Annotated in this window: 38 protein-coding genes and 2 pseudogenes; 15 read left to right on the top strand and 25 right to left on the bottom strand. The window is 72.4% G+C overall.

All coding sequences use genetic code 11. From position 1 onward, the window contains the following. On the top strand, positions 1-1747 hold a 1747-nt coding region (locus ACWD0Y_RS24715; RefSeq protein ID WP_450262501.1), incomplete at its 5' end, for a DEAD/DEAH box helicase. After that, on the top strand, positions 1744-3126 hold the full coding sequence (locus ACWD0Y_RS24710; RefSeq protein WP_450262500.1) for an SWF or SNF family helicase: 1383 nt from the start codon (positions 1744-1746) through the stop codon (positions 3124-3126). The genes ACWD0Y_RS24715 and ACWD0Y_RS24710, both read left to right, overlap by 4 nt. A gap of 54 nt (positions 3127-3180) precedes the next feature. On the opposite strand, the gene ACWD0Y_RS24705 is transcribed toward ACWD0Y_RS24710, so the two are convergent. Beyond that, a complete protein-coding gene (locus ACWD0Y_RS24705) occupies positions 3181-4710 on the bottom strand; it encodes an SDR family oxidoreductase (RefSeq protein WP_450262499.1) in 1530 nt (509 codons plus the stop codon). 59 nt (positions 4711-4769) lie between these two features. Here ACWD0Y_RS24705 and ACWD0Y_RS24700 point away from each other — a divergent pair, with 59 nt between their 5' ends. Then, positions 4770-5270: a MarR family winged helix-turn-helix transcriptional regulator gene (locus tag ACWD0Y_RS24700; RefSeq protein ID WP_450262498.1), complete on the top strand. Its 501-nt coding sequence runs from the start codon at positions 4770-4772 to the stop codon at positions 5268-5270. A gap of 121 nt (positions 5271-5391) precedes the next feature. After that, complete coding sequence (locus ACWD0Y_RS24695; RefSeq protein WP_450262497.1) at positions 5392-7488, top strand: MMPL family transporter; 2097 nt, start codon at positions 5392-5394, stop codon at positions 7486-7488. Positions 7489-7502: 14 nt separating this feature from the next. Here the strand turns inward: ACWD0Y_RS24695 and ACWD0Y_RS24690 are convergent, their stop codons facing one another. The 13 genes from ACWD0Y_RS24690 to ACWD0Y_RS24630 form a co-directional block, all read right to left on the bottom strand. Next, positions 7503-7697 carry a hypothetical protein gene (locus ACWD0Y_RS24690; RefSeq protein WP_093797429.1) on the bottom strand — a complete coding sequence of 65 codons (195 nt, stop codon included), beginning with the start codon at positions 7695-7697 and terminating at the stop codon, positions 7503-7505. Between the two features lie 120 nt (positions 7698-7817). After that, positions 7818-8696, bottom strand: a complete 879-nt coding sequence (locus ACWD0Y_RS24685; RefSeq protein ID WP_450262496.1) for a phosphatidylinositol-specific phospholipase C/glycerophosphodiester phosphodiesterase family protein — start codon at positions 8694-8696, stop codon at positions 7818-7820. Positions 8697-8804: 108 nt separating this feature from the next. Further along, positions 8805-9467 carry an ABC transporter ATP-binding protein gene (locus ACWD0Y_RS24680; protein WP_450262495.1) on the bottom strand — a complete coding sequence of 221 codons (663 nt, stop codon included), beginning with the start codon at positions 9465-9467 and terminating at the stop codon, positions 8805-8807. Further along, positions 9460-10365: an ABC transporter ATP-binding protein gene (locus ACWD0Y_RS24675; protein ID WP_450262504.1), complete on the bottom strand. Its 906-nt coding sequence runs from the start codon at positions 10363-10365 to the stop codon at positions 9460-9462. Before ACWD0Y_RS24675 ends, ACWD0Y_RS24680 begins: the two co-directional genes overlap by 8 nt. A gap of 266 nt (positions 10366-10631) precedes the next feature. After that, positions 10632-11525, bottom strand: coding sequence for an ABC transporter permease (locus ACWD0Y_RS24670; RefSeq protein WP_450262494.1), 894 nt, complete (start codon positions 11523-11525; stop codon positions 10632-10634). Continuing rightward, on the bottom strand, positions 11518-12483 hold the full coding sequence (locus tag ACWD0Y_RS24665) for an ABC transporter permease (RefSeq protein ID WP_450262493.1): 966 nt from the start codon (positions 12481-12483) through the stop codon (positions 11518-11520). The genes ACWD0Y_RS24670 and ACWD0Y_RS24665 overlap by 8 nt, the downstream gene beginning before the upstream one ends. A gap of 32 nt (positions 12484-12515) precedes the next feature. Further along, positions 12516-14120, bottom strand: coding sequence for an ABC transporter substrate-binding protein (locus tag ACWD0Y_RS24660; protein WP_450262492.1), 1605 nt, complete (start codon positions 14118-14120; stop codon positions 12516-12518). A 110-nt stretch (positions 14121-14230) separates the two neighbouring features. After that, the gene (locus ACWD0Y_RS24655; protein ID WP_450262491.1) at positions 14231-15337 is read right to left on the bottom strand and encodes an acyl-CoA dehydrogenase family protein; all 1107 of its coding nucleotides are present in this window, start codon (positions 15335-15337) and stop codon (positions 14231-14233) included. Further along, on the bottom strand, positions 15334-16515 hold the full coding sequence (locus tag ACWD0Y_RS24650) for an acyl-CoA dehydrogenase family protein (RefSeq protein WP_450262490.1): 1182 nt from the start codon (positions 16513-16515) through the stop codon (positions 15334-15336). The genes ACWD0Y_RS24655 and ACWD0Y_RS24650 overlap by 4 nt, the downstream gene beginning before the upstream one ends. Beyond that, complete coding sequence (locus ACWD0Y_RS24645) at positions 16512-17480, bottom strand: NADPH:quinone oxidoreductase family protein (RefSeq protein ID WP_450262489.1); 969 nt, start codon at positions 17478-17480, stop codon at positions 16512-16514. The genes ACWD0Y_RS24650 and ACWD0Y_RS24645 overlap by 4 nt, the downstream gene beginning before the upstream one ends. Positions 17481-17572: 92 nt before the next feature. Then, positions 17573-18151 (bottom strand): helix-turn-helix domain-containing protein, encoded by a 579-nt coding sequence (locus ACWD0Y_RS24640; protein ID WP_450262503.1) that lies wholly within the window; start codon positions 18149-18151, stop codon positions 17573-17575. Positions 18152-18844: 693 nt separating this feature from the next. Beyond that, on the bottom strand, positions 18845-21532 hold the full coding sequence (locus tag ACWD0Y_RS24635) for a beta-N-acetylglucosaminidase domain-containing protein (protein WP_450262502.1): 2688 nt from the start codon (positions 21530-21532) through the stop codon (positions 18845-18847). Positions 21533-21801: 269 nt separating this feature from the next. Next, positions 21802-22563, bottom strand: coding sequence for a PIG-L deacetylase family protein (locus ACWD0Y_RS24630; protein WP_450262488.1), 762 nt, complete (start codon positions 22561-22563; stop codon positions 21802-21804). 210 nt (positions 22564-22773) lie between these two features. Between ACWD0Y_RS24630 and ACWD0Y_RS24625 the strand changes: the two genes are divergently transcribed. Continuing rightward, positions 22774-23496, top strand: a complete 723-nt coding sequence (locus ACWD0Y_RS24625; RefSeq protein WP_450262487.1) for a cupin domain-containing protein — start codon at positions 22774-22776, stop codon at positions 23494-23496. Between the two features lie 129 nt (positions 23497-23625). Further along, a complete protein-coding gene (locus ACWD0Y_RS24620) occupies positions 23626-24321 on the top strand; it encodes a PepSY domain-containing protein (protein ID WP_450262486.1) in 696 nt (231 codons plus the stop codon). Between the two features lie 80 nt (positions 24322-24401). On the opposite strand, the gene ACWD0Y_RS24615 is transcribed toward ACWD0Y_RS24620, so the two are convergent. After that, a complete protein-coding gene (locus tag ACWD0Y_RS24615; RefSeq protein ID WP_450262485.1) occupies positions 24402-25190 on the bottom strand; it encodes a LysR family substrate-binding domain-containing protein in 789 nt (262 codons plus the stop codon). Positions 25191-25248: 58 nt separating this feature from the next. On the opposite strand from ACWD0Y_RS24615, the gene ACWD0Y_RS24610 reads away from it, so the two are divergent. The 4 genes from ACWD0Y_RS24610 to ACWD0Y_RS24595 all read left to right on the top strand — a co-directional run bounded on the left by ACWD0Y_RS24610 (position 25249) and on the right by ACWD0Y_RS24595 (position 27647). Next, complete coding sequence (locus tag ACWD0Y_RS24610) at positions 25249-25623, top strand: DUF5997 family protein (RefSeq protein WP_450262484.1); 375 nt, start codon at positions 25249-25251, stop codon at positions 25621-25623. Positions 25624-25674: 51 nt separating this feature from the next. Then, a complete protein-coding gene (locus tag ACWD0Y_RS24605) occupies positions 25675-26133 on the top strand; it encodes an SRPBCC family protein (RefSeq protein WP_450262483.1) in 459 nt (152 codons plus the stop codon). Between the two features lie 121 nt (positions 26134-26254). Continuing rightward, positions 26255-26647 (top strand): signal peptidase I, encoded by a 393-nt coding sequence (locus ACWD0Y_RS24600; RefSeq protein WP_450262482.1) that lies wholly within the window; start codon positions 26255-26257, stop codon positions 26645-26647. Between the two features lie 496 nt (positions 26648-27143). Next, on the top strand, positions 27144-27647 hold the full coding sequence (locus ACWD0Y_RS24595; RefSeq protein WP_450262481.1) for an AAA family ATPase: 504 nt from the start codon (positions 27144-27146) through the stop codon (positions 27645-27647). Between the two features lie 495 nt (positions 27648-28142). On the opposite strand, the gene ACWD0Y_RS24590 is transcribed toward ACWD0Y_RS24595, so the two are convergent. Together ACWD0Y_RS24590 and ACWD0Y_RS24585 are read right to left on the bottom strand one after the other, a co-directional pair. Then, entirely contained in the window at positions 28143-28346 is a 204-nt protein-coding gene (locus ACWD0Y_RS24590; protein WP_093797454.1) for a cold-shock protein, read from the bottom strand. A 456-nt stretch (positions 28347-28802) separates the two neighbouring features. Continuing rightward, entirely contained in the window at positions 28803-29054 is a 252-nt protein-coding gene (locus tag ACWD0Y_RS24585) for a hypothetical protein (RefSeq protein WP_450262480.1), read from the bottom strand. An 887-nt stretch (positions 29055-29941) separates the two neighbouring features. Between ACWD0Y_RS24585 and ACWD0Y_RS24580 the strand changes: the two genes are divergently transcribed. The 3 genes from ACWD0Y_RS24580 to ACWD0Y_RS24570 all read left to right on the top strand — a co-directional run bounded on the left by ACWD0Y_RS24580 (position 29942) and on the right by ACWD0Y_RS24570 (position 31807). Further along, entirely contained in the window at positions 29942-30142 is a 201-nt protein-coding gene (locus ACWD0Y_RS24580) for a hypothetical protein (RefSeq protein ID WP_450262479.1), read from the top strand. A 286-nt stretch (positions 30143-30428) separates the two neighbouring features. Next, positions 30429-31004: a hypothetical protein gene (locus ACWD0Y_RS24575; RefSeq protein ID WP_450262478.1), complete on the top strand. Its 576-nt coding sequence runs from the start codon at positions 30429-30431 to the stop codon at positions 31002-31004. 185 nt (positions 31005-31189) lie between these two features. Beyond that, positions 31190-31807, top strand: coding sequence for a phosphodiesterase (locus ACWD0Y_RS24570; protein ID WP_450262477.1), 618 nt, complete (start codon positions 31190-31192; stop codon positions 31805-31807). A gap of 69 nt (positions 31808-31876) precedes the next feature. Here ACWD0Y_RS24570 and ACWD0Y_RS24565 read toward each other — a convergent pair whose 3' ends face one another. After that, a complete protein-coding gene (locus tag ACWD0Y_RS24565; RefSeq protein WP_450262476.1) occupies positions 31877-32077 on the bottom strand; it encodes a DUF5133 domain-containing protein in 201 nt (66 codons plus the stop codon). 270 nt (positions 32078-32347) lie between these two features. Here ACWD0Y_RS24565 and ACWD0Y_RS24560 point away from each other — a divergent pair, with 270 nt between their 5' ends. Then, entirely contained in the window at positions 32348-33439 is a 1092-nt protein-coding gene (locus ACWD0Y_RS24560) for a carboxylate-amine ligase (RefSeq protein ID WP_450262475.1), read from the top strand. A gap of 19 nt (positions 33440-33458) precedes the next feature. Here ACWD0Y_RS24560 and ACWD0Y_RS24555 read toward each other — a convergent pair whose 3' ends face one another. From ACWD0Y_RS24555 to ACWD0Y_RS24535, 5 genes and pseudogenes are all read right to left on the bottom strand, one after another. After that, entirely contained in the window at positions 33459-35714 is a 2256-nt protein-coding gene (locus tag ACWD0Y_RS24555) for a S9 family peptidase (RefSeq protein ID WP_450262474.1), read from the bottom strand. After that, positions 35687-37471: an N-acetylglutaminylglutamine amidotransferase gene (locus ACWD0Y_RS24550; RefSeq protein WP_450262473.1), complete on the bottom strand. Its 1785-nt coding sequence runs from the start codon at positions 37469-37471 to the stop codon at positions 35687-35689. Before ACWD0Y_RS24550 ends, ACWD0Y_RS24555 begins: the two co-directional genes overlap by 28 nt. Beyond that, positions 37459-37614: a hypothetical protein gene (locus tag ACWD0Y_RS24545; protein WP_450262472.1), complete on the bottom strand. Its 156-nt coding sequence runs from the start codon at positions 37612-37614 to the stop codon at positions 37459-37461. Before ACWD0Y_RS24545 ends, ACWD0Y_RS24550 begins: the two co-directional genes overlap by 13 nt. A 172-nt stretch (positions 37615-37786) precedes the next feature. Continuing rightward, a complete protein-coding gene (locus ACWD0Y_RS24540; protein WP_450262471.1) occupies positions 37787-39916 on the bottom strand; it encodes a SpoIIE family protein phosphatase in 2130 nt (709 codons plus the stop codon). A 382-nt stretch (positions 39917-40298) separates the two neighbouring features. After that, a pseudogene (locus ACWD0Y_RS24535) lies at positions 40299-41472 on the bottom strand (cytochrome P450). A gap of 304 nt (positions 41473-41776) precedes the next feature. Between ACWD0Y_RS24535 and ACWD0Y_RS24530 the strand changes: the two are divergent. Then, on the top strand, positions 41777-41938 hold the full coding sequence (locus tag ACWD0Y_RS24530; protein ID WP_450262470.1) for a hypothetical protein: 162 nt from the start codon (positions 41777-41779) through the stop codon (positions 41936-41938). Positions 41939-42070: 132 nt separating this feature from the next. On the opposite strand, the gene ACWD0Y_RS24525 is transcribed toward ACWD0Y_RS24530, so the two are convergent. Both ACWD0Y_RS24525 and ACWD0Y_RS24520 read right to left on the bottom strand, forming a co-directional pair. Further along, entirely contained in the window at positions 42071-42763 is a 693-nt protein-coding gene (locus ACWD0Y_RS24525; protein WP_450262469.1) for a hemerythrin domain-containing protein, read from the bottom strand. Between the two features lie 9 nt (positions 42764-42772). Continuing rightward, positions 42773-42878 (bottom strand): annotated as a pseudogene (locus ACWD0Y_RS24520) (DUF4383 domain-containing protein); the annotation flags it as partial.

Raw genomic sequence — 42878 nt, 5'->3', positions numbered from 1 at the left:
GGGGTACACCGTCTCACGCGTCGCGGACAGTTCGGCGGAGGTCCACCACCTCAGGCCCGCGACGCTCCGCCGCTCCAGTACGGTCAGCCCGTCCGTGCGTCTGCGAGACCAGTGGGTGCTGATCGACCCGGAAGAGGCCCGGCGCGCGCGGGAGAGCCAGGACCGCAAGGTCACCCCGATCGACGCGCTCGGTGCCGCGCTGACGGGCCGCACGGAGCTGAACGGCCGGCAGGTCGACGTACAGGCATCGGGATGGCTGGCACAGCTGAAGGAACGGATCGCCGATCCGGAGGGCGCGGACGACCACGCGATCGCGCAGCCGGCCGCGCTCGCGGCGACCTTGCGCGACTACCAGCTGCGCGGACTGAACTGGCTGCACCGCATGACGTCCCTGGGACTCGGCGGCTGTCTCGCCGACGACATGGGCCTCGGCAAGACCATCACCCTCATCGCCCTCCACCTCCACCGGCAGACGGACGGGCGGACCGCGGGACCCACCCTGGTGGTCTGTCCCACCTCCCTGATGGGCAACTGGCAGCGCGAGATCGAGAAGTTCGCACCCGGGACCCCGGTACGCCGTTTCCACGGCGCGGCGCGCAGCCTGGACGCTCTGGCGGAGGGGGAGTTCGTCCTCACGACGTACGGCACGATGCGGCTCGACGCGGCGCGGCTCGCCGGTCCCGCGCCGTGGGGCATGGTCGTCGTCGACGAGGCGCAGCACGTCAAGAACCCGTACTCGGCGACCGCCGGGCAACTGCGGACCATCGACGCCCACGCGCGCGTGGCGCTCACCGGCACACCGGTGGAGAACAACCTCTCGGAGCTGTGGGCCGTCCTCGACTGGACGACGCCCGGGCTGCTCGGCCGGCTCGGGACGTTCCGCAAGCACTACGCACAGCCGGTCGAGGGCGGGAGCGATCCCGCGGCCGCCGAACGGCTCTCCAGGCTGGTACGTCCGTTCCTGCTGCGGCGCCGGAAGTCCGATCCCGGGATCGCTCCGGAGCTGCCGCCGAAGACCGAGACCGACCACGCCGTGCCGCTCACGGCGGAACAGGCCCGTCTGTACGAAGCCGTGGTCCGCGAGACGCTCGCCGCCATCTCGGAGGCCGAGGGGTTCGCACGGCGCGGACTCGTGGTGAAGCTGCTCACCGCGCTGAAGCAGATCTGCAACCACCCGGCGCAGTACACGAAGGAGGAGCGGCCCGTCGTCGCGGGCCGCTCCGGGAAGCTGGAGCTGCTGGACGAACTGCTCGACACCGTCCTGGCCGAGGGAGCGAGCGTGCTGGTGTTCACGCAGTACGTGCAGATGGCGCGGCTGCTGGAGAAGCACCTCGCGGCGCGCGGCACGCGCACCCAGTTCCTGCACGGCGGTACGCCGGTGCCGGAGCGGGAGGCGATGGTGCGGCGGTTCCAGGACGGCGAGGTCCCGGTCTTCCTGCTGTCCCTGAAGGCGGCGGGCACCGGGCTCAACCTCACCAGGGCCGCCCATGTCGTGCACTACGACCGCTGGTGGAACCCGGCGGTCGAAGCACAGGCCACGGACCGCGCGTACCGCATCGGGCAGACCCAGCCGGTGCAGGTGCACCGGCTGATCGCCGAGGGGACCGTCGAGGACCGGATCGCCGGAATGCTCGCGCGCAAGAAGGAGCTGGCGGACTCCGTTCTCGGGAACGGCGAGTCCGCGCTGACCGAACTGACCGATGCCGAGCTGGCCGATCTGGTGAAGCTGCGAGGGGGTACGCGATGAGCGACCGGGACAGAGCGGGGGAACGGGAAACGGAGCGCACCTTCGACGCGCTGCCTCCCGCGCGGGGACGCGGTTTCGCGGGGACCTGGTGGGGCCGGGCCTGGACGAAGGCGCTGGAGGACACCGCGCTCGACAGTGAACAGCTCAGAAAGGGCCGCCGGTACGCGCGCGAGGGCGCGGTCGGCGCCGTGTCGGTGCGGCCCGGCCGGATCACGGCGGTGGTACGGGAGAAGGACGGTTCGGCGTACCGCAGTGACGTGCTGTTGCAGCGGTTGAGCGGTGAGGAGTGGGACCGCTTCCTCGACCTGGCGGTCGAACGCGCCGGGCACATCGCGGCGCTCCTGGACCGGGAGATGCCGCCCCACCTGGTGGAAGACGCGGCGGAGGCCGGACTCGAACTGCTGCCGGGTATCGGCGACCTCGAACCGGAGTGCTCGTGCGACACCTGGGACCACTGCCCGCACACCGCGGCGCTCTGCTACCAGATGGCGCGGCTGCTGGACCAGGACCCCTTCGTACTGCTGCTGATGCGCGGACGCGGCGAGCGGGAGCTGCTCGACGAGTTGCAGGTGCGCAGTGCCTCCCGGGCCGCGCCCCGGGAGGCGCCGGGAGCCTGCGGGGGCGAGCGCGCGCCGGAGGGTGTGCGGGCCGACGAGGCGTTCGCGGCGCGCGACGCGCTGCCGCCCCTGCCCGCCCCTCCGCCGCTCCCGGACGAACCGGGCCGCCCGCCGGCCCTCGACACGGAAACGGGACCCGCGCCGGGAATCGACGCGGCGGCACTGGAGTTCCTGGCGGCGGACGCGGCCGGGCGTGCGCACCGCCTGCTGGCCGAGGCGCTGTCGGCCGGACACGAACGGCAGCCGGTGGACGGGGAACCGACCGTGGAGCAGGACGCGGTGAGGCTGGCCTCCGGCGATCCCGGACCGTGGATCGCCGCGCGGCTCGCGTCGGGCTCCGGGCGGGACCGGGCCGGCCTCACCCTGGCCGTACGGGCCTGGGAGTACGGGGGGCGTGCCGCGCTCGCCGTACTCGAGGAGGAGTGGTCGCCGGAGCCGGAGGCACTCGCGCGCGCCCGTACGCAGCTGGCCGAGGCGTGGGACGAGGACGAGCGTCCGCAGCTGCGTGCCCGGCACAACCGGTGGACCGTCGTCGGCGCGGACGCACAGCTGAGGTGCGGTCGGGACGGGCGCTGGTGGCCGTATCGCAAGGAGCACGGGCGGTGGACGCCGGCCGGCCCGGCCGGGCCGGATCCGGCCGCGGCACTAGCCGTCGTACTCGACGAGCACCGCTCCCGGGCCGCGGAAGCCGCTCCTTCCCGTCCTCGCCCCGCCCCGGCCCCCGCCCAGCCGCCGGCCGCCCGGCTCCCGCGAGCCCGGTGAGCCGGGCGGCGCTTCCCGGACTCCGGTCCGCGGGACTTCACCGGATGCGTCCGCTCAGGACGCGCGGCTGTGGTCCACCGGCCTCTCCGACGGCTGTCCGGCCGCGGCCAGGGCGATGTTGCGGGCCATGCCGCCGAAGACGACGGCGTGGAAGGGCGAGACGCTCCACCAGTACGCGTGACCGAGCAGACCGCGGGGGTGGAACAGGGCCCGCTGCCGGTAGCGGGTACGGCCGGCGTCGTCCTCGTCGGCGTACATCTCCAGCCAGGCCAGGCCCGGCAGCCGCATCTCCGCCCGCAACCGCAGCAGACGGCCGCGCTCGATCTCCTCGACGCGCCAGAAGTCCAGCGAGTCGCCGACCCGCAGCCGGTGCGCGTCCCGGCGGCCGCGCCGCAGCCCCACCCCGCCGGCCAGGCGGTCCGCCCAGCCGCGCACAGCCCACGCGAGGGGGAAGGAGTACCAGCCGTTCTCGCCCCCGATGCCCTCGATCACCGTCCACAGGGCCTGCGGGGTGGCGTCGACGGTCCGTTCCCGCAGGTCGCTGTAGAGGCTGCCGCCGGCCCAGTCGGGGTCGGTGGGCAGGGGGTCGCTGGGCGCGCCGGGCACCGACGCGGAGGACCAGCGGGTGGTGACCTTGGCGTCCCGGACCCGCTGGAGCGCCAGGGCGAGCGCCTTGTCGACGCCGATCGGGGAACCCGGCGGACCGGGTACGTACGCGGCGATGTCGTGTTCGTGGCAGACGACTTCGTGGCGCAGCGACTCGGCGAGGGGCCGGGCGATCGAGTGCGGTACCGGCGTGACCAGGCCGACCCAGTGGCTCGAGAGGCCGGGAGTCAGGACCGGCACGGGGACGATGAGGCGCCGGGGCAGCCCGGCCACCGCCGCGTACCTGCGCATCATGTCGCGGTACGTGACGACGTCGGCGCCGCCGATGTCGAAGGCGCGGTTCACGTCGGCGGGCATGGAGGCGCTGCCGACGAGGTAGCGCAGGACGTCGCGGACGGCGATGGGCTGGATGCGGGTGCGCACCCAGCTGGGCGTGATCATGACCGGCAGCCGCTCGGTGAGGTAACGGAGCATTTCGAAGGAGACGGAGCCGGAGCCGATGATGACGGCGGCGCGCAGTACGGTCGTCGCCACCCCGGAGTTCAGCAGGATCTCCCCCACCTCGGCGCGCGAGCGCAGGTGGGGCGACAGCTCCCGTTCCGGCACGTTCCGCGGTGTCAGCCCGCCGAGGTAGACGACGCGGCGGACGCCTGCGGCGCGGGCCTGCTCCCCGAAGATCTCGGCGGCCCGGCGGTCGGTGCGCTCGAAGCCGGATCCCGTGCCGAGCGCGTGGACCAGGTAGTACGCGACGTCGATGTCCCGCATCGCCTCGCGCACCGACTCCTCGTCGGTGACGTCACCACGCACCACCTCGGCACGGCCGGCCCAGGGGTGGTCGCGCAGTTTCTCCGGCGTACGGGCCAGACAGCGCACCTGGTGCCCGGCGGCGAGCAGTTCGGGGGCCAGCCGGCCGCCGATGTAGCCGGTGGCCCCGGTGACCAGGCACCGAAGGGCGGGTGCGTCGTTCCCGTGTGTCATTGTCTTCCGCCTGTTCAGTGGTCCGTGGATGTGCCGTCGGGCTTCTATAGGCTGTTCGTGTGGCCAGTACAGATGAGCGGGAGTCCGGTGACGGTGGCATTGCCCCCGGCGGTCCGGCGGCGGATCTTCAGGCGTTCGCGGTTCAGCTGCGCCGCATGAACGGCGAGATCAGCCGTCTTGTCCACGGTTTCGCACTCGGCCAGGGACTGCACGCCACGGACATCCAGGCGCTGGCGGTGATCCTCGACAGCACGGAGCCGGTGACGCCGGGCCTGCTGCGCGAACACCTGGGCCTGACCTCGGGGGCCGTCACCGCCTGCCTGGACCGGCTGGAGCGGGCCGGGCATGTCAGGCGCTCGCGCGAGAGCGCGGACCGCAGGGTGGTTCATGTCCATTATGTGGAGGGAGCGCGGGCGGCGGCGCGTTCGTACTTCATGCCGCTCGCCACGGCTGCCGACCGTGCTCGCCGGCGCTTCAGCGAGGAGGAGCTGTCGGTGGCCCTGAGGTTCCTCACCGCCATGAACGAGGAGCTGGGCGGGTTGCGCGTACCGCGCCGCTGAAAAATCTCCGGACGACGTGGGTCCGAAGGGCCTGTCGACTTGCTTGTGGGCGCCCTTTATCTCAATGATTAAGATTGTTTTTTGTTGAGATACTTTCCGCGTCCCAGTCCCAGGAGTTCCCATGTCCACCACCGCACGGCGGATGCGCTGGCTCGTCCCCGCCGTTCTGCTCGTCGCCTGGCTGGCCGTCGGCGGCATGCTCGGCCCGTACGCCGGGAAGCTCGGCGAAGTCGCCACCAACGACCAGGCCTCCTTCCTTCCCCGCAGCGCGGAATCGACGAAGGTCATCGACGCCCAGAAGGCCTTCCGTCAGGGCGGGACGCTCCCGGCGGTCGTCGTGTGGACCTCGGACGACGCGGGCGGGCGGCTGAGCCAGGAGCAGCAGGGCGCCGCGACCCGGGCCCTGGCCACGCTCGCCGACAGCGCCGGGGTGGCGGGCAAGGTGTCCCCCGCCGTTCCGTCCCGGGACGGCCAGGCCCTGCAAGGGGTCGTACAGCTGGAGCCCGGTCTCGGCGAGGAGCTGCCCGGCGCGCTGGAACGGGTCACCGCGGCGGCCGAGTCCGTACCCGGCACCACCGTGCAGCTCGCCGGCCCCGCGGCGAGCCAGGCGGACCTCTCCGACGCCTTCGCGGGCATCGACGGCCTGCTGCTCGGCGTGGCCCTGGTGGCCGTGCTGCTGATCCTGCTGCTCGTCTACCGCAGCGTGCTCCTTCCGCTGGTGATCATCGCGGGAGCGGTCTTCTCGCTGGGCCTGGCATGCGCCGTCGTGTACGTCCTCGCCGACCACGACGTGGTCCGGGTCGACGGCCAGGTGCAGGGCATCCTGTCGATCCTCGTGATCGGCGCCGCCACCGACTACGCGCTGCTGCTCACCGCCCGCTTCCGTGAGGAACTGGCCGCGGGCACCGACCGGATCGCGGCCATGCGCGCCGCGCTGCGGCAGTCCTTCGGTCCGATCACGGCGAGCGCCGCCACCGTCGCGCTCGGCCTGCTCGCCCTGCTCCTGAGCGACCTGACCAACAACCGGGCCCTGGGGCCGGTCGGCGCGATCGGCATCGTCTGCGCCGTACTGAGCGCCCTGACGTTCCTGCCCGCCGCCCTGGTCGTCCTCGGCCGCGCCGCCTACTGGCCGGCGAAGCCCCGGCCCGCCGGGGACGGGAGCGGCGGTCACGGCGTCTGGACGCGGATCGCGGCCCTGGTGGACCGCGCGCCGCGCAAGGTGTGGGCGGTCACCCTCGCGGCCCTGCTCGCCTGCGCCGCCTTCGCTCCGACCCTGAACGCCAAGGGCGTGCCCCTGGACGAGATCTTCGTCAACGACGCCCCGTCCGTCGCCGCCCAGGAGACGCTGGGCCAGCACTTCCCCGGCGGGTCCGGGAACCCGGCCGTCGTCATCGCCGACGCCGGGGCCCTCCGGCAGGTGACGGCCGCCGTCGAAGGCACCGAGGGGGTGGCCTCGGCCGCTCCGGCGACGGCCTCCGGGCGCCCGGGAGGCGGCGAGCCGCTCGTCGTCGACGGCAGGGTACGCATCGACGCCGTCCTCGCGGACGCGGCGGACACCGAAGCCGCCAAGGAGACCGTCGTGCGGCTGCGCGACGCCGTACGCGCCGTGCCGGACTCCGACGCCCTGGTCGGCGGCTACACCGCCCAGCGGTACGACACCCAGCGCACGGCGGAGCACGACCGCTCCCTCATCGTGCCGGTGGTGCTCGCGATCATCCTGGTCATCCTGGTCGGCCTGCTGCGGTCGCTGCTGATGCCCGTCCTGCTCGTCACGACGGTGGCCCTGAACTTCCTTGCCACCCTGGGCGTTTCCTCGCTGGTCTTCCAGCAGCTGCTCGGCTTCGGCGGCACCGACTCCTCCGTTCCGCTCTACGGGTTCGTGTTCCTGGTGGCCCTGGGGGTGGACTACAACATCTTCCTGATGTCCCGGGTCCGCGAGGAATCGCTGCGGCACGGCACCCGCGAAGGCGTTCTGCGCGGACTGACCGCCACCGGTGGCGTCATCACCTCCGCGGGCGTCGTCCTCGCGGCCACCTTCGCCGCGCTCGGCGTCATCCCCCTGGCCTTCCTGCTGCAGATCGCCTTCATCGTCGCCTTCGGCGTCCTGCTCGACACCCTCGTCGTCCGCTCCCTGCTCGTTCCGGCCCTGGTCCGCGACATCGGCCGCACCTCCTGGTGGCCGGGGGCGCTCAGCCGCAGGCCCGACCAGGCCCGGTGACGTGTGGGCGGCGGTCAGGGCCTGAGGCCGCCGACCACTTCGGCGGTGGCGGCGATCCCGTTCTGGATGGTCGGCCCCACGCTCGTACCGGCCAGGAAGAAGCCGAGCAGGGCGCAGACCAGGGCGTGCGAGACCTTCAGTCCCCCGTTGCGCAGGAAGATCACCGCGAGAATCAGCAGAAACAGCACCAACGAGATCGAAATGGCCATGGCCAACCTCCTCCGCCGCGCCTGAATTGCGGCATTCGGCCGTCAGTCTGGCGCAGCGGAGGGTCCATTCGGGCGGAAGACACGTCCGCCGTACGGGTGTTGACTGGCGGTGATGGCCGACTACGCGTCGTACGTGCGGAGGAAACGCTCCAGGCCCGCGAGGTCGTCGGTGTTGAGGTGGTCCACGCCGGCGGCGAGCAGTTCGCTCCAGACGGCGTCCCGCGCCGGCCCCGGCAGATCGGGGGTGGCCCAGAAACGGACGCGCTGCCCGCGCCGGTGGGCGGTGGAGACGACGGCGTGCAGCTTCGCGCGTTCGGCCGCGGGGAACGGGCCGGTGCCCTGCCAGGTGAAGCTGTGCGTCCAGTTGCTGCTGATCAGCGGGATGAAGGAGGCGGGGGCCGGGCCCGCGGCACCGGGGCCGTCCAGGTCGTCGAGGCGTCCGTCGTAGAAGGCGTGGCGCACGCGCTGCGCCTCCATCGGGGCGCGGGCGGCGCGGTGGCCGGAGACGACGGGGGTCACCGCGCCGAGGCGGACGCGGCCGTACGCGTACGTGCTCAGCATCCGGCGGTACCGGCGCAGCTGGCGGTGGAGTTCGGGATAGGTGGCGGCCCCGTCGGTCTTGATGTCGATCAGCAGTTGCACGGGACGGCGGTGTCCGCGGTACACGGAACCGTGGTTGGCCCCGACCCTGGCCGCCAGGGGGGCCAGGTAGAGCGATTCGAGGGTGCGCGACGGGTCGAGGCCGACCGGGTCATGGGCGACGAGGAGCTGTCCGTCGACGAGGTGGATGTCCGCCTCCACGCTCGTGAAGCCGTGGGAAAGGGCGTCCAGGAGGGGGCGCGGGTGCTCGTAGTCGTTGTGCGCGTGCGCGCGGCGCAGGGGCCCGTGGCCGGGCTTCCGCTCGGCCGCTCGGGCGTACGAGGGTACGGCGACGGCTCCCGCGAGAGCGGCGGTGAGGGTGGTGACGACTCTGCGGCGGGTGGGCGCGATGACGGCCATGGTGCCTCCGGAGGTGTACGGGGCGTCGGTGACTCCGGCGAGTATCCGCCCCGTACAGCCTCAATGGGCAGGCCCACTACAGGAGTTCGGCCGATCGTCGCCCCCGGTTCAGACCGCCGCGGCGACGTCCTCCCAGCGGACCGTGCGGTCGCACCAGCGCTCCAGGAGGACACGGTCGTGGCCGACGGCCAGCAGGCCGGCGCCGTGTTCGCGCCGGTACTGCTCGACCACCGCGACCAGGGCCGCCGTCGTCGACGCGTCCAGCATCGCCGTCATCTCGTCGCAGACCAGCCAGCGCGGGCGCAGCACCAGGGCGCGGGCCAGGCAGGCACGTTGCAGCTGGCCGTCGCTCACCTCGTGCGGGCGCCGGGTGAGGAGGTCGTCACCGAGCCCCACGGCCTGGGCCAACTCGCCGACGGCGGTGGCCGCTTCGTCGCGCCGCCCGGTGGCGCGCAGCGGTTCCGCGATCAGGTCGCGCAGGCGCAGGCGGGGGTCGGCGGACAACCGGGGCTGCTGGAAGACCACGCCGATCGCCGTGCGCTGTTCGCGCGGGGCGCGGTGGCGCCAGCCGGTGACCGTGCGGCCGTCGAGGGTGACGGTGCCGGCGTCGGGGCGGTGGAGCAGGGCGGCGACCCGGGCGAGCGTCGACTTGCCGCAGCCGCTCGGCCCGAGCAGGCCGACCGCCTCGCCGGGCCCGACGGTGAGGCGGGCGTCCCGTACGACGGGCTTCCCGCGCTCGTAGCCTGCGGTGATCGCTTCGAGTTCAAGCACGGGCACTCTCCTGGACCGGCGGGTGGTGGCAGGCGACGCCGTCCGCGAAGTCCGGCCGCAGGGCGCAGGCTTCGGTGGCGTACGCGCAGCGGGCGGCGAAGGCGCACCCCGGGGGCAGGTCTCCGAGCTCGGGCGGCATGCCGGGGACCGGCGTGAACGCGCGCTCCGGAAGGGCGTTCAGCAGGCCCCGGGCGTACGGGTGCCGGGGGCCGGTCCCCCGGAAGAACCGCGCGGCGTCGGCGAGTTCCACGATGCGTCCCGCGTACATCACGGCGACGCGGTCGGCGATGCGCTCGGCGGCCGCAAGGTCATGGGTGATCATCAGCAGCGCGTGGCCGTCGTCGACGTGCCGGCGGAGCTCGTCGACGGTGCGGTCGACGAGGTCCCGGTCGAGGCCGGTGGTCGGCTCGTCCGCGAGCAGCAGGGGCGCGTCGCCGACGAGGGCGAGGGCGGTCGCGGCGCGCTGCGCGAGTCCGCCGGACAGTTCGTGCGGGTAGCGGTCGAGGTGGTCCGCCGGGAACGCGGCCCGCCCGGCCGCCGCGCGGGCCGCCGCGCGCACGTCCTGCTTCCGCGTGCCGGTCAGCTCGCGCAGCGTCTCTTCGAGCTGCGCTCCGACGGTCCGTACGGGCGTGAGGTGCGCGGCGGGACTCTGCGGTACGAGTCCGACCCGGCGTCCCCGCACCGTACGCGCCAGGGTGCGTTCGCCGGCGGCGAGCAGGTCGACGTCTCCCAGGAGCGCGGATCCCGCGGTCTGGGCGTTGCCGGGGAGCAGTCCGAGCAGCGCGGAGGCGAGCACGGACTTGCCGCAGCCGCTCTCACCGACGAGGGCCAGGCACTCCCCCTGCGCGAGGTCGAAGTCGGCGCCGGCGACGGCGGCGATGTGCCGCCCTCCGCGCATCCGGAACCGTACGGAGAGCCCTCGCACGGACAGCAGGGGCGTCCGGCGCCGCGCGGGACGGTCCGCTTCCGCGTCGCTTCCCGTGCCGGTGTCCGAGGCGGAGGGGGCCGCGTCGCGGACGTCCCCCGGAACGGAGGGGCGGACGTTCCCCGGAACAGAGGGGGGCGCCGCGGGGGAACGCTCCGAAACCGCTTCGGCGCCGTGCGGGCCGGCCGCGGCCGGAGTCTGCGCGGCCGTGGGAACCGGCTTCGCGTTCTGGGGCGGTGTCACAGCATCAGCTCCGATCGGCGACGCGGGTTGATCCGTTCCCGCCAGGAACCGGCCAGGCCCGCGATGGCGAGGGTCGGGATGATCAGGAGGAGACCGGGGAAGAGCGTCGGCCACCAGTCACCGGCCAGCAGCGAGCTGCGGGCCGACTGGACCAGGTTGCCCAGGCTCGCCTGGTGCGTCGGCAGGCCGAGGCCCAGGAACGAGAGCGCCGACTCGTGCCACATCGCGTGCGGGACCATCAGGACCGCCGCGAGCCCCGCCTGCGGCAATACGCCCGGCAGCAGATGCCGCACCGCGACCCGCCACCGCGACGCGCCGCCCGAGACCGCCGCGTCGATGTACGGGCGCGAGCGCAGCGAGAGCACTTCGGAGCGGACGATGCGGGCGGTGGACAGCCAGTGCGTCAGGGCCACCGACACGATCACCGGCCACACCCCCGGCCGGAACATCGCGACGATGAAGATGCCCAGCAGCAGGTGCGGGATGGAGGAGAAGGTGTCGACGAGCCGCATCACCACACGGTCCGTCCAGCCGCCGAACGCCGCGGCCGCCGCCCCCACCGCCGTACCGATGAACGTGGCGACGAGCGCCGCGACCAGGCCGACCATGAGGGAGACGCGCAGTCCGTACACGCAGCGCAGCAACAGGTCGCGCCCGACGTCGTCCGTCCCGAAAGGGTGGGCCAAGGACGGCGGCTGGAGCTTCATCGACAAGTCGACGGCCTGCTGGTCGAGATTGGCCAGCGGCGGTACGACGAGAACGGCGAGCACCACCGCCACCACGATCACGGCGGAGGTACGGACCCGGGCCGTGCGCGTCGAGCGGCGGGTGCGCCCGTGCGAGCGCCACACCGCGGGCTCGGAAACGGGTCCGGAAGCGAGCTCAGCCATCGAAGCCCACCCTCGGGTCCGCGAGTCCGTACAACAGGTCGGAGAGCAGGTTCCCGGCCAGCACCGCCGCCGTGGCGAGCACCGTCAGCGCCGCCAGCAGCGGGAAGTCCACCGAGGTCGCCGCCTGCACGGTCGCCGCCGCGATGCCCGGCCAGCTGAAGACCGTCTCGACGAGCAGCGCACCGGTGATGAGTTCGGGCACGCGCGAGCCGATGAGGGTGAGCGTCGGCAGCATGCCGGAGCGCAGGGCGTGTCCGAGCAGCACGGTGCGGTCGCTGAGCCCTCGCGCGCGGGCCCCGCGTACGGGATCCTCCTCCAGCGCGTCGGCGACGCCCTGGCGTACGTAGAGGAAGAACCAGGGAAGCTGCGAAACACCGAGAACGGCCGCCGGCAGCACCAGGTGCGTGACGACCTGCCCGAACGTGATCACGTCGCTGTCGGTGTCGGTCAGACCGCCGGCCGGCAGCACGCCCAGCCTGAGCGCGAAGAACCACATGGCGAGCAGGCCCAGCCAGAAGGCGGGCGCCGCTTCCAGGGTGTACGCCGCCGAGCTGACGGCCCGGTCCAGCCAGCCGCCCTGCCGCCGCGCGGCCAGTACGCCCAGCGACGTGCCGAGCAGGATCGCGACGAGGAACGCGGTGACGGCGAGCAGCACCGACCAGCCGAGGCGTTCGGCGATGACGTCGGTGACGGGCTGGCGCATCACGCTGGAGTCGCCGAGGTCCCCGGTGACCGCCGAGGTCAGCCAGTGCCACCAGCGTTCGACGAGCGGCTGGTCGACGCCGAGGTTGGCGCGGAGCTGGTCGAGGTTCTCCTGCGAGGCGGTGAGGCCCGCGGTGCCCGCGTATGCCTTGACGGGGTCGAAGGGCGAGGCGGCGGCGACGGCGAAGACGCCGAAGGTCACCACCAGCAGGATGGGGGCGGCGAACAGGAGCCGCCGCCCCGCCATCCTCGCCATCGGCCCCCAGGGGAGCTTCCGGCTCGGGTGTGTCACTTCTTCGGCTTCCAGTCCTCGACGTTCCACCACGGTCCGGAGGCCAGGCCGTGGTCGTGCGGCTCGATCTGCGTCGTCAGCCCGGACCACTGGTCGTCCACGACGTACAGGTGGTCGATGTGGGTGAGGAAGGTGTAGCCGGGGTTCTTCACGAGCTCGCGCTGGATGGTGTCGTACGCGGCCTTGCGGTCGGCCTTCTCGCCGCTCTCGCGGCCGGTCCTGAGCGCCTTGTCGACGGCCGGGTTGTCGTACTGGGCCATGTTGTTGAAGGCGTCGCCCGCCAGCGAGGACTGGAGGAGCGTGTACTGGTCGAAGTCGGGGTCGCCGGGCGCGCCGCCGCCCGCGAGCACCGCGTCGTGCTTCATGCGCGGCATGATGACCTCCCAGGTGCCGGCCTGGGTCTTGATGTCGATGCCGGCCTTCTTCGCGTCGGACGCGTAGGCGAGGGCGTGGTCCTGGCGGAGCTTGTCGCCGGACAGGTACCAGAGCGGGAACTGGGCGCGTACGCCGTCCTTGACGCGGATGCCGTCGGCGCCGGGCTTCCAGCCCGCCTCGTCGAGGATCTTCTTCGCCTTCGCGAGGTCGTGGGTGCGCTCGGTGCCCTTGGCGAACCAGGGACTGTCCGTCGGGACGGGGCCGTAGGCCGGCTTGCCCGCGCCTTCGAGGATCTTGTCGACCATGGCCTGGCGGTCGACGGCCACGTCGAGGGCCCGCCGTACGCCGGTGTCGCCCGTGACCTTGTTGTGGGTCGGCAGGGTCACGGTGCGGTAGTCGAAGGACTTGGCGGCGTACGTCGTCCGGCCGGCCTCGTCCTTGAAGGTCTTGGCGAGGTTGGGCGGCAGGATGGCGCCGTCGAGGTCGCCGGTGCGCAGCCGCGTGGCGCGCACGTCGTCGTCCTTGATGATCGCCATGGTGAACTTCTTCACCTTCGGCGCGCCGCCCCAGTAACCGGGGTTGGCCTTGAAGCTGAGCTTCTCGCCCTTGGACCAGCCGGTGAGGACGTACGGCCCCGTGCCGACCGGCTTCGTCGTGAAGGAGCCGCTGTTGACGTCCTGCCGGCCCGCGACGTGCTCGGGAGCGATCGGAAGGACGGTGCGCTCGGCGAACGGCGCGTACGGGTACTTGAGCGTGAAGACGACCTTGTGGTCACCGTCGGCCCGGACGTCCTCGACCGCGTCGAGTTCGGTCTTGGAGGCGTTGTTGGTCTTCTTGTCGAGAATGGTCTTGTAGGTGAAGACCACGTCCTTCGACGTGAAGGGCTTGCCGTCGCTGAACTTCACGCCCTGGCGCAGGGTGTACGTGTACGTGCGGCCGTCGTCGGCGACTTCGGGCAGCTCGGCGGCGAGCGCCGGCCGGAGCTTCATCTCGGCGTCGAAGGTGAGCAGCCCGTCGAAGATCTTGGAGTTGCCGTCCTTGCCGTAGCCGAGGAGCGGGCTGAGCGTCTCGGGCTCGTACGCGATGCCGACGACCGCGGAGTCCTTGGAACCGCCGGATCCGGAGCCGGTCCCGGACTCGCCCGGCTTCGAGCAGGCCGCCGCGGTGATGGCCAGTGTTCCGGCCAGCGTCGCGGCGGCCGCCCCACGTATCGATCGGGACAGCATGGCTCTCCACACCCCTAATAAAGATCAACAGTTATTGCGAACCGATCGCAATTAAACCGTATGTAAAGGGGTGCGGGATCCACTGCCCCTTACCGGGGCAGGGTCCCGCGCTACTCGGGCGCGGGCAGGCCGACGAGCTGCGCCACCGCCTCCGTGTGCCGGCCGGGCGCGCCCAGCGCGATCGAGTCCGCCTTGGCCCGCTTGAGGTACAGATGGGCGGGGTGTTCCCAGGTCATGCCGATACCGCCGTGCAGTTGTACGCACTCCTCGGCCGCGTGCACCGCGACCCGTGAGCAGTACGCCTGCGCGATCGCCACCGCGAGGGGCGCGTCCGCGCTGCCGGTGGCCAGGGCGTCGGCGGCGTTGCGGGCGGCGGCCCGCGCCGAGACGACCTCGAGCCACAGCTGCGCCATGCGGTGCTTGAGCGCCTGGAAGGAACCGACCGGGCGGTTGAACTGCTTGCGGTCGCGCGTGTAGCGGACGGCCTCCTCCAGACACCACTCGGCGAGCCCCAGCTGCTCGGAGGCGAGCAGCCCGGCCCCGGCGAGCAGCCCGCGCCGCACCGGAGCATCGGCCGATCCGGCGAGGCGGCGGCCGCGGGCCCCGTCGAGGGTGACGGTGGCGAGCGGCCGGGTCAGGTCGAGCGGGGTCAGCGTCTCGACGGTGACGCCGGGCGCCCCCGTCTCCACCGCGTACAGCCCGTCCTCGGCCGGTACGAGCAGGACCGCGGCGGCGGCCGCGTCCGCGACGCCGGTGACGCGTCCGCCGAGCGAGCCGTCACCGTCCGCCCGCACCGTGCCGGAGAGTCCGCTCCCGGGAGCGGCGGACAGCGGGACGGCGAGTGCCACGACCGTACCGCCGCCGGCGAGCGCGCCGAGGAGCTCCCCGACCGCCCCGTCCTCGGTGTCGCACCCCAGCAGGGTCTCGGCGGCGATGACCGCTCCGGTGAGGTACGGCGTCGGGGCGACGCTGCGGCCCAGCTCCTCCAGCACCACCGCGGCCTCGCGGTGGGTGGCGCCCTGGCCGCCGAGCTTCTCGGGCACGAGGAGCCCCGCCAGGCCCATTTCGGTGGCCAGCGATCCCCACAGCCGCGGGTCGTACGGCGTGTCCGACTCCGCGCGGGTGAGGACGGCCGCGTGGTCACAGCGGTCGGCGAGGAGGGAGCGTACGGCGGCGCGCAGGTCGTCCTCTGCCTCGGAGTACAGCAGGTCAGTCATCGGGCCAGGTCCTTCCAGGCGATGTCCTTGTCGCTGCGCGGCTCGGACGGCAGGCCGAGTACACGTTCCGCGACGATGTTGAGCAGTACCTCGCTCGTACCGCCTTCGATGCTGTTGCCCTTGGAGCGCAGGTAGCGGTAACCGGCCTCGCGGCCGGTGAAGTCGACGAGTTCGGGACGGCGCATGGTCCAGTCGTCGTACAGCAGCCCTTCCTCGCCGCGCAGTTCCACCTCCAGGCCGCTGATCTCCTGGTTGAGGCGGGCGAAGGCCAGCTTCATGGCCGAGCCCTCGGGGCCCGGCTGGCCCGCGACGAGCTGCTGGCGCAGCCGCTCGCCGGCCAGGCGTGCGACCTCGGCCTCGACCCAGAGACCGAGCAGGCGCTGGTGCAGGTCGTGGGTGCGCAGTCCGGGGCGTTCGCGCCAGGTCCTGGCGACCGGGCCGATCATGCCGCCCTCGCGCGGGATGCGGGAGCCGCCGATCGAGACGCGCTCGTTCATGAGGGTGGTCTGCGCGACCTTCCAGCCCTCGCCGACGGCGCCGAGGCGCCGGCTGTCGGGAATGCGTACGCCGGTGAGGAAGACCTCGTTGAACTCCGCCTCGCCGGTGATCTGGCGCAGCGGCCTGACCTCGACCCCGGGATCGGTCATGTCGCACACGAAGTACGTGATGCCCTGGTGCTTGGGCAGGTCCGGGTCCGTACGGGCGATGAGGATCGCCCAGCGGGCCACGTGGGCGCTGGACGTCCACACCTTCTGCCCGTCGACGACCCATTCGTCGCCGTCCCGCACCGCGCGCGTGCCGAGCGCCGCGAGGTCGGAGCCCGCGCCCGGCTCGCTGAACAGCTGGCACCACACCTCCTCGCCGACCCACAGGGGCCGCAGCAGGCTCTGCTTCTGCTCGTCCGTACCGAAGCGCAGGATGGTCGGCGCGGCCATGCCGAGGCCGATGCCGATGCGCCGCGGGTCGTTGTCGGGCGCGCCGGCCGCCGCCAGCTCCGCGTCCACGACGGCCTGGAGGGAGCGGGGCGCGCCGAGTCCGCCGAGGCCCACGGGGTAGTGCACCCAGGCGAGTCCGGCGTCGAAGCGGGCTTTGAGGAAGTCCGTACGGTCCGTGGTGGCCGGCGGGTGCGCGGCGAGCAATTCCTGGACCAGGCTCCGCACTTCGGCTGCGTCGGTCATCGGGCCGTTCCCTCCGGTACGACGACCACGCGTCCCGTGGTCGTGCCGTCCGCGACGCGCTGGACCGCGTCCGCCGCGTGCTTCATGGCCACGCGCTCGCTGACCAGGGGCCTGATGGCGCCCTCGGCGGCCAGCTTGGTGAGCTCCTGGTGGCAGGCGAGGACCGCGGCCGGGTCCATGGTGTTGTAGAGGCCCCAGTGCAGGCCGACGATCGAGTAGTTCTTCACCAGGGCGTGGTTGAGCCCCGGCGAGGGGATCGAGCCGCTCGCGAAGCCGACCACGACGATGCGGCCCTCGAAGGCGACGCACTTCACCGACTTGGCGTACGCGTCGCCGCCCACCGGGTCGTAGACGACGTCGGCGCCGCGCCCGCCGGTGGCTTCCTTGACCTTGGCGACGATGTCCTCGCCGTGCCGGTCGATGACCAGGTCGCAGCCCAGCTCCCGGGCGGTACGGGCCTTTTCGGGACCGCCGACGACACCGATGACGGTGGCTCCGGCCGCCTTGCCGAGCTGTACGGCGGCGCTGCCGACGCCGCCCGCCGCCGCGTGCACCAGCAGGGTCTCCCCCGCCTTGAGGTGCGCCCGGCGGTGCAGCCCGAACCAGCCCGTCTGGTAACCGATGTGCAGGGCGGCCGCCTCGGCGTCGTCCAGCGCTTCGGGTGCGGGCAGCACGCCGGCCGCGTCGACGACGACGTACTCGGCGAAACCGCCGTGCGGCAGCGCCGGAGTGGCGATCACGCGGCGGCCGTCCTCCGTCTCGCCGCAGATCTCGACGCCCGGGGTGAAGGGCAGGGGCGGCCGCACCTGGTACTGGCCGCGGCAGAGCAGGGCGTCGGGGAAGTTGATGTTCGCGGCGCGCACCTTCAGCAGGAGCTGCCCTTCGCCCGGCGTGGGTGTGCCGACCTCGTCGAGGCGCATCACCTCGCCCGGCTCGCCGTTCTCGTGCACTCGCCATGCCTGCATCCGAGATCCTCCACACACCGTAGGCAGTACCGCGCTCGGCGCATACTAAGCGGTCGCTTGCCCCGATGGGAACAGCTGCGGCGCCATCACCCCTACTTCGGCCTGGCCCGCACGTGCATCCGCTCCCCCTGGGGGCCGAAGAGACTCAGGACCTCCACGGGCCCCTCCCCCGCCGGGCCGAACCAGTGCGGCACCCGCGTGTCGAACTCCACCGCCTCACCGGAGCCGATCTCCAGATCGTGCGGACCCAGCACCACCCGCAGCCTGCCCGACAGGACGTACAGCCACTCATAGCCCTCGTGCGTGCGCGGCTCGGGGTCCTTGCGCCCCTGCCGGTAGACCACCTTGAACGCCTGGAGGCCGCCGGGCTGCCGGGTCAGCGGCAGATACGTCTGCCCGTCCCGCTCGATCGGTTTCGTCCGCACCCGGGGGTCCCCGACCGGAGGCGCGCCCACCAGCTCGTCGAGCGGCACCTGGTGGGCGCGGGCGATCGGCAGCAGCAGTTCCAGGCTCGGTTTCCGGCCGCCGGACTCCAGCCGGGACAAGGTGCTCACCGAGATCCCGGTCGCCTCGGAGAGTGCGGCCAGGGTGGCTCCGCGCTCCTTGCGCAGTTTGCGCAGGCGCGCGCCCACACCGTTCAGTACGCCGTCCAGGTCCTTCTCTTCATCCATGAGGACATTGCAGGATCGGCAAACGAGTTTGTCAAGCGGAGACGGCGCGGTGCGCGGGAACGGCCGGGTGCGCTCGGTGCCGCCGAGCACGTCCTCGATGTGCAGGTGGCCCAGCACCTCGCCGCCCGGTCCGGTGACCGGCAGCCCTGCCTCACTGGAGTCCTTGACCAGGCGGACGAGTTCGTCGTCGGTGAGGACGGAGGCGACCTCGCCCTCCGGCTCGACCAGTTCGACGGAGTCCTGCTCGGTCGCGCCCTCGCGGGCGAAGTGCTGCGCCAGCGCGGCCAGGGACGGCTCGGCGAGCATGCCGACGACCAGAGAGAGGTCACGGTGATGCCCAGCCGGGCGCCCGAGAGCTGGAAGGTGAGGTGCTTGGCGGCCTTCAGGGCGCTCACCGCGCACGCCGGAGTGAGTCCGAGGGCGAGGAGGAGGACTTCGGTCACCGTGTCACCTCCGCCCCACGGTTCGACGGGACGGAAATGAAACGGCTCGTACCGGGAGGCTCACCCGTTGCCGGACCGCGGCTCCTTCTCCGGTCGGACGATCAGGTGTTCCGGGCGGGGCGCAGGCCCCACCCCCAAGAACAAAGGGAGGGCAAAGCAATGTCAGGCGACGGCGGGCACAGCCACCGGACGGGCAGACACGAGGAGGCCCCGGGCCGGCTGCCCGGGGGCCTCCTCACCACCGCGTTCCCTACCGCACGATCACCTCGGCGACCTGTGGCGCGCTCCCGCCCCCGCCCCAGAGCAGGCGTACGGCCGAGACCCGTTCGTAGTCCGCGGGGAACTCCTCGTAACCGCCGTCGACCCGGCCGACCGTGCGCCAGGCGCCGTCGGCCTCGCGTACCTGCACAGCGGCCTGCGCGGAGTTGCCCTCCGGCTGGAGGACCGTCACGGACGTCGTCGTCCGCGCCCCGCCCAGGTCCACCTGGAGCGCCTCGCCCGGCTCGGGTGCGCGCGCCGCGCGGTAGACGCTGCCGACGTCTCCGTCGGCCGCCGCGCGCAGGCTGCTGCCGGCCGCCGCCGGCGGTCCGCCGGTCACGGCCGCGTCCTCGGTCTCCACGGCGAACTCCCGTACGACGAGCCAGTTCGTCTGCCCCGCCGTGGCCCGCGCCCGCACGTAACGGGCCTCGGTGCCGGCCGGGGCCGTCGCCGTCACGACCGGCCGGCCGGAGAACGCCGCGAGCTGTTTCCAGGACGTGCCGTCGGACGAGTACTCCAGCACTCCTTGGCGCATGTAGTCGTTCGCGCTGCCCGGCTTGCCCATGGCGAGCGAGACACGGCCGATCTCGCGCTCCTTGCGCAGGTCGACCGTCACCTGGTCACCGGCGGCGGTGGCGCGGCTGCTCCAGAAGAACGTGCTGTCGTCGCCGTCGACCATCCGGGCGATCACGTTGCCCTGGTAGGCGGGCAGGTTGGTCAGACCCCTGGTGCCGCCGGTGACACCGAGCAGCCGGTCGTGCTCGGCGGCCGCGTCCTCGGTGAACTTGTCGAGCACTCCTTCGCCCACGACCACCGGGATCTTGCGCCCTTCCAGATCGGTGTACGTGAAGGACTTCGCCGCGGCGACGAGCCCGGGCAGCCGCTGCCGCTGTTCCCAGGCGCGCTCGCCGTCTCCGTCCCGGGCCAGTGCGACCAGCCGCAGCGCGGCGCGCGTCGCGACGCCCCACGCCTCGGCGGCGTCGAGCCACGGCTCGCTGTCGTCGACGAACTCCTGCTCGGGGAGGCGGTCGCGCAGGACGTCCGGTGACTTCTGGAGGTCCGCCAGCGCGCCGTCCAGTCCGCGCTCGTCCCCGGACTCCCAGAACCGCTCGATCGCGGCGGCCAGGTCGGGGGCCTGCTGGGCGTTGATGCGGGAGCTGTAGTTGACGTCGGAGAAGACCCGCAGGGCCTTCTCCGTCTTCGCGTCGCCGCCCGCGTACTCGGAGATCGCCGTCCTCCACGAATCGCGAGGATCGTAGGCCGCGTCGTTCCACATGTAGTCGGCGACGGTGATCAGCGGGATCTTCGAGGCGTACGCCTGGTTCATCGGGTTGGCGGTGATGCCGGAGCCGAGCTCCGCGGGCATCCCCTCCTCCCGGCCGTTGTAGGGGCCGAGCAGCAGCCGGTTGGTGACGTAGTCGTTCACCGGGTAGTTGTCCCAGAGCAGGATCGGGTGCGCGAAGACGTCACGCGCGGCCCTCGCCTGCGCCACCGTGATCACCGGCGCGATGACGCCGACGCCGGTCCACTCGACCACCACGTCGTCGTCGAGCTGCTCGGCGAGCGCCTTCTTGTACGGGGACGGGGTGACGTTGTAGTACTCCGTCGGCACCATCTGGAGCGGCGCGGCGCCCGGGTGGGCGGCGATGAAGTCCTGGTTGACCCGGTTGAGGAGGTACGCCTGGGCGGCGCCCGCGGCGGCCGCTCCCGTCCCCCACCTGTCCTGGTCGGCCTGGCAGTTCCACCTGGTGTAGCTGATGTCGTCGAGCGGCACGGCGTAGGTGCGGACACCGAGGTCCCAGACCGTCTCGAACTTGTCGGTCAGCGCCTTGATGTCGGCCTCGGAGCTGTAGCAGACGCTCAGCCCGGGCGACAGCGCGTAGGTGAACTCCACGTGCCGGGCGCGGGCCCGGTCGACGAGCTCCTCGATCTTCGCGAGCTGGGTGGCGGGGTAGGGCTCGCGCCACCTCTCGCGCAGGTACGGGTCGTCCTTGGGCGAGTAGACGTAGATGTTCATCTTGTGCTCGCCGTAGAAGTCGAGCTGGTCGAGACGGGCGGCATGGGTCCACGGGATGCCGTAGAAGCCCTCGATGACGCCGCGGACGGCGGTGGTGGGCCAGTCCCGGACCTCGACACCCGCGACCTTCGCGCCGGGTCCGCCGCGCTCGGGGAGCAGCAGGCGCAGCGACTGGGCCGCGTAGTACGTACCGGCCGCGTCCTTGCCGGAGAGCGCGACACGGCGCTCTCCGATGCCCAGGACGTACCCCTCCGCGGGGAGGTCGCCGGGGCCCTCGATGCCGAGGTCGGCGAGCGCCTCAGCGGTCTGCGGGGTCTCCCCCGGGCCGCCGACGTAGACGGTGAGCCGGCTCTTGACGGGGCGTTCGCCTCGTACGACCTGGTGCGCGCCGGCGTCGAGGAGCGCCTGCCGGGTCACATCGAGCGCGGCGGCGTCGGCCTTGGCGCCCGCGACGACCGTCACCGTCGGAGTGATGGTGGCCCGGTCGTCGCGCTCTTGGAGGTCCTGCGGTGTCGGGGTGATGACGGGGGCGGTTCTTCGGGCGCTGCCGCCCGGCGGTTCGGTGGCCGAGGGGGTGGCGGCCGTCGGACCGGCGGCTGCCGGGTCGGCGGCCGCCCCGACGGCCGGAACTCCGGCCACCAGGGCGAGAGCGGCAGCGAGCATGGCGAGCGGGCGCAGGCGGAGCGTCACACGTCCTCCAGGGGTCCCGGCGAAAACTGTGGGCAATCACGCATCACAACGCCACAGAATCCTCCCGGGGCCTGACAGGCTGTCAATGGCGCGCACGTCTCATCCAGACGATTTCGCAAGCCGCCCGTGACCGTTCATCTTTGAGCCGGATAGCGGTATCGGCCCCGCGACGCTGCCGCCCGGCACGTCCGAGGCCGACGCGGTGCCCGCAGCCGCCTTCGCGGCGTACGCCCCACCGGGGCTCAGCGGCTGAAGACCTCGAAGGTGACCGCGGGCTTCCCGCCGAAGCGCTCCGCCGCGCGCTGCGCGTTCTGGGTGAGGAACGTGCGGCAGTACGTCTCGGGGTCCTCGTCCGTCAACGCCTCGATGTAAGCCCGGTGTTCGAGCAGGGACAGCACGGAGCGCTCCAGTCCGGGCTCCGCGTCCACGGCGTGGGTGGGCGTCGCCGAACCCGCGACGGCGACCCACCGCACCCCGTCCCAGGGCGCGAGCCCCTGGGTGGTGAGCTCGGGAAAGATCCAGCGGTTCCCGGCGTCGCCCGCCGCGTCCAGGGTGGCCCGGCCCACCGCCCGGTGGTCGGGCGTGTTCCAAGCGACGCCGCCCCAGGTGTCGCGGTGATTGAGAGTGATGACGAGTTCGGGGCGGTGCCTGCGGATGGCGGCGGCGATGTCCCGGCGCAGTCCGGTCCCGTACTCGATCACGCCGTCCGCGTAGTCCAGGAACTCCACCGTGGTGACCCCCACCACCGCCGCACTGGCCCGCTGCTCCCGTTCCCGCAGCGGGCCGCACTTGTCCGGCTCCAGGGTGTCGATCCCGGCCTCGCCCCGGGTGGCGAGCAGGTACGTCACTTCGCGGCCGCCGTCGGTCCATCCCGCCACGGCTCCGGCGCACCCGTACTCGAGATCGTCCGGATGCGCCACGACAGCGAGGGCACGCTGCCAGTCGGAAGGCATCGGCTGAAGCTGCTGGGGGTGTCGGGGCTGCTGCGTCGGCTCGGTGGTCATGCGCGCAGAATAAGTGGCGAACCGTCAGTTCCGGTTCGCCCCGGGCTGTTGCGGCGTCAGGTGTCGTCGCCCGTCGGGCGAGCGGCTTCTCGCACAAGGGCTCGACGCGCTCCCCCGGCAGCCGGGAAGCCGGCGCGGGCGCACCCTTGACCGCGGTCGCACACACCCCTAGGTTGCGGTGGGGAAAGCGCTTACCGAGGAGCTTCCGTGGTGACCGGATACGAAGGACTTCCCGGCGGTGTCGGTGTCTCACTGCTGCGGGTGTACGACTGGCCGGCCGCCGACGGGCTGCGCGGCGGCACCCCCCACCTCCACCTCACCTGCTCCGAGGGTTACCTGGTGACCGGCGGCCGGGGCTCGGTGCAGACGCTCACCGCGTCCGGCTTCCGGCAGACGCCCCTCGCCGAGGGAGCGCTCGTGTGGTTCACGCCCGGCACCGTTCACCGGCTCGTCAACGACGGCGGCCTGACCATCGTCGTACTCATGCAGAACCGCGGCCTGCCCGAGGCGGGCGACGCGGTGCTCACCCTCCCCCCGAGGCTGCTGGCCGACCCTGCGGCGTACCGGGCCGCCGCAACGCTGCCCGCGGACGGCACCGAGGAAGAGCTGGCACACGCGGCCCGGGTACGCCGTGACCTGGCCGTCGAGGGGTTCGCGGCGCTCCGCGAGGCGGCCGGCGCCGGCGACCCCGGGCCGCTCGCCGCGTTCCACCGGGCGGCGGCCGCGCTGGTCGGACCGCTGACCGGGGACTGGCGCGAGCGGTGGCAGGACGGCGCCGCGGCCGCGGCCGACGCCACGGGGATCCAGCTCGGCCGGCTGGACGACGGCGACTGCGGGTACCTCGCGCAGGCGGTCGTACGCGCCGAAGGCCCCGCGGCCCGCGGAAGGTTCGGGATGTGCGGACGGCTGGACGTCTACCACGCCGACGGCTGACCCGCGGCCGCGCGGCGGCCGCCGGGAGGGCCGCCGGCCGGGAACGCGCGCCGGCCAGGGGCCGGGCAGTGGAGTGATCCTTGGCGCCGGAGAGCATGTCGGCGCGGCTTGACGGCTAGGGGTGCCGGTATGAACTTCGAGTCCAGCCGCGTGAGGACCGGCATCTCACGCCACCGATGGGGCCGGGCCGGGGCCGCCCTGTGCGCTGTCGCCGCCTCGGCGGTACTGATGAGCGGGTGCGGGGACGACAACGGCGGTGGAGGGGAGCCCTCCCCCGGCGCCGCCACCGGGAACACGACGGCGCCGAGTCCGGCGCGGACCGACAGCCCGTCGGACACCGGGGGGCTCACCGAGGACCAGGCCGAGCGCAAGGCCCTGCTCCCGTCCGCCAGGATCAGCTACGACAGGGCCGCCCGTACGGCGGTGGGGGAGGTTCCGGGAGGCAAGCTGGCCGGGATCGAGCTGAAGAACGGTCCGCAGTGGATCGCCGAGGTCGCCGCGGAGGACGGCACCGCCCACGGCGTCCGCGTCGACGCCGTCTCGGGCAGGGTGACCCGGTCCGGTGCGGAGGCCGACCAGGACGCCGACGACAAACGCGAACTGGCCGATCGGCTGGCCGGGGCCGAGCGGAACTGGGAGCAGGCGGCCAGAACCGCCACGGAGAAGAAGAGTGGCACGGTCAGCTCCGTCAAGCTTGACGACAGCGACGGCGGGGCCCTCATCTGGTCCGTCGATGTCGTGACCACCGACGACTGGAACAAGACCACGTTCGACATCGACGCGGCGGGCGGCACGATCGTGCGCGAGCGTGTCGACCACGACTGAGGCGGCAACCGGTGCCTCGCGGCTCTCCGCTGCCGGCCGGCCCGAACCCTCGCGTATCCGCCGGCCCGGCCGAACCGGGGCTACGACCGACGGCGAGGTTTGCCGCGCTTGCCGCCCTTGGGGCCGCCGGGACCGCTCCGCGCGGAACCGCTCCGCGGGTTCTTCCCGGCCGTCCTGCCGGCCGCCTTGCCTGCTGCGGGCTTCCGCTGTGCGCCGCCCGCCTCGGGGCTCCTGCCCTTCGACTGTGCCGGGGCCGGGGGGCGGCCCCGTGAACTGTTGACGGTCCGCCCCCGGACGATTCCGATGAACTGCTCCACCAGTTCGGTGGTCTCGTCCTGCGGCCACGACAACGCGATGCGCGACTCGGGGACGTCCGAGACCGGCCGGTACGTGAGGTCCCTGCGGTGGTGCAGGCGGGCGAGGGACTGCGGGACGACGAGCAGACCCACTCCTGCCGCCACCAGTTCGACGGCGTCCTCCGTCGTGGCGGGGCGCTCCTTCGCGGGCTGTCCCGGCGGGTGCTCCCATTCGAGGGTGTCGTCGAGGGGATGCAGCACGATCTCGTCGGCCAGGTCCTCGGCGGACACCTCGTCGACCGCCGCCACGACGTGATCCTTCGGGATCACGACCACCGTCGTCTCGGTGTAGAGGGGGATCGCGCTGAGATCCGTCCGGTCGACCGGCAGCCGCAGGAAGCCCGCGTCGGCACCGCCGTCACGCAACGCGTCGGGCGCTTCGGCGGCGGACACCGCGACGAGGGTCAGCGGGACTCCGGGCAGCCGCTCGTTCCAGATCCGCACCCACTTCGTGGGCGTCACCCCGGGGACGTAGGCGAGCCGAAACGAAGGAGGTACTTCCGAGCCTGTCACTCCCCCAGGTTACCGGCCGTGGTCGGAGGTAGCGCACATGCTCGATACCCTTGACACCATGACGTCGCACCAGAACACCCAGACAATGAAGCCCGCGACCGCGGCGAAGAAGCTGGGTGTGTACCTCGAGGCCACCCCCGCCGAGTTCCAGGAGGGTGTCGTCTCACGCACCGAGTTGAACGCGCTGCAGGCCGATCCGCCCGAGTGGCTGCTGGAGCTGCGCCGCAACGGCCCGCACCCCCGGCCGGTGGTCGCGGCGAAGCTGGGCGTCTCCATCTCGGGTCTCGCACGTGGCGGAGTCACGGAAGCCCTCACCACGGAGCAGATCGACGCGCTGAAGAAGGACCGCCCCGAGTGGCTGGAGCGGGAACGCGCCACCCAGGCCGAGGTCCGGAAAGAAACGGTGCGTATCAAGGAGAAGAACGCAGAGTAAGGCGCCTCCCGAACCGGAGCGCCCGGGGGGCACGAGCCATAATCTGCATACGTGTATTCGACTCGGATCTCCCGTCGTGTGAGTGCCCCCCGTCCCGCTGTCTACCGGGCGCTTCTCGATGCGGCCGCGATCGCGAAGTGGAGAGTTCCACCGGGCATGAGCAGCCACGTGCATGAGTTCGATGCCCGTGAAGGCGGCTCGTTCCGAATCTCGCTCACATACGACGCGCCGAACGGAACCGGAAAGTCGACGGCGCGAACCGACACGTACCACGGCCGCTTCGTGAAGCTCGTACCGGACGAGCAAGTGGTCGAGGTGTTCGAGTTCGAGACGGCAGATCCCGAACTCGGCGGCGAGATGACGCTGACCACAACGCTTACCGAGGCAGACGGCGGCACTGACGTCCTCATCGTGCACGAAGGAATTCCCGACAGCATTCCGGCCGCCGACAACGAGACCGGTACGCGGATGGCACTGGCGAATCTCGCCGGGCTCGTCGAGACCGGCTAGCGCTTTTCCCGCAGCCACTCGTTGCCGGCCGCGGCCGGCCCGGCTGCCCCGCACAGGACCGATACGCGCGGAAACCGTACGCCTGCGTCACCGGTGGGAGCGGGTGGTACCTTCCGAAGCCATGAACGACAGCGTGTACGTGGGCAATGCGGGCAAGGACGCGCCACTGGACCGGGGATGGCTGCTCGGGCACTTCAAGGACGTCTCCGACCCTCGGCACAGCGAGGCCGTCGAGATCAAATGGGGCGTCCACCCGCAGGGCGACGAACGGGCGCAGTGGGTGACCGGTGAGGAACGTACGGCTCTGCTGGTCCTCGTCAGCGGCCGCTTCCGTGTGGAACTTCCTGGGCGCAGTGTCGTGCTGGCCGAGCAGGGGGACTACGTCGTGTGGGGCCGGGGCGTCGACCACTCCTGGTACGCGGAGGAAGAATCCGTCGTACTGACGGTCCGCTGGCCCTCTGTCCCCGGCTACAAGGTGACCTCTGAAGAGGACCGTGCCGGAGTGCTTGCCTGACACCGTGGTGCGTGCCGGTCACAGCCACGCGCACGTGCTGACGACTGCCGGGCCGGGTCCGGCCGGCGAGACGGGAAAGCGCGCGAGGAGGATCAGTGACAGGCGGACGCCGCCCCCTCCCACGCCTCTTCCGTGACCGCCGTCCGAGCGGATGACACCGGTCCGGGGCCTCCCGGACCGCGCGCGGACGTTCGCGTACGCACCGCACGGCCCGGTGGCGCGCAGGTTTCCCCGCTGCGTACGTCTGTCGTGGTGGCCCGCGGTGCCCGGGACCCGACCGCGCCGCACACCTGGGCCGGGGAAGTCACCGGGCTGCTCCCGCAGGGCCGGCCGGCGGAATTACCCGGCGCCGGACATGCGCTGAACCACTGCGCGCCGCAGGAGCCGGCCCGTATCGTCCGGTCACCGCCGCGGCGCAGCGGTCGAGTGCTCGGGACGGAGGAGGGGAACCGGCCCGGTGGCGCCGGGGCTGTTCCGTGTCGATGAGGAGGTGCCGGTGCAGAAACCCTCGGGCAGCGCGGGATTGGACATGGCCGTACTCGTCGGACTGCAGGCTTCGGGGAAGTCCACCTTCTACGAGCAGCGCCTCGCCGGCCGTTACGCAGTGGTGAGCAAGGACCTGTTTCCGCGCGCCGCGCGGAACAAGCAGCAGCGGCAGATGCGTCTGGTGGAAGAGGCGCTGACCGCCGGGGAGTCGGTGGCGGTCGACAACACCAACCCGTCGCCGCAGGAGTGGGAGCCCCTGGTGGCCCTGGGCCACGCCCTGGGGGCGACGGTGACGGCGTACTGGTTCCCCCCGGACGTTCCGGGCTCGCTCCGGCGCAACGCGGCGCGGGAGGGGCGAGACCGCGTCCCCGACGTGGGCGTCCACGCCACGCTCAAGCGGCTGCGCAAGCCGTCGCTGTCGGACGGGTTCGACACCGTGCTGGAGGTGCGGTTCGACGGCCACGGCGGGTTCGAGGTACGGCGGGACCCCGACGCCGGACGGCGGCGTGGATGAAGCAGCCGGGGCGGCGTACATGCGGCGGAACTCGACGACCTCCTCATAGGAAGCCACGGTGGCCTCGAACTCCTCGAATCCCCTTGCAGCCCTCGCGGTGGACGTACGGCGCCGAATGTCGTCGGCTTCCGTCCGTCCCTCGAACGTATCGGCAGGGACCGGGCCGAGTCCGTGCACGCCGTGCACGTGGCCGACGGAGAGGAGGACACATGTGCGAGCCGGCCGTGACGGCCCGTCACCGCCCTGCCGGAGCCGTTCGTGCCCTCTGTGCGCGGGCCGCGACCGAGGCGGTCCGGGCCGGCCCCCTCTGCACCGGGACAGTCCGGGGCTGACAGCACGCCGGGCCGGGCACCCGAATCGGCGCCCGGCCCGGCCGCTCCGGGTACCCGCGAGGCGGGCACCCGGAGCGCGAAGGGATCACCCTTGTCACTTGATATGCGGCCTGCCGCGCTTCTGTGCGCCTACTGCGCCGTCGTCCCCGGCAGGCCCACTCCGCTATTCCGGAACGATGTTCTCCGCCTGCGGGCCCTTCTGGCCTTGCGTGACGTCGAAGGACACCCTCTGCCCCTCCTGGAGCTCACGAAAGCCCTGGGCGGCAATGTTCGAGTAGTGAGCGAAGACGTCGGGCCCGCCGCCGTCCTGCTCGATGAAGCCGAAACCCTTCTCACTGTTGAACCACTTCACGGTGCCCGTAGCCATACCGGTCTCCTGGAATCAAAGGGGCGGATACCGCACAGCACGGCACCCGGAGGTGATCGCCGGGCCCATGAAGACTCTGAACAGCACAAAATACTGTGATCGCCGATCACAGGCGAACAGGGTTCGGAACCACGACTGCTATGACACCGACCGTACCCGAGCAGTGCCCGCACCGCTATGCACCGCGACGCGGAATCCCCACCTGCACCGCAATGGGGTAAGGATCCGAATTCAAAGTGGTGAACAAGTAACCGATCGTTCACTTGGACGGCATCATCAGTAGCAGCACCAGTAATGGATTGCGCATGAATGCGATCACCATGAAAGCCGTCACCACCGGGCCGGCCGGCGCGGGCGGCCGGCAGCCGCCCCGGCAATGGACATCCGCAGACCGCTCCCTCGGGGGCGGTCGGCGGATGCACCCACAGACCTTCTCTCCGCCGGCAGTCCGGCCGGTCAGTGTGCGTCGCTCTGCATCGCCGAGCTGAACGCGGTCATACAGGGGTCGCAGTAGCGTTCGGCGATCGCCTCGCTGTGCGTGGCGGCGAGGGGTGGAGCGAGGCGGCTTCCGCAAAGAGTGCTGGCGGGCGCGTCCTTGGCAATGACATGCCAGACCAGTTCGCCTCTGTCCACGGTGGGCGCGGCGCGCATCTCGTACATCGGCGTGCCTTTCTTCATGGTGGGGAGGAGGACCGGTCCGTTGTCCATCAGAGCCCCTGACGGCCGAAAGGGCCACCGGGCGTAGACCAACAGAAGGAACACGAGGCGCCGGAGGTTTACCGGCGTGCGGCGGAACCGTCCGGCATCCCGGCAAAGGACATGGACGGCGACGCCGGATCACAGTCGGCGGCCACCGGGGGCAGCGGCGAGAAGGCGCGGCAGGCAGGCGCGGCACCCCGGGCCCGGAGGCCCGGCCTCACTCCGCCTCCGGGCTCTCGGCTCGGTACGTCTTGGTCCAGGCCGCTCCGCACCGGCAACCGAACCGCTCGACCAGTTCACCCTCTTCCGAGACTTCCATGCCCCGATTGAGACGGACGTGTACATGCTGCTTGCTCATAGGGATCACTCTTCGCTGTAGGCAGATTCCTGGCGGGATCGTTCCCATGGTGGGCATATGCCGCCCGTTGCACCAATGGCTCAGATCACACTTTCCTTTCGTCACCTCGTAGTGGAAGGGTGCGGGAAAAGAGAAAACCCATGAGATATGAAGAATTTCCGGCATGTATGCGGGAGTGCGGTGAGCACCCCGTCCAGGGCAAGGCCGTGCAGGTCACTGCCGTCGCACCGCGGGTTCTCGCTCACCGCATCGCACGTGGCGGGGCCAGGATCCCGAACTCCCCCGGCCCTCCTGATACACGGGCCTGTTCAGAAAATCAGATCCCGGCGGCCGGATCCGTTTGTAGGCCTTTAACGGCTCGGTGACAGCGCGATTGCGGAACGGTCCCCGGGCACTTCCGGTGGTCGGGCCGGGCGTTGGAACGAGTATGGAGCTTTTCAGGAGCAAGCCGGTCACGGTGCCCAATCCTCCGCCGCGCGGCGCGTACCGGCCCGACTCGCCGCTGCACGCACGGGAAAGCTGCGTGCAGTGTGCGCGGATGCGTAAGGCCGAAAGCCGGAACGCGCACGTCACCGGGGCAGCCGGGCCGAGTACGTCCGGGTTGCCGACCCGCCGCACGGCGCCGGGCGCGTGGCCGAGGTCCGCGGTCGGCCGGCTGGCGGGGCCGGCGCGGACGGTGATACTCGCCGTCGCCGTGTGCACGGTCCTCTCGGCGGTGCTCGCCGTCTCGCTGACGTGACACCGCTCGCAGGGCGCCGCCCCCGCGCCCCGGATGAGGACCGCGAGTGATGCCCATGGCCGGCCCGGGACCCCGTACGGGCCCGGCGGCGGACCGGAGGCAGGGCGGCACCCAGCACACGGCCCCCGGCGCCCGCGGCCGGCCCCCCTCCCGGCTGTCCCCGGCCTTCCTCGCCTCCGGCAGCCCGTTCGGACCACCTGCAGTGGTGGCGGACGGCGCCCTGACCGCACGGTGAGTGAAGGGTCGCGCACCGGCGACATCCGAAGCACTTCGAAGGAGCCGTCCCATGTCGGAACGCAACACCGTCCTGCGCAGCCTTCACGACGTGGGCCTGGCAGCCTGGTTCGGCGGCGCGCTCATGGGAGCGGTCGGGCTGAACGGCGCGGCCAGGGACGAGGGCGGCACCGAAGCGACCACCGCCCGCATCGCCAGTTCCGGCTGGTCGAAATGGACGCCCGTCAACGCAGCCGCGATCGCCGTGCACCTGGTCGGCGGCAGTGGCCTGCTGTCGGCCAACGCCGCCAGGGTCGCCGGTCAACAAGGGGTGGCAGCCTCCACTCTGGCCAAGACCGTCCTCACCGGCGCGGCTCTGGCCGCCACCGCCTACGCCCGCGTGCTGGGCAAAAAGGTGGAGTCGGCATCCTCGCCCCGGCCCGAAACCGAAGACGGGCACAGGGTCTCCAGGCACCCGGCCGACATGGAGAAGGTGGATCACCGCTTGATGTGCATGCAGTGGGCGGTGCCCGCCCTGACCGGCGGTCTGATCGTCCTCAACGCGCTGCACGGTGAGCAGCAGCGCCCCGGGCAGCAGGCGGAGGGCATGTGGCAGCGTGCCATGGCCCCGCTGCCCTGGCACTGCTGAGCGAACGAGCGGCAGGCCGGACCGGTGGCACCGGTTTCCTCGAAGAGCATCGAAGGCGAGCCGCGATGAGCAGCCGCACGCAACGGACGGCGACACACGACAGGGGCGGCCCCCGGCCCTGGCCATGGGCCGTGGCCCGCTGGGTTGCCGCGCTGCGGAAGGGGCCGGCGCTCCACCCTCACGGGGTGACGTGCGCCGCAACCCTGGAAGTGCACGCGAATGAACAGTGGTGGGGCGAGCCGTGGCTCGACCGGCCGGGCCGGTATCCGGCGCTGGTGCGGTGGTCACGGGCCGCCGGGCTCCCCGGACGGCTGCCGGACGGCCTGGGTCTCGCCGTCCGCGTCGTCGATGCCGGCGGACCGGGCCGGCCGCTGGATCTGCTGTTCACCACCAGCGGTGGCGGCCGGTGGACGCGGCACGTGCCGCTGCCCAGGCGCCACGCGCTGGCCGGTCCCTACTCCACGCTCCTCGCCTACCAGGTCGGCGACCGCCCGCGTGTGCTGGCAGCCGCCCCCTCGGCCGACGCGCCCGCCGTACGCAGCGACCTCGACGCACTGCGCACCGCCCTGCGGCACACTCCCCTCTCGTTCGAGCTGTGCGCCGCGGGGCCCCGCGAACCGTGGCGGCGCTTCGCGACACTGACGACCCACTCGACGCAGGGCGCTCCACCGGACGCAGTCCCGGCCTACGACCCGTACCTCAACCACTTGCCGCGTCTGCACCCCACACCACGTCTGAGCGGGCTGAGGGAAGCGGCCTACCGGGGCTCGCGCACGGGACGCCGGGCCCGGCCGCATCGCTGACCGGTCCACAGCCGCGGCCGGCCGGCCGCCGGGTTCCGGCTGCCCCGCTCCGCACCGGGACGGGGCGGGTCAGTCGTCCGTGGCGGCCAGCCGTGCACGGGCCACGGCCAGTGCCTGGTCGGGGTGGCGCGTTCCGGTGATGACACACAGCGTGTAGGCCGCGTCCTCCAGCCGGCGTTTCAGCTCAGCCGTGGCGGACGATTCCTCTGTGGCAGTACGCAGGGCTTCGTATCGCGACACAAGCTCGTGGAGGACTGTTGAGTGGGCCATCAGCATGAACGTTTCCGCCTTCCCGCTCGCCAACGGATGGTGGGAGGGCGGTTCGACCTCCCTGAGGCCGGGGTCCACCGACCCCGGTCCGGGACCGCCCGTCCCGAAGTAGGTGTGCCCCGCGGCCGACCGCACACACCACCGTGACGCAACCGTGACGCGGTCAGCGATCCGCCCCGGAGGAACCCGCAGGAACCGGGGACACCTTGTGGCCTCCGGGCCGCTTCTCCCCCTGGTTCGTGGGGGGGTGGTTGGGGGTAGTCACGGAACATGATCACTGTGGGTGTCGAGGAGGAGTATCTGCTGCTCGATCCGGGGTCGGGGCTGCCGGTGCCGCTGGCCGAGGAGGTGCGCGGGTCGTCGGGGCTGGAGCCGGTGGTGGAGCGGCGGGAGGTGCAGGCCGAGCTGTTGCAGGCGCAGGTGGAGGTCGCCACTCCGGTGTGTACGGACCTGGAGGAGGTGGGGGGTCATCTGCTGCGTCTGCGGCATGCGGTCGGTGCCGCGGCCGAGGAGTTGGGGTGCCGGCTGGCGACCTGTGCGACGGCGCCGTTCCGGCGGGCGGCGCCGGTTCCGGTGAGCCGTCAGCCGCGGTATCTGGCGATGGAGTCCCAGGCGCCGCAGCTGGTCGCGGAGCAGCTGATCAACGGGATGCACGTGCATGCGGCGGTGCCCGATCCGCAGACGGGGGTGGCCGTGCTGAACCGGGTGAGGGTGTGGCTGCCGGTGCTGGTGGCGATGTCGGCGAACTCGCCGCTGTGGGACGGGCACGACACCGGGTTCGCGAGCTGGCGCACCCTGATCTTCGGCCGGTGGCCGGTGAGCGGGCCGCCGCCGTACTTCGAGGATCTCGCCGATCACGAGCGGCGTGTCCAGGGGCTGCTGGCCTCGGGGATCATCACGGACACGGGGCAGCTCTACTGGCAGGCGCGGCTGTCCGGCCGGTATCCCACCATCGAGGTGCGGTGCATGGACGTGCAGCTGCGGGCCGACGACGCGGTGATGTTCGCCGGGATCGTCCGCGGGCTGGTGGCGACCGCCATCCGTGACGAGAAGGCCGGTGCGCCGGTGCCCCGGTGCGCGCCGGAACTGCTGCACGGCGCGAACTGGCACGCCGCCCGGCACGGCATGAGCGGGTCCCTGGTCGCCCCCGACGGCACCCTGCGCAGCGCGGGCGATGTGGTGTATCTGCTGATGGAGCACATCGCCCCCGCCCTGGAGGAGGCCGGAGACGCCCGGCAGGTCGGCTCCCTGGTCCATCGCCTGCTGCGGCAGGGCACCCCCGCCGACCAGCAACGCCGCGCACTCGCCGAAGGCCTACCCTCCCTGGTCCAACTGATCACCACGCAGAGCACCACGCCGTGACCGGCCGGGCCTGAACCGCTCAGCCGTTGAGGTGGCGTTCCATCCAGTCGGCGGCGGCGCGACGGAACAGCCGCCGGTTGTCCGCCCGCAAGAAATCGTGCCCCTCGTTCCTCAACAGCAGCAGCTCCGAGGGGACGCCGTGCTCGCGTGCCGCTCGTACCACCTGCTCCGACTCACCGGGCGGGACGTTCGTGTCGTGCTCACCGTGGACCGCCAGCAGCGGAACCCGCAGCGCGTCGATGCGGCTCATGGGGGACAGTGCGTGCAGGAGTTCCCGGTCGTGTTCGGGATGGCCGTACTTGGCAGCGGCCGACTCCGCGATCCACGGTTCGGTCCCGGCGAAGAAGGTCGCGAAGTCCGACATGCCGCAGACAGCGACGCCGGTACGGAACAGGTCCGGGTGCCACACCAGGGACGCGAGCACCAGGTAGCCGCCGTACGAACGTCCCATCACCGCCAGCCGTGTGGGATCGGCGAGCCCGACGGCGACGATGTGCGCGGCGCAGTCGGCGACGTCGTCGATCGCCGCGAACCGCCCGGTGCCCAGGTCCGCGTCCACGAAGGAGCGGCCCCAGCCCGACGAACCCCGGACATCGGGCGCGAAGACGTCCAGCCCGCGGCCGAGCAGCTCGTGGTAGAGCGGATTGAAGACCGGCCGCTCCTGCTCCTCCGGCCCGCCGTGCAGGTGGATCACGCAGGGTGCCGGCCCGCCGGTGTCGCGGTCCGCCGCCCGGTAGTACCAGCCGCCGAGCGGCAGACCGTCGCGGGCGCGCAGGCGCACCGGCCGGGGACGCACCGGCGGGCGGCCCGGTGGTACGGCGTCCTCGTCACGCGCCGACCAGCCCGTGCGCACAGGGGGCAGAGGGGACGCGCCGTCGGGAATCCGCCACACGCCCGGCCGGCGCTGGGAGCCGGAGAGGGCGAGAAACATGCCGCTCGGCCCGCTGGAGGAGATGCGCGTCACCACCTCGTGCGGCAGCGGTACGGCGACGGCCTGCGGCGGGGACGCGCCGCTGCCCTGCCCCGCGGCGGGGAGGGTGACGACTTCCAGCTCGCTCGCGCCGTGCACGTTCCAGGCGAGGACGGCCGACCCTCCGTCGTCGGAGACGGTCAGCAGTTCAAGGCCCGCGGCGTCCCGCTCGGCCACCACACCGAGGCCGAGACGCTCGCCGCCGGCTCCCAGCGTGACGCTCATGAGGGCCGGGAACTCACGGTCGGCGTCGCTGCGCAGCCACAGTGTGCGCCGGTCGGGCGAGAACCGGCCGATCCACGGATCGCCGTCGGCCACCAGTACCACGCACGTCGTCCGCGCGTCGGTGGTGCGCACCACCATCGCCTCACGCCGTCCTCGTGGGCCACGGCGCAGGAGCGCGAAGCGGCCGTCGGCGCTGATGTCGCACACCCGCAGGGTGGCGGCGCCGGCCTCGGTGGCCAGCAGGACGGGCGAGCCCACCCCCAAGGGATCGACGAGGTACGCGGCCAGCCCGCCGCTCGTCACCTCGCCGCCCGCGGGGCCCCCGGCGGCCGGCGCGGCCGTCCCCGGGTGCGGACCGGGCCCCGCGTGGTCCCGGTTCCCGCCGCCGAGCAGGGTGGCGTGGCCGTCCCGGTCGGCCCAGCCCGCGGGCAGTGCCGCGAGCTGCGCGTCGGCGCGGAATTCGCCGTGTGTGTGACCGGCCGTGCCGGGCTCCGCGGCCACGGCGGCCACCGCGTCCACGGCGGCCGGTTCGGCGACGGTGACGGCCAGAGCCGAGCCGTCGCGCGCCCAGCAGCCCAGCTGGGCGAACTGGCCCTGCTCGGCGCCGGCGAGCATCCGGCGGCCGGTGCCGTCGGGGCGTACGCACAGCACACGGGTGTGCTCACCGCCTCCCGGAGCGGTGGTGTACGCGATCCAGTGGCCGTCGGGTGACCAGGAGACCTCCGTCACCGGGTCCGGATCGGCGTCCAGGAGGTGGGCGGCGCTGCCGTCGGCAGCCGCGGCCCACAGCTGCGGTACACCGGTCCGGTCGCAGATGAAGGCCACCTGCCCGCCCGTCGGGTCCGCCGACGGGTACCAGCAGCCGTGGACCGCCAGGGGGGTCGGAGTGTCCCGGGTTCCCGGTGCGTCCGGCAGGAGCACCGCCGCGGGGGCCGACGCGGCGGCCGGAGCGCGGCCCGGCGAGAACCGGCCCGGGGTGCCCGGGAACGTGGTCGCGAAGGGGGCGGACGAAGGGGGAGCCTTTCCCGGCTCCCGCAGCCGCCGCTCGCCGATCACCTGATTCCGTGCGTCTGCAGCCATATCTCCAGCAAAGCTACCTGCCACAGGGCGTTGGCTCCGCGCTTGGTCCGGTGCGCGTCGGGCGCTGCCAGGAGTTCGGCGACGTACGACTCGCGGAAGACGCCTCTCTGCCGGGCTTCGGGAGCGGACAGGGCTTCACGCACGCGTTCGAGTACCGGCCCGGCCATGTGCCGGATCGCCGGGACCGGGAAGTACCCCTTGGGGCGGTCGACGACTTCGCGGGGCAGCACCTGACGGCCGGCGTCCTTCAGCACTCCCTTGCCCTCCTGCGCGAGCTTCAGCTCCGGCGGGCACGCGGCGGCCAGTTCGACCAGTTCGTGGTCGAGGAACGGCACCCGGGCTTCCAGGCCCCAGTCCATGGTCATGTTGTCCACACGCTTGACCGGGTCGTCGACCATCATGACGTGGACGTCCAGCCGGAGCGCCGCGTCGAGTGCGGTCTCGGCGCCGTCGACCGCCATGTGGGCCCGGACGAAGTCGCCGGAGGCGTCGTGGTCCACCAGCATGTGCGGCTGGAGCATCCGGGCCAGATCGGCGTGCGGCCGGTCGAAGTACACGTCGGCGTACGTCGCGGGCTCCTGCTCACGCCCGACGGCGGCCATCGCCGGATACCAGTGGTAGCCGGCGAAGACCTCGTCCGCGCCCTGTCCGCTCTGGACGACGCTGAGTTCCTTGGCGACCTGCTCCGACAGCATGTGGAAGGCGACCGTGTCGTGGCTGACCATGGGCTCGCTCATGGCCTCTATCGCCCCGCCCAGCCCGTTCGACACCCGGTCGGAGGGGATCATGAGCTGGTGGTGGTCCGTGGCGAACCGCTTCGCCACGAGGTCCGAGTAGCTGAACTCGTCGCCCTCCTCACCGTTCTCCGACTCGAATCCCACGCTGAAGGTCGACAGGCCGGTCTGCCCCTCTTCGGCCAGCAGGGCCACGATCAGGCTCGAGTCCAGGCCGCCCGACAGCAGTACACCCACCGGCACGTCCGCGACCATCCGGCGGCGCACGGCCGTGCGGAGCGCGTCCAGCACCGCGTCCCGCCAGTCGGCCGCGTCCATGCCGGCGTACGCGGACCTGCGGGTGTACGACGGCTGCCAGTAGCAGTGCTCCCGGTACCGGCCGTCCCGCTCCACGACCCGCACGGTGGCCGGGGGGAGCTTGCGCACCCCGGCGAGCACGGTCCGCGGCGCGGCCACCGTGGCGTGCCAGCTCAGGTACTGGTGCACCGCCACCGGGTCGAGGGAGGTGTCCACCGCGCCGCCCGCGAGCAGCGCCGGCAGGGACGAGGCGAATCGCATGCGGTCCGCCCCCTCGGTCAGGTACAGCGGCTTGATGCCCAGGCGGTCGCGGGCCAGCACCAGGCGGCCGGTGTCGTGCTCGGCGATGGCGAAAGCGAACATCCCGAAGAGATGCTCGACGCAGTCGGTGCCCCACTGCCGGTAGGCCTTGAGCAGCACTTCCGTGTCCGAGGTGGAGAAGAAGCGGTGCCCGAGGCCCTCCAGTTCCTTACGGAGCTCCTGGTAGTTGTAGACACAGCCGTTGAAGACGCCGGTGAGCCCGCTCTGCATGTCGGTCATGGGCTGGGCCCCGCGCTCGGACAGGTCGATGATCTTCAGTCGGCGATGCCCCAGGGCCACCGCGCCCTGCGACCACATCCCCCGCCCGTCGGGACCGCGCGCCGCCAGCCGGTCGGTCATGCGTTCGACCGCGGCGACGTCGGGCCGCCCGCCGTCGAACCTGATCTCTCCGCTCAGTCCGCACATACGGCACCGCCGCGGTTACCGGCCGGGTGCTGCGGATCCGCGGTGACGGCCGTCGGCCGGCCGGCCGCAGGGACTCCCGGCAGCAGGATCCCCCTCTTCGGATCGGCGGTGTCGAGTTCCTCCGCCCCTGCAGTGACGCTCACGGTCTCTCCTCACAGACAGTTCCGTCGGACCCTCCGCCGCGCTGCGCCGTCGCGGTACCGATGGGTCGCCGTGGTCTGCGGGTTCCCCGCGCAGTACCACATATGCCCCACAGGACTCATCCGCCCATGGGGTGGGCCCGGTGGCGTGGGGTGGGCCCGGTGGGCTCCGCCGTCACGGCGGGGCCGGACGCAGCAGGAACAGGGCCGTGTCGTCCCTGCGGTCGCCCGACGGCCGTGCGTGCCGCACGAGGCCGTCGGCGAGGGCTTCGAGGTCGTGGTCCCCGGCACTGAGGACTTCGGCGAGGTCCGCGGTCGCGTCCTCGATGTCGGTGCCCGGTGTTTCGACCAGACCGTCGGTGAACAGGGCCAGGACCGCGCCGGGCGGCAGGGCGACATCGACCGCCTGGTAGTCCGCTGCGGGATCGATGCCCAGGAGGAGCCCGGGTGGCAGGGCGGGGCTTTCGATGCGCCCTCCCGGGTGGCGCAGGAGCGGCAGCGGATGGCCCGCGGTAGCGAGGCACGCACGCCGGCGGGCGAGGTCGAGCTGGACGTACAGGCAGCTGGTGAACAGCCCCGGGTTCAGGTCGGTGAGGAGGCGGTTGGTCCGCGCGAGGACGTCGTCGGGGGACGCTCCGGCGATGGCGTGGGCCCGCACGGCGGTACGGACCTGCCCCATCAGGGCGGCGGCGGTGACGCTGTGCCCCTGGACGTCTCCGATGACCGCGGCGGCCGTGGTGTCGTCGAGGCGGATCAGGTCGTAGAAGTCTCCCCCGACGTCCATGCCGCGGGTGGCGGGCAGGTAACGGGCCGCCGCCTGCAGGCCGGGGAGCTCCGGCAGTGTCTGGGGCAGCAGGCTCGCCTGCAGGCTGCGGGCGAGTCCGCTCTTGGTGTCGTACAGATGGGCGCGGTCCAGCGCCTGGGCGGCCAGCCCGCCGAACGCCGTCAGCAGGGCGCGTTCGTCGTGCCCGAAGACGTGAGGACGCGCATAGGCCAGTACGCAGCAGCCGATCGGGCGCCCCGAGGCGAGGAGGGGCAGAAAGGCCCAGGCGTTGTTGCCGTCGTCGGCCGTGGAGCCGGGAAAGGCGTCGCCGAGTTCGCGGCGGGAGGCGAAGAAGGCCGGCTCACCCGTCGCCACCACGCGTCCGCCGGGGCTGTCCGGTGTCAGCGGCGCTCCGTCGAAATGCGCCACCTCCTGCGAGCTGTAGCCGTGATGACCGCGTACGCGGAGCCTTCCCGCCTGTGCGGCGAGCAGTACGACGGCCTGGGCACCGAAGCTGGGCGCGATCTGGCCGACCACCAGCCGGATCACATCGGGCACGCTGAGCGCCTCGGTCAGCGCGGCGGCGAGGTGGGCCAGTTGGTACAGCACCCCCGCGCGGGTCGGCCCCGTCTCCGTCCGCGGGTTCGCGGTCGGTGCGGGCGTGGGGACCTGCGCGCCCGCGGCGACACCGGAGCGGGCGATACGGACGCTGATGCCCCGGGCGTCGGGATAGAGCTCGAAGGACAGCCACAGGCCGTCCGGGCGCCGGACGGTGAAGGACGTGGGATGACGGCTCATCACCGCCGATCGGTAGCGGTCCTCGAACACGGGGTCGTCCAGCCAGGGCAGGGTCTCCCAGGGGCGTGCTCCCAGCAGGGTCGGGACGTCACTGCCGACCAGCGCCGCGCCGACGGGGGTGATGAACGTGATCCTGCCGTCGAGATCGAGCGCGCAGCCGCCCTCCGGGAGCCGCTCGGCGAAATCCACCGCCGCCGTCGCCTCGGCCTGGGTGACCGTTCGCCGCCGCGGCACCGGCATGATCCGCGGCCCGGCCCCCGGCAGGACCGGACGGCCGCTTTCGGCGGCGCGGCGCAGAGCCGCGCCGACATATCCGCAGGCCTTCTGGATCGCCCGTTGCCGCTCCCGTTCGATCACCGAGGGGTGGGATCCCGGCCACAGCAGCAGCAGTCCGCCCCAGATCTGCTGCGCGCTGAGTGCCGGAGCGGCCGCGAGGGCGAACGAGTACGGCAGCGCGAGGCCGATGCGGGGGTAGCGGCGGGCCAGCTCCCCCTCGGCCCCGACCCACACCAGCCGGCCTTCCCGCACCGCTTCGGCCAGTGGGCCCGAGGCCGATATCCCGATCCTGGCCCAGGGCATCGCCAGGTTGGACGGCACTCCGGCGAGCACAGCGGCGGAGAGCACCTGGCCGTCCGCCGACCGCACGTAGATCCCGCCGCCGTACGCCCCGGTCTCGCGCAGCGCCCGGGAGAGCAGCCGGTCCAGCACTTCCGGCGCCCCGGCCTCCTCCTCCGGCGAAGCCATGTCCTATTCCCCTGTTTCCCCTGTTCGCCTGCCCGGTCGCACGCGACCACGGCTCCTGTGGGCATGCCGCGAAGCCTCATGCCTCATGAGTCCGCCCTTTCAACATGCGGAAAATAACACCGTATAAGGACATTACGCCCACCGCGTGGTGATGCGCCCGCTCGGATTCCCGGAGGCCGCGCTCCGCGGTCTTCCCGCCCGCGCCGTACGAGACCGACGGCCCCGCCCGCCCGCACACGGCTTCCGGCGCATCACGAACCGTTCCGTACGGCTGCCGTCGGCTCGGCAGTGGGTCCCGAGGGGCGCCGGCCGCTCCGGAGCGGGGGTACGGGCGTGCCGTCTGCCGCGTCCGCGAGCCGGTCGCCGCCGGTGCGGACCGGTGTCACATATCGGCGCGGCGTACCTCGGTGATGCGGAAGCCGCTGCGCGGGCGGGTCGGGACGCGGCGCAGGGGGATGGTCAGGTCCTGGGGCGGTACGTCGTACTCCAGGCGGGCCAGCCGGACGCTGGGGGCTTCCAGCAGGGCGATGGTGACGCCTTCGCCGGGACACCTGTGTCCGGTCGACGGGTCGCCGCCGCCCTGAGGGATCAGTTCGTCGCGTTCCACGGGGCGTTCCAGGAAGCGTTCGGGGCGGAAGGTGTACGGGTCGCCCCACAGCTGGGGATCGTGGTTCTGCCCGTACAGGTCGAGCAGGACGAGTCCTCCGGCGGGGACGGTTTCGCCCCGCCAGGTCAGGTCGGCGGCCGCCCGGCCCCCGGTGAACGGCGCGAAGGGGTAGAAGCGGCGCACTTCGTGGACGAACGCCGCCGCGAAGGCCGCGTCGTCGGCCTGCAGCCGTTTCCGGTTGTCGGGCCAGCGGTGCAGGGCGTGGGCGGCGAAGGCGACGAACCAGGCGACCGCCGTGGTGGGCCGGACGACGTTGAGCAAACTCCACCGCGGCGGTACGCGCGTCGAGGAGCCGGCCGTCGGCATCGCGGTGCTGCGCCACCACGTCGACGACCGAGCCCTCGGGAACGGTGGCGGCGCCGGTGCGCACGTCGTCCACCAGGCCCGCCAGCCAGGTCTCGCACCGGCCGCGGGCGCTGCGGGCACGCCAGTGGCGCGGTCCCGGGGTGGCGAAGCCGTCGACCATCGCCACCAGGTCACGGGCCACGGGCTCCGCCCCCGGCCCGCCCAGCGGTACGCCGGCCCAGCGGCACACCCCGGTGGTGAGGACTGTCGCCGCCTCGTCGAACAGCACCACGTCCGGCCGGTCGCTCCAGGACGCCACCGCCTCGTCCCACACCTCGGTGACCCGCTCGGCCAGGTCGGCGACACGGGCGGGGGGCGTGAGGAGCGACAGGAACATCGCCTTGCGGACGCGGTGTGCCTCACCGTCCAGCGTGTGGACCGCCCCATGGCCGAAGAGGGTGCTGAGCACCGGCTCCGGGACGGCCTGGTGGCGGCGTACGTGGCGTTCGTCGCAGAAGAACCGCACCGCCTCCGGACCACGCAGAGCCACCGCGTGCCGCCCGAGCACGCGGGCACGGACGACGGGGCCTGCGGCACGCCGCATCCGGTCCGGAAGCCAGGCGTACCCCTTCAGCAGCAGCGGTGCGGTGCGGTGCGGTCGGCGAGGGGGCGACGGTAGGAACGCATGGATGCCCAGGGCCCGTGGCGCCGGGAGGGAAACCGTGAGTCATCCGCTCGGCCGAGCTACGCCGCAGATCGGGTTTAGGCGGCATATAAGAGGAAAAGCGGCTGGTGTGCCGCAGTGTCGGCTTCTTGTCGTGAGGAAGCCGGGGACAGAAGCGCGACCGGCCTCCCGGTCGGCCGCACGGCCCGCTGTGGCAACCGGACGCCCAGAGAGGAAATGGCCCATGACTGTGCCCGAGGAGAACCGGCCGAAGACGGAGTCGACCGACGAAGTCGTCAAGGACACCAGCAAGGCCGGACCGGAGTCGGAGGGCGGGACCGGCCGCACGATTCGGGAGGCTCTGGAAGAGGCGGGTGTGAGCCGGGACGACTTCGAGGAGAAGTAGCTGCCTCGCGGGCCATGCCGCGCCGCCGATGCGGCATGGCCCGCGGCTTCCCGCCGGTGGACTTGGCGGACCCGGTGGACTTGGCGGACGGAACCGGCAGACGCCGGGAGGCACGGCCGGCGCCGCCGCGTGTCAGCGCTTCCGCCGTACCGACACGCCCACGAGCCACATGGCGAAAAGCGCCGCGACCGCCGCCGCGACCCTCCGGCCGCGGAATGCCCGGAATGCCCGGGTACCGGTGGGCAACAGGTCGCGGGCGCGGTCGAACGCGCTCAGGGGGACCCCGGCCAGGGCGTTGCCGGGCGGCCGGCGCGGCACCGCCGGATGCGGGTGGGTGGGAGCGGTGCGGCGGACGGTCTCCCAGGCCGAGCCCAGACGGCGCAGGCGCGCGGGGTCGTGCCCCAGGGCCTCCTGCAGTCGCGGCAGGAGCAGGTCCTCCTCGTCCCGGATGTCCTGCCGGATCAGGGCGAAGACCCGGCCGGTCAAGTGGTCGTGGCGGGGATCGTCCGGGTCCGTGCGTTCGATGTCGGCCACGAGGTCGTTGATCTCCTGGTGTTCCTCCTCGACCCGCGAGGTCAGCTCCTCGCCGTCGGGCGCGAGCCGCCGCAGGGCGGGCCACAGCACGGTCTCCTCGGCGAAGGCGTGGCTGAAGGTCAGCTGGATGATGTCCTTCAGTGTCTGCTGCCGCTCCTCCCGTGGCCGGCCGCCGGAGGCGTAGAGGTTCATGAGGCGGTCGAGTTCGGCGTGGTCACGGCGCTGTCGCGCCAGGATGCTGGCCTGACCGCCGAGCTGCTCGACACTTTGCTGAGCGATGGAGAGAGACATGCGACCGTCCTAACGCATGGCGCCGGTGTGGGTGCGGCGGGTGAGGAGGACGCCGAGGGCGATCATGCCCAGGCCCAGGGCGAAGTGCAGCCAGTTGTCGGCCGTGTTGAGGGGG

This window comes from Streptomyces altiplanensis (assembly GCF_053591575.1).
The sequence above is the reverse complement of the archived record's forward strand: the minus strand, read 5'-3'. Positions and strand labels throughout refer to the sequence as shown.

What these genes read in the sequence shown, in the direction of transcription:
- ACWD0Y_RS24710 (WP_450262500.1), top strand. Translation starts at nt 1,744, where the DNA reads ATGAGCGACCGGGACAGAGCGGGGGAACGGGAAACGGAGCGCACCTTC.
- ACWD0Y_RS24705 (WP_450262499.1), bottom strand. Translation starts at nt 4,710, where the DNA reads ATGACACACGGGAACGACGCACCCGCCCTTCGGTGCCTGGTCACCGGG.
- ACWD0Y_RS24695 (WP_450262497.1), top strand. Translation starts at nt 5,392, where the DNA reads ATGTCCACCACCGCACGGCGGATGCGCTGGCTCGTCCCCGCCGTTCTG.
- ACWD0Y_RS24690 (WP_093797429.1), bottom strand. Translation starts at nt 7,697, where the DNA reads ATGGCCATTTCGATCTCGTTGGTGCTGTTTCTGCTGATTCTCGCGGTG.
- ACWD0Y_RS24685 (WP_450262496.1), bottom strand. Translation starts at nt 8,696, where the DNA reads ATGGCCGTCATCGCGCCCACCCGCCGCAGAGTCGTCACCACCCTCACC.
- ACWD0Y_RS24675 (WP_450262504.1), bottom strand. Translation starts at nt 10,365, where the DNA reads ATGCGCGGAGGGCGGCACATCGCCGCCGTCGCCGGCGCCGACTTCGAC.
- ACWD0Y_RS24670 (WP_450262494.1), bottom strand. Translation starts at nt 11,525, where the DNA reads ATGGCTGAGCTCGCTTCCGGACCCGTTTCCGAGCCCGCGGTGTGGCGC.
- ACWD0Y_RS24665 (WP_450262493.1), bottom strand. Translation starts at nt 12,483, where the DNA reads ATGGCGAGGATGGCGGGGCGGCGGCTCCTGTTCGCCGCCCCCATCCTG.
- ACWD0Y_RS24660 (WP_450262492.1), bottom strand. Translation starts at nt 14,120, where the DNA reads ATGCTGTCCCGATCGATACGTGGGGCGGCCGCCGCGACGCTGGCCGGA.
- ACWD0Y_RS24655 (WP_450262491.1), bottom strand. Translation starts at nt 15,337, where the DNA reads ATGACTGACCTGCTGTACTCCGAGGCAGAGGACGACCTGCGCGCCGCC.
- ACWD0Y_RS24650 (WP_450262490.1), bottom strand. Translation starts at nt 16,515, where the DNA reads ATGACCGACGCAGCCGAAGTGCGGAGCCTGGTCCAGGAATTGCTCGCC.
- ACWD0Y_RS24645 (WP_450262489.1), bottom strand. Translation starts at nt 17,480, where the DNA reads ATGCAGGCATGGCGAGTGCACGAGAACGGCGAGCCGGGCGAGGTGATG.
- ACWD0Y_RS24640 (WP_450262503.1), bottom strand. Translation starts at nt 18,151, where the DNA reads ATGGATGAAGAGAAGGACCTGGACGGCGTACTGAACGGTGTGGGCGCG.
- ACWD0Y_RS24635 (WP_450262502.1), bottom strand. Translation starts at nt 21,532, where the DNA reads ATGCTCGCTGCCGCTCTCGCCCTGGTGGCCGGAGTTCCGGCCGTCGGG.
- ACWD0Y_RS24630 (WP_450262488.1), bottom strand. Translation starts at nt 22,563, where the DNA reads ATGACCACCGAGCCGACGCAGCAGCCCCGACACCCCCAGCAGCTTCAG.
- ACWD0Y_RS24620 (WP_450262486.1), top strand. Translation starts at nt 23,626, where the DNA reads ATGAACTTCGAGTCCAGCCGCGTGAGGACCGGCATCTCACGCCACCGA.
- ACWD0Y_RS24610 (WP_450262484.1), top strand. Translation starts at nt 25,249, where the DNA reads ATGACGTCGCACCAGAACACCCAGACAATGAAGCCCGCGACCGCGGCG.
- ACWD0Y_RS24600 (WP_450262482.1), top strand. Translation starts at nt 26,255, where the DNA reads ATGAACGACAGCGTGTACGTGGGCAATGCGGGCAAGGACGCGCCACTG.
- ACWD0Y_RS24590 (WP_093797454.1), bottom strand. Translation starts at nt 28,346, where the DNA reads ATGGCTACGGGCACCGTGAAGTGGTTCAACAGTGAGAAGGGTTTCGGC.
- ACWD0Y_RS24585 (WP_450262480.1), bottom strand. Translation starts at nt 29,054, where the DNA reads ATGGACAACGGACCGGTCCTCCTCCCCACCATGAAGAAAGGCACGCCG.
- ACWD0Y_RS24580 (WP_450262479.1), top strand. Translation starts at nt 29,942, where the DNA reads ATGCGTAAGGCCGAAAGCCGGAACGCGCACGTCACCGGGGCAGCCGGG.
- ACWD0Y_RS24575 (WP_450262478.1), top strand. Translation starts at nt 30,429, where the DNA reads ATGTCGGAACGCAACACCGTCCTGCGCAGCCTTCACGACGTGGGCCTG.
- ACWD0Y_RS24565 (WP_450262476.1), bottom strand. Translation starts at nt 32,077, where the DNA reads ATGGCCCACTCAACAGTCCTCCACGAGCTTGTGTCGCGATACGAAGCC.
- ACWD0Y_RS24560 (WP_450262475.1), top strand. Translation starts at nt 32,348, where the DNA reads ATGATCACTGTGGGTGTCGAGGAGGAGTATCTGCTGCTCGATCCGGGG.
- ACWD0Y_RS24555 (WP_450262474.1), bottom strand. Translation starts at nt 35,714, where the DNA reads ATGGCTGCAGACGCACGGAATCAGGTGATCGGCGAGCGGCGGCTGCGG.
- ACWD0Y_RS24550 (WP_450262473.1), bottom strand. Translation starts at nt 37,471, where the DNA reads ATGTGCGGACTGAGCGGAGAGATCAGGTTCGACGGCGGGCGGCCCGAC.
- ACWD0Y_RS24540 (WP_450262471.1), bottom strand. Translation starts at nt 39,916, where the DNA reads ATGGCTTCGCCGGAGGAGGAGGCCGGGGCGCCGGAAGTGCTGGACCGG.
- ACWD0Y_RS24530 (WP_450262470.1), top strand. Translation starts at nt 41,777, where the DNA reads ATGACTGTGCCCGAGGAGAACCGGCCGAAGACGGAGTCGACCGACGAA.
- ACWD0Y_RS24525 (WP_450262469.1), bottom strand. Translation starts at nt 42,763, where the DNA reads ATGTCTCTCTCCATCGCTCAGCAAAGTGTCGAGCAGCTCGGCGGTCAG.